We start from the raw sequence: 56,660 nt of genomic DNA on the forward strand, positions 1-56,660 counted from the left end.
GAAGGTCGCGACCGCCTGGGCGAACTCCGCCGATGACAGCTCCGTGGTGTCCCACAATCGCCGCAGCGCGGAGCCGCCGCCTTCCATTCCGGCCGCGCCATCGGCGCGGACCACGTGGCCGTGCTGCGCCAGGTATCGGCAAAAGGCGTCGGCGCCATCCGCCCTCATGCCCGCAGCCCTCCGGCGGCGCGGGCGCGCCTGATCGCCAAAATTGAACGGTGGCCAGACGCGACGGCGCGGGACCCGAGCTGGAAAACACGCTCCATCGGCGCTGTCGATGCTCCGCTCATCGGCGGGACGGGGTTGAAAGCCGCGTCCATGCGGTACCGCCCATGCCGCGAACAATCCCAGCAACGCCGCGCGGCGTCAACGTGCCTCGGCCGTGGACCTGGGGGAGAAAGCCGGAGGCGAGGCGCTCCGGCAACGGCAGGGGCAGCGCAGGTGCACATGCATGATGTTCTGCTCGTCTTGCGCGCATCATTGTGGCTCAAGGCGTGTGGACAAGGGGCTATCCTGTGGATGGGCTTCCTTCCTCTTTATGCTTCCGCTTGAGCAGGGCTTGAAGGGCGTTAATCGAAAATTTAGAAATTTGAGCTCTCGCCGGCAGGCGACCTCGGTCCCGAGGCCGGGCCGCACGCCGACATGAGGGAGAGGGCGGGGCCAGTTTGCGGAAAGATCGGCCAGACCGGTTTGCCCCACGATCGGGACTTCTCCGCTCGTTCGGCGCCCTCCGCCTTGGTGCCCTGCTCGTCGCGATGGGTCTGGCGGCCTGCTCCGGAATACAGGATGACACACGCCCCCAGGGCGTGATGGACCAGGTGAGCGCGCTCGATTTGTCGCCGCGCCAGACGAGCGCCGTGCCGGGCTCTCCCCAGATTCCCGACAATCGCCGCGCGGTGGAATATTTCGCGTCCGGAGGTGATCCGGCGGCGTCGTTCCCGGCGGAGGGGGGCGGCGCGGGCGCCGCGGCCGCCGGCTCCGGCTACGATCTCAATTTTGAAGATGCGCCCGTCGCCACGGTGGCGAAGGTGGTGCTCGGCGACATTCTCGGCCAGCCCTACGTCATCGATCCGCGGGTACAAGGCAATATCAGCCTGTCATCGGTGCGGGCGGTGCCCAAGGCGGACCTGCCCTATGTGCTGGAAACCGCGCTGAAGGCCAACAGCATCGCCATGGTGCACGATGCCTCGGGCTATCGGCTGGTGCCGCTCAGTGAAGCCGCCGGCTCCGGCAGCGTCAGCATGGGCGGCGGTCGCCCCGAGGCGGGCTATGGCGTTTCCGTCGTGCCCCTGCGTTATGTGTCGGCGGCGACCCTCATTCCCCTGCTCGACAGCTTCGCCCTTCAGGCCGGCTCGGTGCGCTCGGACCCCTCACGGAACCTGCTTTTGATCCAGGGCACGGCGGCCGAGCGCCAGCAGGCCGTGCGCACCGCCCTCTCGTTCGACGCGGACTGGATGCGCGGCCAGTCGGTGGGCATCTATCCGGTGCGAAACAGCGCGCCCGAGGCCGTGATCTCCGAGCTCGAGAACATTCTCGATTCGGGAGAGGGCGGCCTCAGCCGCAACCTGGTGAAGCTCCAGGCCATCAACCGCCTCAACTCCATCATGGTGGTGGCCAAGAAGCCGGAGCTGCTGCGCACGGCGGCCACCTGGATCGACCGGCTCGACCGCTCCGACAGCACCGTCGCGGTGCGTGTCTACCGGCTTCGCTATGGCGATGCGCGGCAGATGGCCAAGGTGCTCAATGATCTGTTCGTGGGCAGCGGCGGTTCGGCCGGGATTGACCAGGCGGCGAGCCAGATCGCCCCGGGCTCCGGCATGTCCGCCTCGGGCGGCGGGCAGAACCTGACGGTGCAGCAGCGCCTGGGCCAGCCCGCGCCGCCCCAGGCGCAAGGCCAGCCGGGTGGCGAGGAGGGCGAGGACGCCGGCGCGCCCGGTGGCGGGCGCAATGCCGCGCCGGCGGGCGGTGGCGGGCCGGTGATGACGGGGGTGCGCATCACGGCGGACGCGGTGAACAACTCGCTGCTCATCTTCGCCAGCCAGGAGAATTACCGCATCATCGAGCGCACCCTGATGCAGCTGGACCAGCCCCAGCTCCAGGTGGCCATCGAGGCCACGGTGGCCGAGGTCACCTTGAATGATACCCTGGCCTATGGCGTGCAGTTCTATCTCACCAGCAAGGATCTGGGCTTGGGGCGCAACAACGGCTCGGCCCTGAACACCCTGTCCAGCAGCGTCACCGACCAGGCCATCAACCGCGTGCTGCCGGGCTTCAACCTGCTGGTGGGGCGAGAAAATCAGCCGAAGATGATCCTCGACGCCCTGCACACCGTCACCGACGTGAAGGTGCTGTCCAATCCGTCGGTGGTGGTGGTGGACAATCAGAAGGCCACGCTCCAGGTGGGCGACGAGGTGCCGGTGTCGACCGGCAGCGCTACCGTGCTGTCCAGCTCCAACACGGTGGTCAACACCATCGAATACAAGAATACGGGCATCATCCTGAACGTGGTGCCGCGGGTGAACGTCAACGGTCAGGTCCGGCTCGACATCGAGCAGGAGATCAGCAACGTCACCCAGACCGACACCACCGGCGGCAATGGCGGCAGCTCCGGCAGCACGCTGACGCCCACCGTCTCCCAGCGCAAGGTCAAGAGCACCATCGCCGTGGCGAGCGGGCAGACGGTGCTGCTCGCCGGCCTCATCATGGAGCGCAGCAATGGCGTGCGCCAGGGCGTGCCGGTGCTCGACCAGATCCCCGGCGTCGGCGACGCCTTCGCGCACACCAACAATACGGTGAAGCGCACGGAGCTCATCATCTTCATCCGGCCGCAGATCATCCGCGACAATGTGGATGCGCACACGGTGGCGGAAGAATTGCGCGCCAAGATGAAGGGCTCGGTGGGCGTGCCGCCCGGCGGCCCGCAGCCCATTCTCAACCGGTGAGCCGCGCCATGGGTGCCCCCTGCGAGCTTCCCATGGACCGCTGCGCCCCGGCTCATGTCGCGGTGTCCCATCGCCTGCTGGCGCGCGGGTGGACCGCCCTGGGGGCGGGGCCGGCCATTGTCCTCTCGCTTGTGGTGGCTGGCGCCATGGCGGCCAGCTTTCTCCTCGCCGGGGGGCTTGAGGGCCGCTGGGTGACTATGGTCGGCGCCCTCGCGGCGGTGGCCTTCGTGCCGGTGGTCGCCGCCGTGGCGTTGGTGGACGCGCGCTTCTTCATCATTCCGAACAGCCTGAACGCGGCGGGACTGGCGCTGGGGCTCGTTTACGCCGCGACCCTGGGCGGGCAGCTGGCCTTTCCACTGGAAGCCGCCGCGCGCGGCTTGGCGCTGGCGGCGGCGTTCTGGGCCTTGCGCGGCGCCTACCGTGCGCTGCGCGGTCGTGACGGGTTGGGCCTTGGGGATGTGAAACTGGCCGGGATCGCCGGGGTGTGGCTGGAGGTGGGCGAGATCCCGCTCGCCATCGAGATCGCCGCCCTTTCGGCCCTGCTGGTGATCGGCGTCGGGCATCTGGCCGGCCGGGGGCGGCTGCGGCTTGAGCGGCGCCTGCCGTTCGGCCTGTTCCTTGCGCCTGCCATCTGGATCACTTGGGCGTTGGGTCGGGCGCTGGATCTCGATCTGATGGCATGGGGAGGGTTCTGAGCCATGGCGGGGCACGGTCAGAACACCGCTGGGTCGGGCCGGCGCGGGTGCCGGGCGCCGTGGCGTTCCGCCTTTGGTCGTCTTGCCTTGGCGGCGCTCCTCGGGCTCTCGCCGATGATGGCGGGCTCCGCTTTGGCCGGCGCGCGCGCGGACGAGACCGCGAAGGCCATGTCGCTGTACGCGAAGGGCGATTACATGGCGGCCGCCGCCCTGCTGACGCGGCTGGCGGAAGCGGGCCACGCACGGGCGCAGGCCATGCTCGGGCTGCTTTATGAATACGGCCACGGCGTGCCGCAGGATTTTGCCGTGGCCGCCTGGTGGTACGGCTGTGCGGCCGAGCGCGGCGACCCCAGCGGGCAATATCTTCTGGGCGTGCTGTACGACAAGGGGCGGGGCGTGCCGCGGGACGCGGTGCTGTCTCAGAAATGGCTGATCCTGGCCGCGTCGCGGGCTGGCCGGCAGGAGCGCGAGACCTATGCTCGCATTCGCGACGCGGTGGCCAGTAAGATGAGCCGGGCGCAGATTAATCTGGCCCAGCAGCTGGCGCTCCAATGGAGCCCTTCCGCCCCCATGGCCGCGCGCTGACGGACCTGAACAGAAGGTTCGCGCATTCCGTGCATGTAATCAGGTCGCTTGGAAACGTCCCGGCGAGGTGAGTTTTCCCGCGCGGCGCTGGCCGCCGCGCGGGACGTGCACTCAGTTCTGCAACGGCGGCTGCGTGGCCAGGGTGAACGTCGGCGGGGCGGCCTGGCCGGCGGTCACCTTGGTCGCCGTCTCCACGGCGCTCTTGCACCAGCTGTCCTTGCTGGAACACTGGACGACATTGGGATCCAAAGTCTTCGTGCCAGACGGGGTGAAGGCCGGCCAGATCTGGTACGGCGGCGTGCCGGAGGCGCTAAACGACTTTATGGTGAACTGGTATTGCCTGTTCTTGGTGTCCGTCAGCGTGATCATGCAGGGCGATGGCGTAATGTTCGGATCCAGGCCGATCGCGCCGGGCGTGGAGGAGGGGAACAGCGCGTTGGTGGTGCTGGAACAGAGCCCATAGGCCTTCCAGCCAACCTTGCCAGGGCCTGCCGATCCAAGGTTCAGGGATGCCGTGTACCAGTTATAGGCGGCGGGAGGGCTCGAGGGCAGCATCGTGGCGCTCGGCAGGCCCTTGCTGCCGCCGATGGCGAACACCAGGCCATTGGCCGGGCGCTTCTGAAGGCTGACCAGATCGTCCACCGAGAAGGCGTAGGCCGTGGCACCCAGAAAACCCTTGCTGGTGGGGCCATGGATCAGCTGGGTATAGGGGTTGAACATCCGCGCGCCGGTGGAATTCAACATGGGGTAAGCGTAATTGTATTGGATCGTGTCGTAATTGACACGCGCGTTACCGTAAAGGCTGGGTGGATCGTTGGCCTGTGGCAGCGCGGGTGCGGTGCAGCCATTGTTATTGAACGCGGCCCATCCATACAAGAAGAAGAGGTAGGTGTTGATATTTGGCAGGCCGTTGCTCTGCGGGGCCAGAAAGCTCGGTCCGGTGGTCTTGTTCCAGCAATTGTTGGCCAGGAAGCTCTTGTAATTCTGGTTGAAGCTCGCGGAAATAGGTGCATACAAGGCGTGGGACGGGCAGTTTTTGTAGGGAGAGGTGGTGCAGTTTTTCCAGTTCGCCTGCATGTTCGCGATCAGCGTCGGCGGCGTGATGCCGGATTTCGCGATGAGCAGCGGCTGCTGCGTCTTCGGGGCGTCGATATAAGTGGGGTCCATGTAGAAGTTGAAAGCGGAAGCGGCGGATGGCACGCGAATGCCCGCATTGGGGTAAAGCCGCTTTTTGGATGCCGTGACCGGATTGTTGTAGATGGGCCATTTGGTGGCTGCGGTCAGGCTGGAATTGGCGCCGGTGAAGGTCTTGAGCCGGGTCCGCCAATCGCTCACCGACATGACGCTGCCAATATAGCCCACCTTGCCACTGCTGGTGAGGGGCGCAATGGCCACCGGCAGGTAGATCTGATCGACGTACGACACATTGTAATTGGCATCGAGGTCCGCCACGATCGCGGTGTTCGACTGGTTCAGGACGTCAGCGAAGGTGAATTCGCTGAGCTGATACGGCGTCTGCAGGTCGATGGCGCTGCCCGGGATCGTCGTGACCCGGTAGGTCCGCATGTCGTTGCTGTCGCAGGCATTGCCCTTGAGGGCCGTGTTGCAGGCGGGGGCGGGGCTCCCAGAGGCCAGCGTCACCGCCTTGCCCTGGCGGCCGGCGTTCACATTGTAGCTCTGCTTCAGCGCGGTCTGGTCGTCGAACACGAAGACGCGGGCGCTCTGCCACCAGTCCACATAAGTATCGGCGGCGGGATCGCGCTTCGTATTCAGCTTGGACCACCAGGGCAGCGTGATGGAGACGGTCGCGCCGTTGGCGATGCCTTTGGTGGGGTTCACGTAGATATAATAATTATTCTTGACCGCATAGCATTGCGACGTGTCGGCGAACGCGCCCTGAAGCCAGAGGTCGCCGCCGGTGGGGCAGTTGATGGCGGCCGCGTCGAGGTGTTGCGAGCCTTGGATGACAATATAGATGGTTCCGCCCGTATTGTTGACGATGCGGACTTCTTTATAACAATGCTTTTCCGTTCCAATCTTGCAGGTAAGCGGCGCGCTGGCCGCCTTCGCTTCCGGCGCCGGGAAGCCCAGCAACAGGGCGGCGAGGGTGAGCCCGGTCGCTGCCGTTGCGCCCCGTGGGGCCGGTCGTTGGGAGGCGAAACCTGTTTTCGTCTGCATCGTGCTTACTCCCGGCTGTCTCGGGTCCCTGCCGCCGCCCTGGCAGCTGCGGGATGGGCTGGGTGCTGATGGGGAAGGTGGTCCGACGGGGCGAGAGGCCCAATCGTCGGTCGAGGCGTCAGTTGAAGCGATAGTTGAGCCCCGCGCGCACGATCACCCCGTCATAATTGACGCGGGTGACGGGCACGTTGGCGAACATGGTGGCGCCGGGTCTCCCGCCGACCAGGGCGTTGCCATCGGGATCGACCGCGCCCACGGGAGACGAGGCAAAGGTCTCGCTCCCGAGATCGTAATAGAGCGCCTCCGCCTTGACGCTCCAGCGGGAGGCGAGCAGCCATTCGCCGCCGCCACCAACGGTCCAGCCGGTGCGGGTCTTGGAGCCGCCGCCGGCGCCGCCGAAGGTGGGGTAAAGGTCGGGGAAGTTGTCGGCGAACATCACCGAGTTGGAGGTGCTGGCGCTGACGCCGCCATAGGCGAGGCCGCCGGCGGCGTAGATCAGCAGGCCGGGCATGGCCAGGTAGCCGGCGCGGGCGCGCACGGTGCCCAGCCAGTCGATATTGGCGGTGACGGTGCCGCCGCCGATGGCCGTATCCGTGAAGCCGGAGGCATCGGGACCCGTTTGGGCGAAGCCGGAATAGCGCCCCTGGCCGCGCAGGCCGGCGCCCTGGATATCTGCTTCGATACCCGCGACCAGCTGCGACCACTGCATGTTGTAGCCGGCCTGGACGCCGCCCACGAAGCCCGATTGTGAAAGGCTGGCGCTGCCCGTATTGGCCGCCGCGGTGAAGCCCGCGGGGGTGAGCCAGAAGGGATCGCCGGCCAGATTGTCGATGACCGGGATCGCGCGGGTGTCTGCGCTGCTGGAGGTGCCCCAGCCGTAGCCGGCATTGAGGCCGCCATAAAAGCCGGTCCAGGCCTGGGGCGCCGAGGTTGCCGGCTCGCTCGCCGCCGCCCCGGCATTGAAGTGATAGTTGATGCCGCCGCGAACGATCACCCCGTCATAGGTGATGCGCGTGGAGGCCTGATTGGCGAACAGAAGGCCACCGGGCGGGCCGGCCGAGCCGTCCGTGTCGATGGCTCCCACGGGCGCGCCCGCGAAGGTGGCGCTGCCGAGATTGTAATAGAGCGCCTCGGCCTTCACGCTCCAGCCTGGCGTCAGGGCCCATTCGGCGCCGCCGCCGGCGGTCCAGCCCAGCCGGGTCTCGGCGGCGCTCGCGGTTCCGCCGAAGGTGGGGTAGGTGTACGGCTGGTCGTCCGCGAAGGCGAGGGAGGCCGTCTGGGTGGCGGTGACCCCGCCATAGGCCAGGCCGCCCGTGGCATAGACAAGGATGGCGGGCGTGGCCAGATAGCCGATGCGGGCGCGCACCGTGCCCAGCCAGTCGAGGCTGCTGGAGACGTGAATGCCGCCGGCGGCCGTGTCGATCAGCCCCGAGGCGTCGGGGCCGTAGGCGACGATGCTGGCCAGGGCGCCGCTGCCGGAGATGCCGGCCCCCTGGAGGTCCGCCTCGATGCCGACAACAAGGCCTGGATTCAGCTGGAAGTTATAGCCCGCCTGCAGGCCGCCGATGACGCCGGAAGGGTTGAACGTGGACGTGCCGGTGCTGGCAAGCGCTGTATAGCCATAAGGCGTGCCCCAGGCGGGGCTGCCGGAAATGGCGTCCAGCAGCGCGACGCCCGTGGTCTGAGCCGACCCGGAGGTGCCCCAGCCATATCCCGCATTCAGGCCCGCATAGAAGCCGCTCCACGCGGGCGGCGGGGGCGAAGGGGCCTTATAGGAATTCAGATCCGCCGCGAGAGCCGGAGCGCCCGCCAGCATAGCCCCGATGGCCGCGCCCATGCCGAGCACATGGAATAGACCCTGCCTGCGCATACGCTCCCCGCCCTTGGTTCCCGCCTGGAATCCTGCCCCGATCCCAGGTGATGCACACCCATTTGTGATGGCACTTCAACGCTATGCTTGCTGGAAGGTGGCGCGACCCTGGGTCGTCTCAGTGTAGTTCCGCAACGTCCAGGATGTTCGTTTCGCCCGCTTCGTAAAGATGACTGTCTCTCACGTGCCACGACATCTTGATCTGGTATTTTATGGTGTCATTTCCTGCGGTGTCGACTGCATTTTTCTGGATAATGCCTCTGGGGCAGGTCATGCGGGTGGGGAATGCGCGCAGGAAAGCGGGGCGGGGGCGCGTGGATGCGCGGCGCCCCGCGCCGGTTCGTCGCGCGTCGGGTCTAGGCGGGATCAGCCGGCGGGATCAGGCGGCGGGGGTGCGCGGCGCCCTCACCGGGCCGAGGTCCACCTGGATCTCGTTGCCCTCGATGCGCAGGGGATAGGGGTGCAGCGCATTGCGGACCAGGTGGGTCACGCACTTGCCGCTGGTGGCGTCGAACCCCCATTGGTGGTGCGGGCAGGTGATGACGGCGCCATTGAAAGTGGAGCCTTCCAGCGGCACGTCCGCATGGGGGCAGCGGCCGCGGTAGGCCTTCAGCTCGCCGCCCGCCGGCCAGAGCAGCAGCACACTCTTTTTCCCGGCCTGGAACAGGCCCATGCCCCCTTCGCTGACGGCGTCGGTGTTGCAGATCGAGGTGAAAGCCATCGCGCTTGCCTTCTGAAACGGATCCTTCCCGTTGCGAGGCAAATTACGGACCACGAAAAACGCCTCCCCCTTGTCCATTGGAAGGGCTCCAGTGTCGCAAAAGCGACGACGATGCCGGGTATGGGCCGCGCGTGGCCGGTGATGCCGCATTGCAGCGGCCCCGGCAGATGTGGGAAGAAGGAACATCCGCCGACCGAGTTGCGGCAGTCCGTGCGGATCGTGACGAGCCCCGCTGAAGCGGGGGGATGCGCACGGCATGTGCGAATTCCGTGTCTTGGAGGCTCTTCGCTGATGAAGCGGACCGTGTCGCTTATCGTCCTGCTCCTCGCCGTGGTCGCGATCGGAGGGGTTGGCGCCTATTATTTCGCCTCGCGTGCGCGCAGCCTGCCGCCGGGCTTCGCCGCCGGCAACGGACGCATCGAGGCCACCGAGGTGGACGTGGCCACCAAGGCCGCCGGCCGCGTGGTCGACGTGCTGGTGGAGGAAGGCGACTTCGTGAAGGAAGGCCAGGTGGTCGCCCACATGGATGTGGAGGAGACCGCCGCCGCCCTGCGCACCGCCCAGGCCCAGGAACAGCAGGCCATCAAGTCGCGCGACACCGCCTCCCATGTGGTGGAGCAGCGCAAGGGCGAACTCGATCTCGCCACCAAGGAGCTGGAACGCCAGACCACCCTGGTGGCCAGCGGCTTCACCACCGTGCAGAAGGTGGATCAGTACCGCACAACCAAGCTCACCGCCCAGGCGGCGCTGGCCGCTGCCCAGAGCAGCCTTGCCGCCAGCGAATCGGCCATCCGCGCCGCCGAGGCGGAGGTGGAGCGCCTGACCCGCATGGTCCAGGACGGGACGCTGGTCGCGCCCAAGGCGGGCCGCGTGCTCTACCGGCTGGCGGAGCCCGGGGAGGTGCTGGCGGCCGGTGGCAAGGTGCTGACCCTGCTCGACCTCTCCAATGTCTACATGACCGTCTTCCTGCCCGCTTCCGACGCGGGCCGGCTGGCGCTGGGCGCCGAGGCGCGGCTGCTGCTGGAGCCGCTGCCGGACCGGGCGGTGCCGGCCAATGTGTCATTCGTGTCGGCGCGCGCGCAGTTCACGCCCAAGCAGGTGGAGACCCAGAGCGAGCGCGACCGCATGATGTTCCGCGTGAAGCTGCGGGTGCCACAGTCGCTGGTGGAAAAATACATCAACGAGGCCAAGACGGGCGTCACCGGCATGGGCTATGTGCGGCTCGATCCCACCGCCCAGTGGCCGAGCTGGCTTGATTCCGACCTGGTGCTGCAGGCCGCCGTGGCGGCGAAGGGGGCCGGCGGCCAGCCGGCGGCCGACGACGCGGACAGGGTGAAGAGCGTGCCCATCTCCCCGGCGGAGGGAGCCGATGCCCCCAAGGGCGATCCGAAGGCGGGGGCGCCGAAGTGAGCGGCGCGTGCCGTCGGTGCGGGAGCGGATCGTGAACACACCATCGGAGCGTTCGTCCGGGACCCCCGCGCCTTCGGGCGCGGCCGGGGGCGGCCGCCCGGCGGCCGTGCGCCTCGCGGGCATTCGCCACCGCTACGGCGACACCACGGCGGTGGACGGCATCGACCTCACCATTGCCGAAGGGGCGTCCGTCGCCCTGGTGGGGCCGGATGGGGTGGGCAAGTCCACCTTGCTCGGGCTCATCACGGGGGCCAAGCGCATCCAGGCGGGAACGGTGGAGGTGCTGGGCGCGGACCTGGCCACGCGCCGCCAGCGCGACCTGGTCCAGCCGCGCATCGCCTTCATGCCCCAGGGTCTGGGGCGCAATCTTTATCCCAACCTCACGGTGGCGGAGAACATCGCCTTCTTCGCCCGCCTGTTCGGGGAAAATGCCGATGCCAAGGGCGCGCGCGTGGCGCCCCTGCTGGCGGCCACGGGCCTCACGCCCTTCGCCGGGCGGCTCATGCGCAAGCTGTCCGGTGGCATGAAGCAGAAGCTCGGTTTGTGCTGCTCCCTGGTGCATGATCCCGATCTGCTGGTGCTGGACGAGCCCACCACCGGCGTCGATCCGCTCTCCCGCCGTCAGTTCTGGGACTTCGTGGAAACCATCCGCGCCGACCGCCCGCAGCTGACCTTGCTGGTTGCCACCTCCGACATGGAGGAGGCGGCCCGCTTCGGGCGGGTGGTGATGGTGGATGAAGGCCGCATCCTGGCCGATGACAGCCCGGCGGCGCTGCTGGAAAGGACCGGCCAGCCCAATCTGGAGCGCGCCTTCATCTCCCTTTTGCCCGAGGATCGGCGCGGGGATGGGGACGGGGCCGAGCGCAGCGCCCCCATTCCGGACGACGCGCCCATCGCCATCGAATCGCGCGGGCTCACCCGGCGGTTCGGGGATTTCGTGGCTGTGGACCATGTGAGCTTCAAGATCCGCCGGGGCGAGATCTTCGGCTTCCTGGGCTCCAATGGCTGCGGCAAGTCCACCACCATGAAGATGCTCACCGGCCTTCTGCCGGCGAGCGAGGGCGAGGCCCTGCTGTTCGGCGTGCCGGTGGACCCCGCCGACATCGAGACCCGGCGCCGGGTGGGCTACATGTCCCAGGCCTTCTCGCTCTATGGCGAGCTGACGGTGCGGCAGAACCTGGAACTGCACGCCCGCCTGTTCTCCCTGGAGGAGGACGCGGCGGCCCGGCGCATCGCCAAGCTGACCGACGACTTCGACCTGACGGAGCATCTCGACGCCCTTTCCGACGGCCTGCCTCTGGGCGTGCGCCAGCGCCTGTCGCTCGCGGTGGCCATCCTGCATGATCCCGAGCTGCTGATCCTCGACGAGCCCACCTCGGGCGTGGACCCGGTGGCCCGCGACGGCTTCTGGGACCACCTGCAGCGCCTGTCGCGCGAGGAGGGGGTGACCATCTTCGTCTCGACCCACTTCATGGGCGAGGCGGAGCGGTGCGATCGCATCTCCTTCATGCATGCGGGCCGCGTCATCGCCACGGGCGCGCCTGAGGAGCTGCGCCAGGCGCAGAAGGCCGCCTCGCTGGAGGAAGCCTTCATCGCCTATATGGAGATGGGCGGGCGCGAGGCGGAGACGGATGCCCGCCTGCCGCCGCCCGCGGCGACGAGCGCCCGCCGTTCCAGCTTCTCCTGGTCACGGCTCGGCGCCTATGCCTGGCGCGAGACGCTGGAGCTGCGGCGTGATCCGGTGCGGCTCGCCTTCGCCTTGCTGGGCACCGCCATTCTCATGATCATCTTCGGCTACGGCATCACGCTGGACGTGGACAAGCTGCGCTTCGCCGTGCTCGATCGTGACCAGACCGCCGAAAGCCGCGCTTATATCGATGGCTTCGCCCACTCCACCTATTTCGTGGCCGAGGCCCCGCTCGCGGACCCCGCCGACCTCGACCGGCGGCTGAAGGCCAATGACATCGCCTTCGCCATCGAGCTGCCGCCGGATTTCGGGGCTGACCTGCGGTCCGGCCGGCCCACCGAGGTGCTGGTGACCATTGACGGCGCCATGCCGTTCCGCGCCGAGACCATACAGGGCTATGTGCAACAGGTGCACCTGCAGTTCCTGCAGCAGGCGGCCCAGGAGGCGGGGCGCAGCCTCACCACCGCCGCCAGCCTGGAGATGCGCTACCGCTACAACCAGTCGTTCAAGTCCGTGGACGCCATGGTGCCCGCGGTGATCGCGCTGATGCTCATCTTCATCCCCGCCATTCTCACCGCCTTGGGCGTGGTGACGGAGAAGGAGCTGGGCTCTATCACCAATCTTTATGTAACGCCGGTGACGAAGCTGGAATTCCTGCTGGGCAAGCAGGCGCCCTATGTGGCGGTGGCGGTGTTCAACTTCTTCGTCATGGTCGGGCTGGCTCTCTTCCTGTTCGGGGTGCCGCTGAAGGGCTCGTTCCTGGGGCTGTTCCTGGGCGCGGTGGTCTATGTGCTGGCCACCACCGCCATCGGCCTCGTTTCCTCCACCCTCACCAATACCCAAGTGGCGGCCCTGTTCGGCACGGCTATCGGCACCATGATGCCGGCAACCCAGTTTTCGGGCCTGTTGCAGCCCGTGGCGACCCTGGAGGGTGCGGCCTGGGCGGTGGGCACCTTCTTTCCCACCACCTATTTCATGCGCATCAGCGTCGGCGCCTTCACCAAGGGGCTGGGCTTCATGGAGCTCGTGCCGTTCATTCTCGTCACGGCGGCCTTTTGGCCGGCGCTGCTGCTCATCGCCCACCTCATCCTGCGCAAACAGGAGACGTGAGATGGCCGCACCCGCTCCCCAAAGGCTCAGCCTGGGCGCCCGCCTCGCGGCCCGCGTGAACAATGTGCGCCACCTCCTGGTCAAGGAGCTCATTTCCCTGTGGCGGGACCGGGCGCTGCTGATCCTGGTGCTCTATGCCTTCACGGCGGCCATCTACATCCAGGCCAACGGCATGAAGCACGATCTTCACCGCGCCACGATCGGGGTGGTGGACGAGGACAATTCCGCCCTCTCCCACGCCATCCTGGATGCCTTCCTGCCGCCGCGCTTCCAGCCGCCGGTGTCGCTGGACCCGGGGCGTGTGGACAAGGAGATGGATGCCGCGCGCTACACCTTCGTTTTGAATTTCCCGCCGGATTTCCAATCGGACGTACTGGCGGGGCGTTCCCCTAGCGTCCAGCTGCTCATCGACGCCACCGCTTTGATGCAGGCGGGGCTCGGGGCCACGGACATTTCCGGCATCTTCCAGCAGGAGGTGAACCGATTCGTGTCCCGCACCGGGCGCGACACCCCGGCCCCGGCGGAGCTGAAGATCCGGGTGGCGTTCAACCAGGGGCTCGAATCTTCCTGGTTCACCGGCACCATGGGCCTCATCACCAACATCACCATGCTGTCCGTGCTCCTGGCCGGTGCGGCGCTGATCCGCGAGCGTGAGCACGGCACGCTGGAACATCTCCTGGTGCTGCCGGTTCACCCGTCCGAGATCATGCTGGCCAAGATCTTCGCCAATGGCGCGGTGATCCTTCTGGGCTCCACCTTCTCCATCGTCGTGGTGCTGAAGATGGTGATGGGCATGCAGATCGCGGGCTCGGTGCCCTTGTTCCTTGTGGGCACGGCGCTTTACCTGTTCTTCACGGCGGCACTGGGCATTTTCCTGGGCACGCTGTCGGGCTCCATGCCGCAATTCGGGCTGTTATTCTTCCTCATCGTGCTGCCCATGAACATGCTGTCGGGCGGCTTCACGCCCCTGGAGAGCATGCCCCAATGGCTGCAGACGACCATGCAGGCCTCGCCTTCCACCCAGTTCGTGGCGTTCGCCCAGGCGATCCTCTATCGCGGGGCGGGCATGGATACGGTGTGGCCGCGCTTTCTCGCCACCTTCGCCATCGGCATGCTGTTTTTCATGGTGGCGCTGGTGCGCTTCCGCAAATTCCTCGCCGCCCAGCAGTGAGGGCGGTGGGGCGGGCGCCGTCGGCTCCCGCACACAAGGAGCTATGCGGGCGAGGCGGGCACCGGTTCGCGTGAAGAAAGCGCGCCAGCTCAATGGGCTGGAGCTCCGACTCGATTCCGTGAAACGCGGAGGCCCGCAGCGAGCTCCATCCCACCGGGCAGGGTGGCCGCCAAGATCTACTGGCGCCAGCGGATCTCGCGGCCCTCAGATATAGTCGACGAACGAGGTCAGTGCCTCGTGCGACATGTCGCGCATCTGCGCCAGCGTCGTGGTGTCGAGCACGGTGCCGATGGCGTCGCGCACGCGCACCATCAGGATGCGGACCTCGCAGGTGGCCACGTCGCAGTCCTCGCACGGCTCATAGGCGTTGCGGCTGGCGCAGGGGAAGGGGGCGAGCGGCCCATCGAGGGCGCGGATCATGTCGCCCACCACGATGTCTTCCGGCGCCTTGGCGAGCCGGTAGCCGCCGAGCTTGCCCTTCTTGCTGGCGAGAAAGCCGGCATTGCGCAGCTCGCCCAGGATGACGTCCAGGAACTTCTTCGGAATGTTGTTGCTGTCGGCGATGTCCGCCACCTGGGTGGAGGCGCCCGCCGGCAGGCGCGCGAGATGCACCGCTGCCTTCAGCCCGTATTTGCCTTTTTTCGTCAGCATTCCTCGCCCTCTGATGGGCTTATGGGGATAGCGGGCGATGGCGTCAACCGCGTTCTCCCGCGCTCGCGCTCAATTGTGCGGGGCGAGATCCTCGGCCTCATCCTTCAGCTCGTAGCGCGCCATGAGCGGCGCCTGGGCCATGGCGAAGGCGAAGGTGAGCGGCAGGTAGCCGAAGGACTTGAAGGCGACCCAGGTATCCGTGGAGAAGTTGCGCCACACGATCTCGTTGGCCACCGCCATCACGAGGAAGAAGATGCCCCAGCGGATGGTGAGGGCCCGCCAGCCCTCGTCCGTCAGCTTCACCATGCCGTCGAAGACATAAGGCAGCAGCGGCTTTTTCGCCACCAGGCCACCCAGCAGCAGCACGCCGAAAACGGCATTCACGATGGTGGGCTTCAGCTTGATGAAGTGGTCGTCCTGCAGCCACAGGGTAAGCCCGCCGAACACCAGCACCACCCCGGCCGACACCAGGGGCATGACCGCGATGCGCCGCGCCAGCACCCACATCAGAGCCAGGGCGGCGAAGGTGGCCACCATGAAAACGCCGGTCGCCACATAGATGCCGCCATAGCCGTTGGCAGCGAAGAACAGCACCAGCGGACCCACCTCCAGGGCGATCTTCAGGATGGGGCTGATGGCGGGGCGGGGCGCGGCGGGGGCTCCGGACATTGGGGCTTCAGGCGTTGGGGCTTGGGGCATTGGGGCGGTGTCTCCTTGCGCCCATGTGGCGACAAAAAGGGGCACAATCAAGCTCGCCGCGCCGCCTGCGCCATTTCGCGCGCTGGCGCATGGGTGGCTCCGGCTCGGAAGGCTCCTAATCGCGCAGCCCGAGGCAGGCGATCATGTCCGGCGCCTCGCGCGGCACCCGTGCCTGGAGGCGATCGGCGAGGCGCAGCAGGCCCGGGCCGGGATTGGCGGCGCTGCGGCGTCGAGGGTTCGGCAGCATCACTGCCAGCCGCGCCGACTGGGTGGCATTGAGGCGTGCGGGCGAGACGCCGAAGGACGCCTGTGCCGCTGCGGCAACCCCAAAGGTGCCATCCGGCCCCCATTCGGCGATGTTGAGATAGATTTCCATGATGCGCCGCTTGCTCATGACAAGGTCGAGCCAGAGCGCCAGCGGCATTTCCAAAAGTTTGCGCGGCACTTCGGGGTGTTGCCACAGGAACAGGTTCTTCACCACCTGCATGGTGATGGTGGAGGTGCCGCGCAGGTCCTCCAGGTCGTCCGCGCGCTCGGCCATGCGGCGCATTTCGGTGATGTCGATGCCATTATGGCTGCAGAAGCGCGTGTCCTCGGAGGCGACCACGGTGCGCACCAGGGTCGGCGAGATCTGGGAAATGGGCGTCCAGATGCGCTCCACCCTCTGGCCGCTCGCCAGCCGGTAGAGCATGAGGGTGGAGGCGGGATTGCTGAAATTGTAGAGCACCGCCAGAACCATCGGGATGGCCAGGAGCGCCAGCGCGAGCTGGGCTAGGAACCGGATCATCGCAAGTCCTCTCGCGGTCGCCTTTCCATGCCGGTGGCCCCCGCTCCGGCGGCCACGCCGTTCGGCCGCGCCCGAAGCGGGCGCCTTGACCTTGCCTCCTGGTTGGGGCACCCGGATCGATGCGTCAACCGGGGGAAGGTGCATCGCCTGTGGTTCCGGCCGCCCGTCCCCGCCCGCTGCACGAAGGTTCCCCCGTGACCCCATCGCTCGCTTTGCGCCTTGAAGCCGCCGCCACCGTCACCGAGGTTCGCCTCGCCGCCGCCCTTGCCGATCCTGCCTTGCCGGGGGAGGGGGAGCGCCCGGCCCGCCTCTTGGCCGCCATGCGCCACGGGGCCCTCGGTGGCGGTAAGCGGCTGCGGCCGTTCCTGGTGATCGAGGCGGCCGCGCTGTTCGGCCTTCCGGTGGAGGCGTCCGTCACGGCGGCCGCGGCGGTGGAGTGCGTGCACTGCTATTCCCTGATCCACGATGACCTGCCGGCCATGGACAATGACGACCTGCGCCGGGGCCGTCCCACCGTGCACAAGGCGTTCGACGAGGCGAGCGCCATCCTCGCCGGTGATGGCCTGCTCACTCTGGCCTTCGACCTGCTGGCCGGCGAGGATACCCACCCCGACCCGACCGTGCGGCTGGAGCTGGTGCGCGGCCTCGCGCGCGGGGCCGGGCTCGGCGGCATGGTGGGCGGGCAGATGCTGGACCTTGCGGCCGAGGGGCGCTTCGACGGCGGGCGGCCGCTGGCGCTGCCTGTGGAGGAGATCCGCCGGCTCCAGGCCATGAAGACGGGCGCGCTACTGCTGTTTTCCGTGGAGGCGGGCGCCATCCTCGGCCGCGCCGACGCCACCGAGCGCGCCGCCCTGGCGGCCTATGGGCTGGCGCTGGGCGCGGCGTTCCAGATCGCCGACGACATCCTCGACGTGGAAGGCTCCGCCGATGCGGTCGGCAAGAAGGTGGGCAAGGATGAGGCGGCCGGAAAGGGTACGCTGGTCTCCCGCCTCGGCCTGCCCGCGGCGCGGGACGAGCTGGCCCGCCTGGTGGCCCAGGCCGAGGCGGCCCTGGCCGGGTTCGGCCCGCGCGGCGACACCCTGAAGGCGGCGGCGCACTTCGTCGCCGAGCGCAAGAGCTGACTCCGAGGGGCGGAGATCCGGGGGAGGCGCAAGCGGCCGTGGCATGTGGTCCCGCCCAGGCCGCCAGCCCTGGTCGCCCCCAGGACCGGTCACCCCCAGGACCGGTCACCCCCAGGACCGGTCACCCCCAGGACCGGTCACCCCCAGGACCGGTCGCCCCCAGGACCGGTCGCCCCCAGGACCGGTCGCCCCCAAGCTCGATCGGCCCCATGGGGCCGATCGACTGTGGCTAGCCGTGGCGAAGGTTAGGTCCCGCCAGCGGCTGTTCCGCACGTCCTGGCCCTCCCCCCGCGCGCTGGGGCGGGGCCCGAAGGTGGGGGGAGAGCCCGGCGAGGCGGGGACGGGTCGCCGGGAAAGGCCAGTCCACCTTGAATGCCAGCCTCCCGCCCCATCGCGGAGGCCGTGCCGCAGTCCCAGCGCGCGGAGGAGGGGCGCCCGTTGCGCGCCTGTGGTTCCTGACGGTTGATCATGCCCAGCCCCTCGCCCGCGTGCGGGGGGCGTGATAGGTTGCGCGCCGTGTCGAAGCTGCCCTCAGATCCCCTGTCGCACGCCCTTGATTGCCCGCTCGACCGCCGCCGCCTGCTGAGGGCTGGCGCGGCGCTGGCGCTGGCCGGCGTGCCTTATGCCGCGCTGGGGCAGACCTCCCAGCCCGACGTCATCATCATCGGCGCGGGCGCCGCCGGCATCGCCGCCGCGCGCAAGCTGGCCGAGGCGGGAATCAGCTACACCCTGATCGAGGCGGCCCACCGCGTGGGCGGGCGCGCCAGCACCGACAGCGGCACGTTCGGCGTGCCTGTCGATCTGGGTGCGAACCGCCTCGATTTTCCCGCCGCCACCCCGCTTCCCACCCTTGGCCGCGCCGCCGGGCTGGAGGTGACCGCCGCGCCGGAGGCGGGCCGCCTCTACCTTGGTGGCAAGGAGGCGCGCGATCCCGAATATGAGGATTTCGTCGGCGCTGTGCGCCGGGGCGAGCGGGCCATCGTGGCCGCCGGCGATGCCGGGCGCGACATGCCTGCCACGCGGGTGATGCCGGACCTCGGCCCCTGGTCGGCTTCGGCCCGGTTCGTGGCCGGGCCGTTCCTGCGCGCCAGGGACCTGGAAGACGTCTCCACCGTGGATGTCGCCCATGCGGAGGAGCGCGGCGGCGCCAGTGTTTGCCGCCAGGGCATCGGCACGCTGGTGGCGAGCCTCGCCACGCCGCTCGCCGTGCAGCTGGACACGGCCGCGCGCTCCGTGGAATTCACCAGCCGGCAGCGTGTGGTGGTGGTCACCGGGCGTGGCAGCCTCACGGCGCGGTTCGTCATCGTGGCGGTGCCGCCCAGCCTCCTGGCCGCGGGCAAGCTGCGCATTCCCCAGCTGCCGGCGCGCCAGCGCGCGGCGGTGGAGAGGATCCCGCTCGGCATCTTCAATCACATCGTCTTTGAATGGCCCGGCGCGCCCGCCGGCTTCCTGCCCGACGAAACCATCTTCTTCCGCACTGAAGGGGCGCAGGCTTATGCGCTGCGGGCCCGCCTGGCGGGCAGCGCCCTCTACAGCCTGGAGGTGGGCGGGCGGTTCGCGCAGAATGTGGAGAATGCATCACCGCAGGGGGTGCGCGCGGTGCTGGCGGAGGCCATCACCCGCGAATTCGGCGCCGATGCGGCCCGTCGCATCGGCCGCGTCCACAGCACGGCCTGGGGCCGCGAGCCGCTGGCGCTTGGTGCCATGTCGTGCGCCCTGCCGGGGGCGGGCAACATGCGCCGCGCGTTTCTGGAGGTGGTGGCGGGGCGCCTGCTGTTTGCCGGCGAGCATGCCCATGAGAGCCTGTGGGGCACCGTGGGCGGGGCCTGGCAATCGGGAGAGAGGGCCGCCGCGCAGGTGGCGACCCTTCTTAAGGCGCCGTGAGGGTGCGCGCCCTTGTGCTCAGTCGTCGGAATAGCGCTCTTCGGCCCAGGGCTCGCCGCGCATGTGGTAGCCGCGCCGCTCCCAGAAGCCGGCCTTATCGGCGGTGAGCACCTCGATCTTGCGCAGCCACTTGGCGCTTTTCCAAAAATAGAGGTGGGGCACCACCAGCCGCGCCGGTCCGCCATGGACGCGGGTGAGCGCTTCGCCCTCCCAGGAATGGGCCACCAGCGCCAGGGGATCGGCGAAATCCTCGAGCAGGAGATTCGTGGTGTAGCCGTCGTGGCTGCGCAGCATCACCGCGCGCGCATCGGCGGTGGGGCGCACCAGATCGAGAATGGCGCGGGTGGAGACACCTTCCCAGGCATTGTCATAGCGCGACCAGGTGGTGACGCAGTGGATGTCGCTGACGAAGCGGGTTTGCGGCAGCGCCATGAAGGCGTCCCAATCCCAGGAGGCCGGAGTCTCCACCGCGCCTGTGACATCGAGGCGGAAGGCCGCGAGCGGCACCTGCGGCTGCTCGCCCAGGTCCAGCACCGGCCAGTCGGTCACCAGGTGCTGGCCCGGGGGCAGGCGCTCCTTTCCTGGCGCGTCGCCATGGCCGGTGATGAAGCGCCGTTCCTCCGCCCACCGGGTCTTGGACGTCGTCAGCTTGGTGGGCACGGCCGGGCCGGCATCCACCGGAAGGGGGTGGTTGTCGCGCGCGGGCGTTGAATGTTCACTGCTGTCTTCGCTCATGGGGGCAGCTCCAGGCGCGAGGGAGAACATATCATAGCGCCAGAATGCGGCGATGCGCGATCGCACGATGGCGACGCGCGAGCGTGCCTTACGCTCGCGAAGGGAAAAGGCTAGAAGGCGGGTGGAGCGATTGCGCGTCGCCGTCGCCGCCCCATCTAAGGGACGAAGCGTGGCCGCGACATCGCGGGCAGGGATCGAGGAGCCGACACATGCTGTTCAATCAGCCGGGCGCCAACGGCGCGGCAGCGGGCGCGGGCAATGGCGGAGCGGCGCCCGCCGGCGACATCATCGATGTCACCACCGAGAGCTTCATGAAGGATGTCATGGAGGAGTCCAAGCACCGCCCGGTGCTGGTGGACTTCTGGGCGCCCTGGTGCGGCCCCTGCAAGAGCCTCGGCCCGATCCTCGAAAAGGTGGTGAAGGCGGCCAAGGGCAAGGTGCGCCTCGCCAAGATGAATATTGACGAGCACCCGGTCATTCCCGGCAAGCTCGGCATCCAGTCCATTCCCACCGTCTACGCCTTCGTGGGCGGACAGCCGGTGGACGGCTTCATGGGCGCGCTGCCGGAAGGCCAAGTGAAGGGCTTCATCGAGCGCCTCCTGGGTGGCGGTGGCGGCGCAGAGGGCGCGGATGTCGCCGAGGTGCTGGCCTCCGGCGAGGCGGCGCTGGCCCAGAACGACCTTGCGGGCGCGGCCGAGATCTTCGCAGCCGTGCTGGGCGAGGACCCCGCCAACCTTGCGGCCCTCTCCGGCCTGGTGCGCACCCAGGTGCAGGCCGGCGCCCTTGAGCAGGCCAAGGCGACGCTTGCTTCCGTTCCCGCCGACAAGCAGAACGACCCGGCCATCTCGGCCGCCCGAGCGGCGGTGGAGCTGGCGGAGCAGGCGGCCGCGCTGGGCGATCTCGCCACGCTCGAGGCCAAGGTGGACATCGACCCAGCGGACTATCAGTCCCGCTTCGATCTGGCCCTGGCGCTCCATGCCCGTGGCCGCCGCGAGGACGCGATGGTTCACCTGCTCGACATCGTCAAGCGCGACCGCGCCTGGAATGAGGACGCCGCGCGCAAGCAGCTGCTGCAGCTGTTCGAGGCCTGGGGCCCCACCGACCCCCTCACCCTGACCGGCCGCAAGAAGCTGTCGGCGATCATGTTCGCCTGAAGGCCCTAGACGCGAAGGATCTCGACCCTTGGCTTCCAACAAGACATACCTGTCGCCGGCGGATCTGCCGCCGGTGATTCCGGTGTTCCCGCTCACCGGCGCCTTGCTGTTGCCTCGGGCCGAGTTGCCGCTCAACATCTTCGAGCCGCGCTACCTCGCCATGGTGGACGACGTGCTGGGCGGCTCGCGCCTCATCGGCATGGTGCAGCCGGACGAAACCGTGCCTGCCACCGGTCGCGGGCCGGCGCTGCACAAGGTGGGCTGTGTCGGCCGGCTGACCGAGTTCAGTGAAACCGGCGACGGGCGATATCTCATCACGCTCACCGGCATCTGCCGCTACCGCGTGATGGAGGAGCTGGACGTCACCACCCCCTACCGCCAGGCGAAGATCGACACGGCGCCCTTCGGCACCGATTTCGCGCCTGCGGGCGAGGCAGAGGTGGACCGCTCTGCGCTGCTGGAGGCGCTCGCGGCTTTTCTCGACGCCAATCAGCTCGAAGCCGATTGGGAGGGCATCCGGCAGGCCGGCACCGAGACGCTGGTGAACACCCTGTCGGTGATGTCGCCCTATGGGGCGCTGGAAAAGCAGGCCCTGCTGGAGGCGGAGACCCTGAAGGCGCGGGCCGACATGCTGGTGGCCATCACCCAGATGCTGCTGGCGCGCATGCCGGGCGACGGCGAAGGTTCGCTGCAATAAGCGGCTTTGGCGGGCCAGCTGGGCTGGCCCCGTCAGCTGCCGCCTCAGGGCTCCACGGCGAAGCGGAGCTTGCCGGCGGGCGCCAGGGTGTGCAGATCGAAGGTGCGGATCTCGGTGGAGCCGTTGATGTCGAGCACCACCACCACGGCGTCTCCGGAAACCGCGGTGGAGGTGATCTTGGCGCCCTTGGGCAGCAGCGCGGTGACCTCGCCGGTGGCCAGTGGCTTGGCGCGCATCATACGGTAGCTAATGACGCCGAGAACCGCCGCGACGCCCAGCACCATCACCAGGATGGACATGCTGGAAAAGCGCCGGAACTTGGTGATGACCCGCTCCTGCTCCGGCGTCAGCGCCTCTTCGGGGGTGTCGGGAGGGGGCGGGCGATGGAACATGAGCGGACCTTTGGCGGACCTGTGGTGAATGAAGAAGACTGACGCGCGGATGAAGCATGATGATGTCGCGGACGACATCCTCGATGACGGTCTCGATGGCGAGGCCGCGATCGAGCTCACCCTGACGGCCGGGGCGGAGGACCAGGGCGCGCGGCTCGACCGCGTGCTCGCGCGCCTCGCGCCCGACCTCAGCCGCACCCGCATCCAGCGCCTGGTGGCCGAAGGGCGGGTGAGCGCCGGCGGGCGTGTGGTAGGCGACGCGGCGGGACGGGTCAATGCCGGCGATGTCTTCACCTTGCTGCTGCCGCCCCCCGAGCCGGCCGAGCCGCAGCCGGAGGACCTGCCCCTCACCGTGGCCTATGAGGACGACCAGCTGATCGTCATCGACAAGCCGGCGGGCCTCGTGGTGCATCCGGCCCCGGGGCACGCCTCCGGAACGCTGGTGAACGCGCTGCTGCACCATTGCGGGGAAAGCCTGTCCGGCATTGGCGGGGTGAAGCGGCCGGGCATCGTGCACCGCATCGACAAGGACACGTCCGGCCTGCTGGTGGTGGCGAAGTCCGACAAGGCCCACCAGGGCCTGGCGGCCCAGTTCGCCGATCACGGCCGCACCGGGCCGCTGGAGCGCGCCTATCTCGCCTTCGTGTGGGGTGTGCCGGAGCTGCGCGGCACGGTGGATGCGCCCCTCGATCGCCACCCCACCCACCGGCAAAAGATGGCGGTGCGCGCCAGCGGGCGGCATGCCATCACCCATTGGCAGGTGCTGGAAACCTATGCGGGGGCCGATGGCACCGCGGTGGCCAGCCTCGTGGAATGCCGCCTGGAGACGGGCCGGACTCACCAGATCCGCGTCCATATGGCGCATGCCGGCCATCCGCTGCTGGGTGACGAGGTCTATGGCCTGGGTTTCCGCACCAAGGCGGCGCGGCTCGATCCCGCCGCGCGCGAGCTGCTGGCGGGGCTGGGGCGCCAGGCGCTCCATGCCGCGCGGCTGGGCTTCGCCCACCCGGTGACGGGGGAGCATCTCTCGTTCGAGAGCGAGCTGCCGGCGGACCTTTCCGCCTTGCGCGAGGCCCTGTCCATTTCGCACCGCACTCGCGATGACGTGAGGAATTGAAGCCTGTTCGGGCGCGCTGTCATTATGTATGGTTGAAAGTTGCGGCGGGCGTCACGCAGCCGCGCGCGGTCGCCCGCATCGGGACCGCAGAAACAGGAGGCATCCTCCATGGCCCAGGCCAAGACCATGAGCATCCCCTCCGCCGAGGGGGGGCTGACGCGGTATCTCGAAGAGATCCGCCGGTTTCCCATGCTGGAACCCGAACAGGAATATATGCTCGCCAAGAGCTGGCGCGAGCACGGGGACCGGGAAGCCGCTCACAAGCTGGTGACGAGCCATCTGCGCCTCGTGGCGAAGATCGCCATGGGCTATCGCGGCTATGGCCTGCCCATCTCGGAAGTCATCTCCGAGGGCAATGTGGGCCTCATGCAGGCGGTGAAGCGGTTCGAGCCCGAAAAGGGCTTCCGCCTTGCCACTTACGCCATGTGGTGGATCCGCGCCTCCATTCAGGAATACATCCTGCGCTCGTGGAGCCTCGTGAAGATGGGCACCACTGCGGCGCAGAAGAAGCTGTTCTTCAACCTGCGCAAGGCCAAGAGCCAGATTTCCGCCCTCGAGGAAGGCGACCTCAGGCCCGATCAGGTGGCGCAGATCGCCACCAAGCTGGGCGTGAGCGAGCAGGAGGTGGTGGACATGAACCGCCGCCTCAGCGGCGACGCCTCCCTCAATGCCCCCATCCGCGAGGATTCCGAGGGCGGCGAGTGGCAGGACTGGCTGGTGGACGAGCGCCTGGACCAGGAAGAGCAGCTCGCCGAAAGCGAGGAGCTGGATAATCGCCGCGCTGCCTTGGCCGGCGCCCTCTCCGTGCTTAACGATCGCGAGCGCCGCATCTTCGAGGCGCGCCGCCTGTCGGAAGATCCCATGACGCTGGAGGATCTCGCCTCCGAGTTCGGTGTCTCCCGCGAGCGCGTGCGGCAGATCGAGGTGCGGGCCTTCGAGAAGGTGCAGAAGGCGGTCATGGACCGCATGCGCAGCTCCGAGGGCGATGTGGATGGCGATCTGCCGGCCCCACCGGCGAAGGCGCCCCGTTCCACGGCCAATGCGGGCTCCGGCAAGCTGGCCGCAGGCAAGGCGGCTCCCGCTCCGGTCTGAGCGGGGCCGTGCTCTGGCCACGCGCCGCGCCAAAGGCCTTAGATAGCCTGCGATTGTGTGGGGTGCCGCACCGGCGGGATGCGCCTTTCCGCGCCCTCGCGGATGGGCAATGGACGTCATCCGCAGCGCTTCCCGCTTGAAAATGCGGGCTTCGTGAGAGGTTGCGGAGGAAGCTGGAGCGGCGTCAGTTGCGCTCGTCGGGCAGGATCGGCAGGGGGAATACCTCTATCTCGTCCTCGTGCAGGGACTTCACCTCGTCAGGCGTGGCTTCCCCATAGATGGAGCGATGCTCCACCTCGCCCTCATGCATCTTGCGGGCGAGATCCGCGAACTCGCCGCCCACATAATCCGACGTCTTCACCACATGCTCGCGCAGCCGGCGCATGAGATCGCGCAGCTCCGCCTCGGGCTGGGACAGGACGGGAAGAGCAGGCGCGCCCTCGGGTGCGGCCTCCGGCGCCGGGGCGGTGGCCTCGGCTGGGGGGCGGGGCTGGTCGGTGCGTGCCACGGAAGGGGCCATGATGGCCTTTTCGATGTCGGTGGAGCCGCAGGCTGGGCAGCTCACGAGCTGGCGCGCGCGCTGGTTCTCATAGCTGGAGGAGGAGGGGAACCAGCTTTCAAACCGGTGCCCCGCCGCGCACTGCAGCGCATAGAGAATCACGACGCGCTCCCCACCACGTGCAGCCGGCCCGCCGGCTGGGCGTCGGCCACCTCGAAGCGCCGGCCATTGGTGAGGGAGGGGATGCGCGCACGCGCCATGGCGACCTCCTTCATGTCGATTTCCGCCAGCAGGAAGCCCGGCTCCGCGCCGCCTTCCGCAATGACGCGGCCCCACGGGTCCACCACCAGGGAGTGGCCATAGGTCTCGCGGCCATTCTCATGCCGGCCGCCCTGTGCGGCAGCCAGGACATAGGCGCCGTTCTCGATGGCGCGGGCGCGCAGCAGCACATGCCAGTGGGCCTCGCCCGTGGGCCGCGTGAAGGCGGCGGGCACGGTGAGCACCTTGGAGCCCGTTTCCGCCAGGGCGCGGTAGAGGGCGGGAAAACGCAGGTCGTAGCAGATGGACAGGCCCATGCGGATGCCGTCCACACCTGCCGTCACGGCGCGCTCGCCGGGCCTGTAGGCGCTGGATTCGTGGTAGCTCTCGCCATTGCCCAGATCCACGTCGAACATGTGGATCTTGTCGTAGCGGGCGGAAATCTCGCCCTCCGGATCGATGATGAAGGCACGGTTCACGGCCTTGGTCTCGGAGACCTTGAGGGCGAGAGAGCCAATGTGCAGGTGGATCTTCAGCTCGCGCGCCAGCTCCCGCATGGCGGCGAGGGTCGCGTCGTCCTGCTCCTCGGCCAGAAGCTCGAACAGCCGCCCGCGGTCCAGCTCCATGATGTTGGTGGTCTCGGGCGTCTGCACATAGCGCGCGCCTTCCCCGGCCGCCGAGCGGACCAAGGCCGCCGCCGCCTCGCGATTGGCAGCGGGATCGCGGCCCGTCCGCAGCTGCACCAGGCCGACGCGCAGGGTTTGGGCGGTGTCGAGGGAGGTCATTCAGGTTGCCTTCGCTATCTGCGGGCGTTTGCGTGGCATTGCCCCAACACATTGGAAGATAGTGAGCGCCCGCGCATTTTGCACGGGGCGTGGCGCATGATCCGATCACCCGCGGCCCGCTCCGCGCGGCCTGGGCGCCAGCGCTGGACAGGGCCCGGCGCCTGACCCGGGATGGCGGCTGATGGGCCCTCGCAAAGAAGTGATGGCGGGACCCCGAAGACCCCGCGCGACAGCCTGGCCTTGCCGGGCTGTTCTCTCGCCACCGGTGCCCCTGGAGCGCGGCTGCGCGCTCCTCCGGCGGCGAAGCGGTTACGCGGCGAGGGAATCGAGCTCGCCGGCGCGGTCCAGGGCATAAAGGTCGTCACACCCGCCCACATGGGTATCGCCGATGAAGATTTGCGGCACCGTGGTGCGGCCTCCAGCGCGGCGGGACATTTCCTGCTGGCCCTCGGCATCGGTGGTCACGTCAACCTCGGTGAAGGTCCAGCCTTTGCGGCGCAGCAATTCCTTCGCGGAGTGGCAATAGGGACACCAGCTCTTCGTATAAATGACAATCTGCTTCATGGGTCGTCACATTCGGGGCCTGTGAAACGGCAGAGGCGCCGTCACGAAAGTGACGTATCATAAGGCTTCATGCGAAGTCGACAACACGCGCGAACGTGAGCGCGTCCACATGGGCGGCGCCGGCGCGGCGCAAAGCGCGGGCGCACGCATCCAGGGTTGCGCCGGTCGTGTAGACGTCATCCACCAGCAGAATGCGCCGCCCGGCCAGCGTGGATGCCGCATCGCGGCATGGCGCGAAGGCATCCGCCACATTGGCCTGCCGCTCGCGCCGGCCGAATTTGGTCTGGGAAGGGGTGGCGCGGCGCCGGCGCAGCAGGTCCACCTGCACCGCGGCACCCTCCGGTGGGGCAAGCCGGCGCGCCAGCACGGCGGCCTGGTTGAAGCGCCGCCGCCACAGGCGCAGTGGATGCAGCGGCACAGGCACGATGAGGTCTGCCTCGGCGATCAGCTCACGTCCGGCCAGGGCCATCAGGCGGGCCATGGGCACCGCCACGTCGAGACGGTCTGCATATTTCAGGTTGTGCACCAGTCTGCGGGCCACGTCGCCGAACAGCACGGCGGCTCTCGCGCGATCGAACGCCGGAGGATGGTCGACCGCCTCGGCGGAAAGGCGAGGGGCGGCGGGCCCGCCACCGTCGCCCTTCCCTTCAAGGGCGGGAAGGGGCGCGCCGGTGCGCTCGCACACAGGCGGGGTGATGAAGTCCAGAGCACTCCAGCAGCTGGGGCACAGTCCGCCTGCGTCGCCCGTGATCCGTCCGCAGGCGACGCAGGTCGGCGGCAGGGCGAAATCAAGCACCCCGGATGCCACCCGCCGCGCGGCGGCGCCGGCCCGCTTCAGCCGGCAGGAGAGCCCGTCCATTCCCAATGCCCCGTTCGGGTGGATCATGGCTGGCGCGCGCCCCTGCTGTAAAGGCGGGGATGGCGGGCGCGGCGTCCGTTCCCGCGCCATGATCCGCGTTAACATCCGCTTGTCCTCCCCTTGAGTCGCCCGGTGCCCATGACCATTCGCCGCCTTCCCCCCGTCCTGATCGACCGCATCGCCGCCGGCGAGGTGGTGGAGCGGCCGGCGGCCGTGGTGAAGGAGCTGATGGAGAACGCCATGGATGCCGGCGCCACGGCGGTGGAGGTGGTGATTCACGGCGGTGGCCGCGAACTGGTGCGCATCACCGACAATGGCAGCGGCATGGGGCCGAACGACCTGGCCCTTTGTGTGGAGCGCCACGCCACCTCCAAGCTGGAGGGGGAAGACCTTTTGGCCATCTCCACCCTGGGTTTCCGGGGCGAGGCGCTGCCTTCCATCGGCGCCGTGGCCCATCTCGCCATCGCCAGCCGGCCCCGGGGCGCCGCCCACGCCTTCGAGGTGCGGGTGGATGGGGGCATGGTGACGCCGCCCCGACCGGCCGCGCTGGGCGAGGGCACGCGGGTGGAGGTGCGCGATCTGTTCTTCGCCACCCCGGCGCGGCTCAAATTCCTCAAGTCCGATCGGGCGGAGACGACGGCCGCGGTGGACGTGGTGCGCCGCCTGGCCTTGGCGCGGCCGGATGTGGCGGTGACCCTGGTGGCCGAGGACAAGCCGGCTGTCACCTGGCCCGCCCGCCCCTGCGATGCCGAGGGCCGGGCCGCCCGCCTCGCCGACGTGCTGGGCGCCGAGGTGGGGCGCAACGTGATCGCTGTGGAGGGCGAGCGCGGCGGCGTGGTGCTGGAGGGGCTGGCCGGGCTGCCCAGCTATTCGAAGGCCAATTCGCTCAGCCAATATCTGTTCGTGAATGGCCGCCCGGTGCGCGACAAGCTGCTGATGGGCGCCATTCGCGGCGCCTATTCCGATCTTCTGCCCTCGGATCGCTATCCGGTGCTGGCGCTGTTTTTCTCCCTGGATCCCAGGGAAGTGGACGTGAACGTGCACCCGGCGAAAACCGAAGTGCGCTTTCGCGACGGCGGCAATGTGCGCGCGCTGATCGTGCGCACCCTCACCGATGCGCTGGCGGCGCGGGTGCCGCGCACCGCCGCCACCATCGCGGACCGGCTGGTGGCCCTGGCCCGGACCCCGGAGCTGGAGCCGCCCGTGCCGGCGCTCGGCGCGCCCCAGCCGGGCCCGGCCGGGCCCACGACGGATTGGCGGCGCGCTGCGGCCTTCGCGCCCCGGGGGGGCTATGACTGGCGGTCCTCCGTCTCCCGTCCCGGCGAGGCCGCCAGTTTCGCGGAGACCGATGGCGCGGGCTATGCGCCGCGGGCGCAGGAGCCGGCGCAGGGCTCCTTCGACATCGCGCCCCCCTCCGCCGACGCGCGGGCCGATGCCGCGCCGGTGCAAGCGGGGGATCTCGATCGCCCGCTGGGCGCGGCGCGGGCGCAGCTGCACGAGACCTATATCGTGTCGCAGACCCGCGAGGGATTGGTGCTGGTGGATCAGCATGCCGCCCATGAGCGGCTGGTCTATGAGAAGCTGAAGGCGGGGCTCGATCGCGACGGCGTCGCACGCCAGGGCCTGCTCATCCCCACCGTGGTCGATCTCGACCCCGCCGATGCGGAGCGCCTGGCGGAGAAGGCGGCCGACCTTGCCGCCCTCGGCCTGGTGGTGGAGCCGTTCGGCCCCGGCGCGGTGCTGGTGCGCGAGGTGCCGGCGCTGCTGAAGGAGGCCGATGTGAGCCGGCTGGTGCGCGATCTCGCCGAGCACGCCGCCGAGTGGGACGACGCCTTGCCTCTGGAGCGGCGATTGCTGCATGTGGCCGCCACCATGGCCTGCCACGGTTCGGTGCGTGCCGGCCGTCGCCTGCGGGTGGAGGAGATGAACGCTTTGCTGCGCGAGATGGAGGCCACCCCCAATTCCGGGGAATGCAATCACGGCCGCCCCACCTTCGTGACGCTCTCTCTCAAGGACGTGGAAAAGCTGTTCGCCCGGCGGTGAGGCATGGCGGGGCCGGAGGCGGACCCTGCAAGCCTTTCCCGCTTCACGAAACCGGGGAACGGCTGCGGTGACCGAGCGGCCACGTGCTTCTCGCGCCAGTTTGTATCCCTGCGCGAAACCACTGCCGACCCCGCCCACCGGCCGGCGACATGTGCGGGCTCCCGCCTTCGAGCGGGAGCGGTCTTGAACGAGGCGTTGAGCGTGCGCGTCTGGAAGACGCGCACGCTCAACGCCTCAGGGCATTTCCTCGCCTCAGGGCATTTCCTCGCCTCAGGGCATTTCCTCGCCTCAGGGCATTTCCTCGCCTCAGGGCATTTCCTCGCCTCAGGGCATTTCCTCGCCTCAGGGCATTTCCTCGCCTCAGGGCATTTCCTCGCCTCAGGGCATTTCCTCGCCGCCGCGAAACGGACGCGGCCCAGGGGCGCGTGCAGCCTGCGCGGGCTCGACCTCGGGCCCCATAAAGGGCGAGGTCCATAAAGCGCGAGGTCTTGGAGATGCAAGGTCTTGGAGATGCGAGGTCCGGAAAACGCGAGGTTCAGAAGACGCGTGCCCGGACCTTTGGATCAGGCGCTCTTCAGCAGCCGTTCCAGGTCGCGGTGGATCAGCTCGTTGCCGGCGAGCACATGGCCCTTCTCCAGCACCTTGTCGCCGCCGTCCATGTCGGAGGCGAAGCCGCCCGCCTCACGCACCAGCACCAGGCCCGCGGCCATGTCCCAGGGGGCAAGGTTGCGTTCCCAGAAGGCGTCGAAGCGGCCGGCGGCCACCCAGGCGAGGTCGAGCGCGGCGGAGCCGGTGCGGCGCAGGCCCGCCACCTGCTTCTGCACCACCGAGAGCTCTCGGTTGAACTGCTCGTGGTCACCGCGGCCCATGTGCGGCAGCCCGCAGCACACCACGCATTCCGCCAGCCTGCGCCGCCCCGCGACGCGCAGGCGCCGATCATTGAGGTAGGCGCCCTGGCCGGCCTCGGCCACGAACAGCTCGTCATTGGCGGGGTTGAAGATGACGCCGGCCATGGGCACGCCATTGCGCACCAGCGCCACCGAGATGGCGAACATGGGGATGCCGTGCAGGAAATTGGTGGTGCCGTCGAGAGGGTCCACCACCCACTCATTGGCCTCGTCGGTCCCCTCCACGCGGCCGCGCTCCTCCATCAGGAAACCGTAGGTGGGGCGCGCCTTCGACAGTTCCGTGAACAGAACGTCCTCGGACTTGCGGTCGGCGGCTGAAACGAAGTCGGCCGGGCCCTTGGTGGAGACCTGCAGCTGCTCCACCTCGCCGAAATCGCGGATGAGGGCGCGGCCGGCCTTGCGGACGGCCTGGACCATGACGGTGATGAGGGGCGAGCGGATCATGCGCGGACTCTGATGGTGGGGCCGGCGGTACGCAAAGGCGGGTGCGGGCCGAGGATGTGTTGTGCCGACGTGTGCCCGCCTTGGGCTGCCACGTCAAGGCGGCTGGGCCGCTGCCGGCCTCAGCCCGCGGCTTTGCGCAAACGCGTTTCCGCGAAAGCTGAAAATGGCCTAGGGCTTGGCCGGCGGTGACTTGTCCGACAGCGGTTTGGCCGGCGGGGGCTTGGCAGGACTCGCGCTTGCGGGCTTTGCTTGCGCAGGCTTTGCGGGCGCGCTCTTGCCATCGGCCGGGGCGGTCTGGCCCGGCACGTAGTGCGTCTTTGCGTCGGCAGGCTGGTCGGCGCCCCAGCGGCGGGCCTGGTCCTCCGCCTTCTGGCGGTCGGCGGGGCTCAGCTTGTCGGCCACGCCGTCGAGCATGGGATCGCCGAGGCCGCGGCTCTTGGCCATCAGGTGCCAGGTGACGGCGGCCACCGGGTCGGGCGACACGCCGCGGCCGGCGGCCAGCAGGCGGGCATAGCGGTTCTGGGCAATGGCATTGCCGGCGAGGGCGGCCCTGCGGAACATGGCCGCCGCCGCCTCCTCGTCCTTCGGCACGCCGATGCCGTTGAACTGCATGATGGCGAATTCCACCTGTGCCGTGACATGGCCCAGGTTGGCGGCGCGACCCATGAGCTGGGCGGCGCCGGGCAGGTCGCGCTCCACCCCATTGCCCGACTTCAGCAGAACCGCCAACGCATACTGGGCGTCTTCGAGATCGCGTTCCGCGGCGATCTCGAACCAGTGGGCGGCCTGCTTCATGTCCTTCTGGACTTTGCGGCCCTGCATGTAGAGCAGGCCGAGATTATAGGCGGCGGCGGCGTTGCCCTTGTCGGCCGCCTTGCGGAACATCCTGGCGGCCTCCTCCTCATCGGCGGGCCGGCCGTCGCCGGTCAGGGCCATCAGGCCGAGCGCGAACTGGGCGTCGGATGAGCCTTTGTCCGCGGCCTTTTGATACCACTCGATGGCCTTCTTGGGATCGTGGGGCACCCCGAAGCCGTGGGTGTAGAGCTCCGCCAGCAGCGTCATGGCCACCGGGTCGTTCTGCTCCTTGATGCGCCTGAGCGCTTCGTGGAACGCCGTGATGTAAAAGCCGCGCTGATAGGCGCCAAAGGCGAGGTCGCCGCTGCCGCCCATGGTATCCAGTTGCGGATAACGGCCGAGTGCGGCGGGAGACTGCCCGAGATGGCCGGGCCCGGCGGGCTCCGGCTGGGTATCCGCCTTCGGCGCGTCCGCGCCTTTCTTTTCGCCCTTCTGCTCGCCCTTGCCGTGGGGCGTCTTGGCGGGCTTGGTCTTGCTGCTGTTCTCGGCAAGCTGGATCGGGCGCTGGGCCCAGGCGGGCACCGCCAGCGGGCCGAAAGCAAGGAGGAGGGCGAGCGGGCCTGCCCAGAGCCTCAGGAGGGAATGGGTGTTCAGGCCCCGGTGTACGGTCGCACCGTGCTGTCCGGTGGCCATTCCCCTGGGAGAGGGCGGGCGGGTCATCATGCCGGGCCCGCGGCCGGATCCGCCGCAGTCGAATCGATAATGGCCTGTGCCGCCGCGATGGTGGCGATGCCCTCCACGCCGCCGGTCCATTCCGCCCCGAGGGCGATAAAGTCGGCCCCGGCGCGGGCGAGGGCCTCCACTTCGTCGAGGGAACGGGCGACGGCGGCGCAGGGCACCTCGAACAGGGGGCTCCACCATGCCACCAGCGCGCAGGCGCGCGCGAAATCACTGCCGTCGAGGGAGCCGAACATCACGTAATCGGCGCCGCTTTCCCCGGCTTCCATGGCCTCGTGTCGGCCGGTGAGACCGCCCGCGCCGACAATGGCGTCCGGCTTCAAGCGCTTGACGGCGGCAGGCAGGCTGGTTGCGTCCTCGACGTGCATGCCGTCCAGGCCGGCCGCCTTGGCGGTATCTGCGTGATCCTCCAGCAGCACGGCGCAATCGGCCTTCTGGAGCGGCTGCGCCAGTGCCCGCAGGCGCGCGGCATCGGGCACCGCCGCGCCGCCGCGCACCACGACGGCGGCCACATCGCCCGCGGCGACCCGCGCCGCCGCCTCCCCGGGGGGCAAAGCGGAGGAGAGAATCAGCATCAGGCGGGCGCGGATGGGATCGGCGGATTGGGACATGGCAGGATCGGTCGGCCAAGAAAGGGGCAAATTGGCGGCAGCGGCCGCGAGTGCGCGCATCCGGGCATGAAAAAGGGCCGGCGGAGGCCGGCCCCTCATCTGCGGATGAATTCGGCCCGTGGATCAGGCGGCCTTCTTGCCTTCCAGCTCCGCGGACCACAGGCCCTTGGAGGCCAGCGAGTTCATCCGCGCGCGGTGGGTGAAGGCGGCCTGGGCGGCAGCCACGTTCTCGACCTTGCCCGACCACGCCTTCTGCGGCGCGGCCTGGAGGGCGCGGCCGTAGGAATAGGTGAGGGCCCACGGCAGGCCGCCCAGCTTCACCATGGCGTCGAGATGGGCGGTGGCCTCCTCGTCCGACTGGCCGCCGGAAAGGAAGGCGATGCCGGGAACCGCGCCGGGCACGCAATTCTTCAGCAGGCGCACCGTCTTCTCGGCCACCTCGGCCACCGAGGCCTGCTTGGCGGCCTTCTTGCCGGGCACCACCATGTTGGGCTTCAGCACCATGCCTTCCAGGCGGACGCGCTGATGGAAAAGCTGGTTGAAGGTCTCCTTCAGCACGAGCTGAGTGACCTCGTAGCAGCGGTCGATGGAGTGGTCGCCGTCCATGAGCACTTCGGGCTCGACGATCGGGACGATACCGGCTTCCTGGCACAGGGCCGCATAGCGGGCCAGCGCCTGGGCATTGGCCTCGACCGCGCCGCGGGAGGGGATGCCGGCGGCGATGTCGATCACCGCGCGCCACTTGGCGAAGCGGGCGCCCAGATCATAATATTCCTTCAGGCGACCGCCGAGGCCGTCGAGGCCCTCGGTGATGGTCTCGCCAGGGCAGAAGGGCAGCGGCTTGGCGCCGGCATCCACCTTGATGCCCGGCAGCGCGCCCGACTGGGCGATGAGGGTGACGAGCGGGGTGCCGTCGGCGGCCTTCTGGCGGATCGTCTCGTCATAGAGGATCACGCCGGAGATGTAGTTCTGCATCGCCTCGGTGGAGCGGAACAGCAGCTCGCGGTAATCGCGGCGGTTGGCTTCCGTGGACTCCACGCCGATGGCGTCGAAACGCTTCTTGATGGTGCCGGTGCTTTCATCGGCGGCCAGGATACCCTTGCCGCTGGCCACCATCTTCTGAGCGTTCGTGTCGAGCTCAGCCGTCATGTTTGTTCGTCCTGCCTTGGCCGTCTGTGGGATCTTCGGTAACGCTGGGGGAGTTTCCACAACTCGCCTCCGCGCGCAAGCGGGGCGGCCCGAAGGCCGCCCCTTGTTGTCAAGCCGATGCGCCGGGCTTCAGGGCCTCGACGCCCGGAAGGGCCTTGCCCTCCAGCCATTCGAGGAAGGCGCCGCCGGCGGTGGAGACATAGGAGAAGTCGCAGCCCGCCTTGGCGTGGTTGAGCGCCGCGACCGTGTCGCCGCCGCCCGCCACGGACAAGAGCTTGCCAGCCTTGGTGAGGGCCGCCACCTCCTGCGCCACGGCAACCGTCGCGGCATCGAAGGGGGCGATCTCGAAGGCGCCGAACGGGCCGTTCCAGACCACGGTCTTCACGCCCTTCAGCTTCTCCTTCACCAGCGCGACGGTGGCGGGGCCGGCGTCGAGAATCATCTCGTCGTCGCCCACATGGTCCACGTCCACCACGCGATGGGGAGCATTGGCCTTGAACTCGGTCGTGACGACGGCATCCACCGGCAGCACGATCTCGCACTTGGCCTTTTTCGCCTCTTCGAGGATGGCGCGGGCGGTGTCGCCCAGGTCACGCTCGCACAGGGACTTGCCCACCTTGTGGCCCATGGCGGCCAGGAAGGTGTTGGCCATGCCGCCGGCGATCACCAGCACATCCACCTTGTGCACGAGATTGCCGAGCAGCTCGAGCTTGGAGGACACCTTGGCGCCGCCCACCACCGCCAGCACCGGACGCTCGGGAGCCTCCAGCGCCTTGGTGAGCGCGTCCAGCTCGCCCTGCATGCAACGGCCCGCATAGGCCGGCAGGATGCTGGCGATGCCGGCGGTGGAGGCATGGGCGCGGTGCGCGGTGGAGAAGGCGTCGTTCACATAGACGTCGCCGAGGCTGGCGAGCGCCTTGATGAAGTCCGGCGCGTTCTTCTCCTCACCCGCATGGAAACGGGTGTTCTCCAGCACGATCACGTCGCCGGAGGCGAGGCGGGAGATGGCGTTGGCCGCCTCCTCGCCCACACAGTCGGAGGCGAACGCCACCGAATGGCCGAGCTGGGCCTCCAGCGCCTTGGCGAGCGGGGCGAGAGACTGGCTCTCGTCCCGGCCCTTGGGGCGGCCGAAGTGGGAGAGGAGAACCGCCTTGCCGCCCTTCTGCGTGATGGCGCGGATGGTGGGCAGGATGGCCTTGATGCGGGTGTCGTCGGTGACGCGCCCGCTCTCCATGGGAACGTTGAGGTCGACCCGGACCAGAACCCGCTTTTCAGCGAGGTCGGCGTCGTCGAGGGTGCGGTAGGCGATCATTGTCGCGCCTCCCTTACCCGATCAACCGAGCTTGCCCATGGCGACGGCGGTGTCGCTCATGCGGTTCGAGAAGCCCCACTCGTTGTCGTACCAGGACAGCACGCGCACCAGCGTGCCTTCCATGACCTTGGTCTGGTCCAGGTGGAAGGTGGAGGAGTGCGGGTCGTGGTTGAAGTCAATGGAGACGTTGGGCTGGTCGGTGGTGCCGAGAATGCCCTTCAGCGCACCATTGGCCGCGGCGAGGATGGCCTCGTTGATCTCTTCCTTGGTGGTGGCGCGCTTGGCGATGAACTTAAGGTCGATCACCGAGACGTTCGGGGTCGGCACGCGGATGGAGGTGCCGTCCAGCTTGCCCTTCAGCTCCGGCAGCACCAGGCCCACGGCCTTGGCGGCGCCGGTGGAGGTGGGGATCATGGACATGGCCGCCGCGCGGGCGCGGTAGAGGTCCTTGTGCATGGTGTCCAGCGTGGGCTGGTCGCCGGTGTAGGAGTGGATGGTGGTCATGAAGCCCTTCTCGATGCCGATGGCATCGTTGAGGACCTTGGCCACCGGGGCGAGGCAGTTGGTGGTGCAGGAGGCGTTGGACACCACCAGGTGCTCGGCCGAAAGCTTGTCGTGATTCACGCCGAACACCACGGTGAGGTCGGCGCCGTCCGCCGGGGCGGAGACCAGCACGCGCTTGGCGCCGGCGGTCAGGTGCGCGGAGGCCTTCTCCTTCGAGGTGAAGATGCCGGTGCATTCGAGGGCGATGTCGACGCCCAGCTCCTTGTGGGGCAGCTCGGCCGGGTTGCGCACGGCGGTCACCTTGATGGGGCCGCGACCCACGTCGATGGTGTCGCCGGCCACCTTCACCTCGCCCGGGAAGCGGCCGTGCACGCTGTCGAAACGCATGAGGTGGGCGTTGGTCTCGACCGGGCCGAGATCGTTGATCGCCACCACCTCGATATCGGTGCGGCCCGATTCGATAATGGCGCGCAGCACGTTACGGCCGATGCGACCAAAACCGTTGATGGCCACCTTGACGCTCATCTTTCATCCTCCTTAAGCCGGCTTGCCAGCGCGGCTCGATCTTGTGGGCGCGGCTGCGGACATCCGCGCCGCTGCGATTTTCGCGCCCGCCGTGCGCGGAACTCAGGCCTGCCGGAGCTTTTCCAGGGCGGCCTCGGCCACCTTCTCCGCAGTGATTCCGAAATGGGCGAAGAGATCCTTTGCTGGCGCACTGGCGCCGAATGAGGTCATTCCCACGAAGGCGGCATCCGAACCGACGATTTCGTCCCACCCCATGCGGATGGCGGCTTCCACCGCCACCTTCACGGGCGCTTCCCCGATCACCTTCGCCCGCTCTGCGGCGGACTTCGCGAGGAAAAGTTCGAATGAGGGCACGGAGACCACGCGGGTGGCGACACCCTGGGCCTCCAGAATCTTCTGAGCGTCCACCGCCAGCGAGACTTCCGAGCCGGTGGCGAACAGCGACACCTTGGCCGGCCCGCTCGCGGGGCTGATCTCATAGGCGCCGGCGGCGCTCTTGTTCTCTTCCGTGGCGTCGGCCCGCAGCAGAGGCAGGTTCTGGCGCGTCAGGATGAGGGCGGAAGGGCCCTCCGTGTTCTCAATGGCGATCTGCCAGGCTTCCGCCGTTTCCACCGTGTCGGCGGGGCGCAGCACGGTAAGGTGCGGGATGGCGCGCAGGGCGGCCAGATGCTCCACCGGCTGGTGGGTGGGGCCGTCCTCGCCGAGGCCGATCGAATCGTGCGTGAGCACATGGATCACCCGCTCGCCCATGAGGGCGGCAAGGCGGATGGCCGGACGGCAATAGTCCGAGAACACCATGAAGCCGCCGGAGAAGGGCACAAGGCCCTTGTGCAGCGCGATACCATTCATGGCCGCGGCCATGCCGTGCTCGCGCACGCCCCAGTGCATGAAGGAGCCGGAGAAGTCGTCAGGGGTGATCGACTTGGCGCTCTTCGCCTTGGTGTTGTTGGAGCCGGTGAGGTCGGCCGAGCCGCCCAACAGCTCCGGCACCACCGGCACCAGGGTGTCGAGCACCGCCTCGGACGACTTGCGGGTGGCGACGGCGCCGCCGGCCGCGACCGCCTTGGCCTTGGCGTCCACCACCGCGGCCTTGAAGCCCGCCGGCAGGGTGTCGGAGATGCGGCGCTCGAATTCGGCGCGCAGCTCGGCCGGGGCGGCGGCGAGCCGCGCTTCCCAGGCCGCGCGATCCGTCTGGCCCCGGGCGCCGGCGGCGCGCCAGTCAGCGGCGACGTCCTGCGGCACCTCGAACGGGCCGGCCTCCCAGCCGAGCGCGGCGCGGGTGGCGGCCACCTCGTCCTTGCCCAGCGGCGAGCCGTGCACCTTCTCGGAGCCCGCCTTCTTGGGCGAGCCGAAGCCGATGGTGGTGCGGCAGGCGATGAAGGTGGGCTTGTCGGAGGCCTTGGCCGCCTCGACCGCCGCGAAGATGGCCTCCGGGTCGTGCCCGTCCACCTCGGCGGTGGTCCAGCCGGAGGCGGCGAAGCGCGCCAGCTGGTTGGTGGAGGTGGAAATGGAGGTGGGGCCGTCGATGGAAATGCGGTTGTCGTCCCACAGCACCGTCAGCTTGGAGAGCTTCAGGTGGCCGGCAAGGTCCGCCGCCTCCTGGCTGACGCCCTCCATGAGGTCGCCGTCGGAGCACAGCACATAGGTGCGGTGATCCACGAGATCGCCGCCGAAGCGAGCGGCGAGCGCCTTTTCGGCGATGGCCATGCCCACGGCAGTGGCGATGCCCTGGCCCAGGGGGCCGGTGGTGGTCTCGATGCCCTCGGTGACGAAGTTTTCCGGATGGCCGGGCGTCAGCGAGCCCAGCTGGCGGAAGCGCTTGAGCTCGTCAATGGTCAGCTGCTTGTAGCCGGTGAGGTGCAGCACCGAATACAGGAGCATGGAGCCGTGGCCGGCGGAGAGCACAAAGCGGTCGCGGTCGGCCCAGCGCGGCGCGGTGGGGTCGAACCTCAGAACGCGGCTGAACAGCACCGTCGCAATGTCCGCCGCACCCATGGGCAGCCCCGGATGCCCGCTATTGGCGGCTTCCACGGCGTCGATGGACAGGAACCGGATGGCGTTGGCCATACGATCGTGGCGGGTGCGGTTCGACATGAGCCCCTCAAAAATTGCGGCACGCGCGGGCGGCCCTCCGATGGGCCGCGCCCAGGTTCTGCTCCATCCATTGGAGCAGAAGTGTGGCCTGGTCGGCGGGCGCCTGCCTTGGCGGCTGTCTAGATAGCAGCGCTCGCGGGGGTGTCAAACGCACATGCTCCCTGCCGTCAAGCCGGTTGCGGTGCAAGATGGGCGCGCTTGTTCGTCGCGGCGATTGCCGATAGGGCATTGCTCGCCTTCAGCGGGTGCTGGAGGAGCGCTTCGGGATGGGAATATACCGCACCGCAGCAAGGCCGGCAGCGGGGCTTCACCGGTGGGCGCGCGGGTGCTGGGTGGTCAAGACGCTGGCAACGACCTGGTAAGCGTGACGCGAAATTTCGCCCGTTCATTCTGGTTGACAACCTCGGGAGCGGTGGCGCGCTGGCCCTCGACTCAGCTACACTTTTGCCATGTACGCGCTGAAGCAACGCCCCCCGATCGAGGACGCCCCCATTGTGGCGGCGACCCGGCGCCTCAATGCGGCCCTCGATTCGCTGGTCGACGCCCTGGATCGCCGGCGCGATGCGGATCGTCATCAGGCCGCCTTGCAGGCGCAGCTCCATGCCCTGGGCAATGACCGGGCGCGGCTTGCGGCTGATCTCGACCGAGCCCAGTCCGAGGCGGGGCAGGTGGGCGAGGTGGCGCGCGAGGTCACGCGCCGGCTGGACGTGGCCATGACCACCATCCGCGACGTGCTCGCGACCCACGGCGGCTGATCGCCCATGCCCCATGTCTCCGTCACCATCGCCGGTCGCCAGTATCGGATGGCCTGCGACGAAGGGCAGGAAGACCATCTGGTGCGGCTGGCACACGACATCGACAGCCGCATTTCCCAGCTGCGCACCGCCTTCGGCGAGATTGGGGACCAGCGGCTGGTGGTGATGGCTGCCATCACCATTGCCGACGAGCTGGCCGAGGCCCGCGGCCGCATCCGCGCCCTGGAGAGCGACATCGAGGGCCAGCGCGACGCCCGCGCCTCCGCGCTGGAGCGGATCCACGAGAGCGAGAGCGAGGTGGCCCGCACCATCGAGGAAGTGGCGGAGCGCATCGAGCGCCTGGTGGCCGAGCTGGTGCCCACCGAGCGCGGCACCGTGGGCATGGGCTGACGCGCGGCGCGCCCGGCTCTTTCCGCGCTCTGCACGGGATAACGTGCGGGCGGGGGCTGGCGCCGGCGAACAAAGCTTCCTACATTGGCAAAGCGGGGCTGCGGGGTGCGTTAGGAGACTATTCCCCGGGGCCTTATCGATCCTTAAGGGAGCTGTCCCTGACCTCGTCCCAGGACTTGGACACACGGCGCCCACCTACGTTGTAGGTTTCCCGGGATCGACCTCCGACGGCTTTGTGGCTCCGCACGTTTCATGCAAACCATGACCTCCCCTGAAGAGCTGAGCGCCGAAAAGGCCCGCTTGCGCGCCGCCGCGCTGACGCGGCGGGCGGAGATGGGCGGTGTCGCCCGCGCCCATGCGGCCGGTGAGGCTGCGCTTCACGCTTTATCCGCGGTGCCGGAGCTTCGCGCGCCGCGGGGCCGGCGCATCGCGCTGTTCGCCTCCTTCCGCGACGAGATCGACACCCTTCCCCTTGCGCGCGCGCTGTGGGCGCGCGGCGCCGATCTGGCGCTTCCGGTTATCGTGGGGCGCGGCCTGCCCCTGTTGTTCCGCCATTGGCGGGAGGGGGCTGAGCTGGAGCCGGCGGGGGCCTTCCGCATTCCCACCCCCGGCGCCGATTGCCCGCAGGTGGTGCCGGACGTGCTGCTGGTGCCGCTGGCCGCCTTCGACCGGCGCGGGCTGCGCATCGGCTATGGCGGCGGCTTTTACGATCGCACCCTCGAGGAGCTGCGCCGGCATCGGGCAGTGAAAGCCATCGGCTTCGCCTTCGCCTGCCAGCAGGTGGATGCGGTGCCCGCGGAACCCCATGACGAACCGGTGGATGTGATGGTAACTGAAGCGGAGGGGTTTTCCTGCGGTGAAGGGCACGGGGTCTGAGTGATGCGCATTCTCTTTCTCGGCGATGTGATGGGGCGGCCCGGGCGGGAGATCGTCACCTCGCGCCTGCCCGGCCTTGTCGCCTCCTGGAAGCTGGACCTGGTGGTGGTGAATGCGGAGAACGCCGCCGGCGGCTTCGGCATCACCGAGAGCATCTATGAGGACCTGCTGGCCGCCGGGGCCGATGCCATTACCCTCGGCAACCACTCTTTCGACCAGCGCGAGGCCCTCATCTTCATCGAGCGCGCGCCGGCGCTGGTGCGCCCCCTGAACTATCCGCCCGGTACGCCCGGCCGCGGCGCCGCGCTGGTGGAGGCCAAGAATGGCGCGCGGGTGCTGGTGCTCAACGTGATGGGCCGCATTTTCATGGATCCGCTGGACGACCCATTCGCCGGCCTCGACCGCGCCCTGGATGGCGCGGTGCTGGGCGAGGTCGCGGACGCGGTGGTGGTCGACGTGCACGCCGAGGCTTCCAGCGAGAAGCAGGCCATCGGCCACTATTGCGACGGCCGCGCCTCCCTGGTGGTGGGCACCCACACCCATGTGCCCACGGCCGACCACCGCATCCTGTCCGGTGGCACCGCCTTCCAGACCGATGCCGGCATGTGCGGCTGCTATGATGGCGTGATCGGCATGGACAAGGAAGAGCCGCTGCGCCGCTTCACCCGTAAGCTCGCCTCGGGCCGGTTCGAGCCGGCGAACGGGCCGGCCAGCATGTGCGGCGTGGCGGTGGAGACCGACGATCGCTCGGGCCTTGCGGTGAAGGTCGCGCCGGTGCGGCTCGGCGGCAGCCTGGGCGAGACGCGCCCCGCCTTTTGGGAGAGCTGAGGCCTTGACCTAAGGGGAGCTGCGGCGCGCGCGCACCCCACCTTGCCCATCTCCCCGGCTCCCGCCTATAAGGCCGGCTCCAGTCAACGCAATCGATCCGAGCGGCGCCGCAGGGGCGGCGCGCGGGATCGGTCTATCAAGGGATGGTGACGGCCATGGCCGGGCATTCACAATTCAAGAACATCATGCACCGCAAGGGCCGTCAGGACGCGGTGCGCTCCAAGTTGTTCTCCAAGCTCGCGCGCGAGATCACGGTGTCGGCCAAGATGGGCCTGCCCGATCCCAACATGAATGCGCGCCTGCGCGCCGCCATCCTCGCGGCCCGCGCCGAGAACATGCCCAAGGACAATATCGAGCGCGCCATCAAGAAGGCCGCCGGCGCCGATATGGAGAACTACGAGGAGATCCGCTATGAGGGCTACGGCCCCGGCGGCGTGGCGGTGATCGTGGAGGCGCTGACGGACAACCGCAACCGCACCGCCTCCGAAGTGCGCTCCTATTTCACCAAGTCGGGCGGAAACCTGGGTGAAACCGGCTCGGTGTCGTTCGGTTTCGATCGGGTGGGCGTGATCGAGTTCGAAGCTGCCAAGGCCGATGCGGATGCCATGATGGAAGCCGCCATCGAGGCCGGCGCCGACGACGTGTCGTCCGACGAGGATGGCCACGAAGTGGTGTGCGCGGCTGAAAATCTGGCGGAGGTGCAGAAGCAGCTCGAAGCCAAGTTCGGCGAGCCGCGAAAGGCAGCGCTCGTGTGGCGCCCCCAGAACACCGTGGCGGTGGACGACGAGACGGCCGAAAAGCTGCTGCGTCTGGTGGAAAACCTGGAAGACAATGACGACGTGCAGACCGTGACGGCCAATTTCGAGCTGTCCGAGGCCATGCTCGCCAAGCTCAGCAGCGAAGACTGAGATCTCGCGCCGGCCCGCTGCGGTGGGCCGGCGTGACGACTGCCCGCTGCAGCAAAGCTGAGGAGCGCCGTTGCGGCGCATTCGCTGTCGGGGAGGGGGCGTTCGTCCGTCCCGTTGCGGCGCCATGCGGATGGGGAGAAGCACGATGCGTCCGCCGCCGTGACCTCTCCTGCGGGCCCGCGGCATGAGCCGAGCCCTGAGCGAGAGAAGGCGTGCGCGGCTTCTGGTACGCCCTCGGCACCGCTGGCGGGCGCCCGAGTGGCTTGAGAGCCGATTCCTCAGGCGCCGGGCGCAGACGGGCACCGCTCAAACTCTCGGAAAGGGCCGGAGGCAGGGCCCCCGGCCGTAAGGCTTCAGGCCGCAGCGAGGCTGTCGGCGATACCCTTCAGCTCGTGAATGGCGGCATCGATCTCGGTGCGCTGGCGCTCGAGCTGCGCCAGCTGCTTCAGGCAGCGCTCGCGGGTGAGGGCAAGGCCGCCGGCGGCGCCGCTCTCGCCGGCCGCGGGCACATTGCTCACCGCGGGAACGCCGGTCTTGGCCGCCACCAGGGCGCGGATCTCAGCCAAGGTGAAGCCGAGCTGCTTGCCCTTCAGGATCACCGCGAGCCGCTCACGGTCGGCCACCGAATAAAGACGGGTCATGCCGTCACGGCGCGGCGCCAGCAGGCCCTTGTCTTCATAGAAGCGCAGGGCCCTCAGGGTCGTGCCGAATTCGCGGGCGAGATCGCCGATGGTGAAGACCTCTTCCATGGGGGAGGCCGGCGGAGCCATGGTCCCGGCCGGCGCGGCGTGGCCCGAGGTGTGGGCGACATCGTAGGTCGTCGTTACATCCATAAATGGTCACTCCCGTCTCACGGCGCCTGGGCGCCCGTGGGATTGCGCTTGGCGCGGCCGCATCAGCTTGCGCCTACCGGTGGGCCGCGAGTTTCCTTGTGTCCGCGCCGGATGGTCGGCGGGGTCTGCCAGTCGGTGGAGCCGACGCGAACTGGCGCCCACGGCACCGCGTCCAACGGCGGTGTGCACATCGCGGGAGATCACTGGGCTTTCGCCCGGGCTCGCATTGGCCGCTGGTGGAAGCTGTGCCGGCGGCAATGCCCTCCGGTACCGCGCCCCTGGATGGTCGAAACCACGGCGCAAGCGGGCAGAATGATTTCCGCTCCGTCACGTCGAATTTTGTAGCGCACGGCATCGCCCCGCCGGGAGAGTCAACGGGCTACCGTAGGGGAAAGTAACCGTTACCTGACGCTGAAAAACCGTCAGAATCCGCCGCTTAACCGCGCATTTACCATGTCGGCCGGATGCTGAATGAAGCGAATCACGCATTGCGGTCATGGTATGGAAGCACCCTCTCGGGGCTCTCCCAGCCGCAGGGAGGCGGGCATGGAGCGGACGGAGCGGACACAGCGGATGGCATCGGCCAATGCCGCGGCTGCACCTCGGCGCGGCTTGGGAGGTGGTCATCCGGGAGCAGCGGTGCCGGCAGGTGCCGGCCCGGAGGAGGAGCGCGGCTGGGTTTCGCCGCCCATTTCCGATCCCGTCATCGCGGCAGTCGAGGAGCCGATGCGGCTCCCCTATGGGAAGGCTCCTCCGGCATGGAGCCCCCGCGACCGTGACCCGTCCGCCTCCTGGGTCCACCCGACGGCGGCCCGTCAGGCTGCGGCTCGGGGCGAAGCCGTTCACACGGAGACTCTCGACGCACTGCGGTCCGAAGTCGGCGAGCTGCGGGCGCGCCTCTCGCAGGCCGCGCCCCGGCGCGCAGTGGTGGAGATGGACCGCGCCATTACCCTCCTGCATCACCGGGTGGAGGACATGCGCGGGGCAGGCTTCGGCGCCGGCCACGAGGACATGGCCTACCTGGCGGAAGAGCTACTGGAGCTGCGCACCGCGCTTGACGAGATGCGGGCGCCGGAGCGGTTCCAGGCCTTGTCCGCCGGTGTCGAGATGCTCTCGCGCAAGATCGACGTTCTCAACGCCCGCGCGGTGGACCCGGTGGAGGTGGCGCGGCTGCAGGCGCAGTCGGCGGAGCTGAAGTCGCTGGTTTCTCGCACGATGTCGGGTGCCGCGCTGCAGCCGCTGGCGGAAAGGCTTGCGGCCTGCGCCGAGGAGGTCAGCCGCAGCAGCAGCGAGGCGGCCCAGCGCGTGGTGCAGGCCACCGAGAGCTTCGAGCGCAATGCCGAGGCCATCATTTCCCGCGTCGATGCCTACGAAGCCAACCTGCGCGCCGAGCAGGGCGCGGTGGCCGAGGACCTGCGCCGGCACATGGACGCGAGCATGGAAGCCAATGTGCATGGCATCCATGATCGGCTCGACAAGGTCTCTGAATACCTTGCCTCCCTGCCGCCGGCCGTGGCTTCCGAGCTGGCGGGGCACCTTGCGCCGCTGCTCGACCGGCTTGACGGCGCGCGCGGCGAGGCGCCGGCGGCGAGCCCGCTGGCGGAGGTCGTAGAGCACCATTTGCTGGTGCTGACGGAACGGTTCCAGGATGCCCATGCCCGCCTGGAACGCCTGGACGATATCGAGGCCCTCCTCGCGGACATGAAGGAGGAGATGCACCGCGTCCATGCGGCTTCGGCGGAAGCCACGCAGGAAGCGGTGGAAGTGGCGGTGGAAGCCGTCAGTCGCAAGGTTTCCAGTGATCCGGCAGGCCAGGCGGTGGTGGGGCTCAAGCGTGGCCTTGCCGCCCTTGAAGCCCGGCAGGAGCATGTTGAGCGTCGCGCCTCGGAGATTCTGGGCGAGAACCTGGCGCGCGGGCTCGAAGACCGCACCGTGGAGCTGGGCCGGACCAGCGACAATGAATGGGTGGCCCACGCCTGCGTGGTCGACGAGACGCCGCGGCCAGAAGACGTATTCTATGACGACGCGCAGGCTTATGAGGCCGCGACCGGCCAAGCTGCAGTGCAAGATGGCGCGGCTCCGGATGCCGCCGCCTGCGAGCCTCGCGGCTATGAAGACAACGCCTATGAAGACAACGCCTATGACGCCCCGGCCTATGATGACTCCGCCGCAGCCCAGGACCATGGCGCGGGCGAGCAGCTGAGCACGGATGAGGGGCGTGAGCCCTTCGTGTCCGCGCCGGATGAAGAGTCCTTCCGGCCGTTCGCGCCGAACGGGGCCGAGGCCGCGCCGACCCCGCGCATGCCCCATGATTTCTTCGCGGAGCCGGGCTTCGCGCCCGATCCGCAGCGTATGGCAGCGGCGCCGGATCTGGGTGAGGTGCGGCCCGATCCGCTGATTCCGCGGACGAAGAAGGTGCGGCGTGGCCGCAGCACCGCGGATGTGCAGATTCCCGGTCGTGCGGCCGGTTCGGGCACGCGCCCGCGGGTCGATCGCAATCGCGCGGCGGCCCGGCGCCCCATGGCGGCGCGCCTTTCGCCGGCGGTGATCGCCGCAGCGGCGCTCGTGATCCTGGCCACGGCCACGGCGGGCACCGCCTGGACCCACCGCGACGCCATCAAGGCCGAGGCCTCCCGCCTCATGGGTGAGGTGGGCAATCCCCTGGCGGCGCTGAGCCCGAGCGGGGTCACGACCGGCAAGGCCGCAGGGGCGGCCACGGCCGACGCCGCCAAGTCCACGGCGGACCTGCCGGCGCCCACCGGCCCGCAGCCGCTGCGCACGGCGGCGCTGGAGGGCAACCTGGCGGCCGCCTACGAAGAGGGGGTGCGCTTCGCCGATGGCGTGGGCATTCCGCAGGATCTTGATTCGGGCATCAAGTGGCTGGGCTATGCGGTCTCGCGCGGCTACGCGCCGGCAGGCTACCGGCTCGGTAGCCTCTATGAGAACAATCTGCGCAATGTCGACGAGGCCTACCGCTTCTATAAGTGGGCCGCGGAGCAGGGCAATGTGCGGGCCATGCACAATCTGGCGGTGCTCTACAGCCAGGGCATCGAAGGCAATCCCGATTGGAGCGAGGCGCTCAAGTGGTTCCGCAAGGCGGCGGAGCTGGGGTTGAAGGACAGCCAGCACAATCTGGGCATCATCTTCGCCCGTGGCTTCTCCGGCACCAGCGATCTCACCGAGGCGCTCACCTGGTTCAACATCGCCGCGCGGCAGGGCGACCAGGACAGCGCCGAGAAGCGCGATGCCCTCGCCCGCGAGGCGGACCAGGCCACCCTGGCGCGCGCCCGCAAGGCGGCTGACGCGTTCGTCGCCAAGCCCATGAACGAGGCGGCCAATGTGGTCGTGGTTCCTCCCGAATGGAACGCCAGCGAGGCGGGCGAGCACGTGGCGTCCAATGGGTTGGGCGCCAACACCCTGGTGGCCAACAACATGTTGTTCTCGGGCAACCCTCTCGGCAGCAAGCACTAAGGGTATTCCGGCGGCGTTTGCGCCGTCGGGTGCATGAAACGGCATCCCGGGCGCGCCCGGGGCTTTCCTTGACGCGGCGGGCGGCGCACCCTGATGTCCATGACCGTAACCCCGATTCGTCCCAACCACGCCGTGCGCATCCTCGGCCTGGACCCCGGCCTGCGCCGGACCGGCTGGGGGGTGATCGAGGCGGATGGGCCGCGCCTGCGCTATGTGGACTGCGGCGCCATCCTGCCGCCTGAAGACGCCCCGATGGGCGATCGTCTCGCCGAGCTGCACCACGGGCTGATGGCCGTTCTCGACCGCTATGAGCCCGATGAGGCGGCGGTGGAGGAGACCTTCGTCAACATGAACCCGTCCTCCACCCTGAAGCTGGGCCAGGCACGCGGCGTGGTGCTGCTGGCCCCCGCCCTCAAGGGGTTGAGCGTGGCGGAATACGCTCCCACTCTGGTGAAGAAGAGCGTGGTGGGCGCGGGCCGGGCCGAGAAGGCGCAGATCCGCATGATGATCACCATCCTGCTGCCCCACGCCGCGCCGAAGAGCGAGGATGCCGCCGATGCCCTTGCGATCGCGGTCACCCACGCCCATCATCGCGGCGCCGCGGCCCGCGCGCTGAATGTGCTCTAGGGCGCTTTCGAGCGAAGTGGATTCCGGCGCGCGTGAGAAAAACGTGTCAACTCAACAGACTGGGGCATTCCGCTGATCCCGCGGGGCGGGCGCGTGCTCCGGGGCGTTTTCGAGCGCCATGCTCGGGCGAGCGATCGAGGGCGTGTCCGAGCCGCCGCGCGGCGGGGACAGGCTCCAGGCCGGCGGCGCCTGGCGGGGGTGGGGGACCGGCGGATGATCGTGGGGCATCTGGCGCTTCTGGTGGCGGCCCTGTTCACCGGGGCGGCGCTCTATATCAACGTGGCGGAGCAGCCGGCACGGCTGCGCCTTGCCGCACCGGCGGCGCTGGGCGAATGGAAGCCGGCCTATCGGCGCGGCGCGGCCATGCAGGCGAGCCTTTCGCTGCTGGGCTTCGCGCTCGGCGCCGGCGCGTTCTGGATGACCGGCAACTGGCAGTGGCTGGCGGGCGGGGTGCTGCTGCTGGCCAACTGGCCCTATACCTTCATCGGCATCATGCCCACCAACCGGCGCCTCATCTCCACGAAAGAGGGGGAAGCGGGCGAGGACACGCTGCGGCTGATGGCCAATTGGGGGCAGCTGCACATGGTGCGCACCGGCCTCGGCGCGATGGCGAGCTTCGTCTTTCTGTGCGCCGCGATCCCGTGAGGCGGCCGCGCGGGTGCGGGCAGGAGAACGGGAAGGCGCGCGCCGCCATTGGCCACGGCCGGTCGGCGAGCTGGGGAATTTGAATGATCGGCAAGCTTAAGGGCGTGGTGGACACCGTGGCCGAGGATCACCTCATCCTCGATGTGCACGGTGTCGGCTATCTGGTGCACTGCTCCGCCCGCACCCTGCGCGACCTGCCGCGCATGGGAGAGGCGACCAGCCTCGTCATCGAGACCCATGTGCGTGAGGACATGATCCGCCTTTACGGCTTCGGCTCGGAGGCGGAGCGGGACTGGTTCCGCCTGCTGCTGACGGTGCAGGGCATCGGCACCAAGATTGCCCTGGCGGTGCTCTCCACCTTGCGCCCCAGCGAGCTCGCCCAGGCGGTGACGCTGGCCGACAAGACCATGATCGCCCGCGCCCAGGGCGTGGGGCCACGGGTGGCGACCCGCATCGTCACTGAGCTGAAGGACAAGGTGCCCGGCGGCCTGTCGTCGGATCTCGGCCTGCCCTCGGTTGGTGGCGAGAGCGTGGTAGCCGCAGAGGGTGGCGCGGTTGCGGACGCCATTTCGGCCCTGGTCAATCTGGGCTATGGCCCGCCCCAGGCCCATGGCGCCATCGCCGCCGCCATGCGCGAGGCTGGCGAGGACGCCACCACCGAAAAGCTGATTCGCCTGGGCCTCAAGGAGCTGGCGAAATAAGGACTTAGGGCCGCTGTTTGGCGATCGGCCCCGGTCATGGCACTTTCGGGGTGATTTCACCCCAGGGTGATGCAGCGCGATCCACGGGGCCTCCGGCCGTCCGTGCCACAGGCATTCCATATGAACACTCGCCGCCTCGTTTCAGGCGAAAAGCGCGAAGACGACGCCGAGCTCCACCTGCGCCCCCAGATGCTGGGCGAGTTCGTGGGGCAGGCCCAGGCGCGCGCCAATCTCGACATCTTCATCAAGGCCGCCCGCGCCCGCGGCGAGGCGCTGGACCATGTGCTGTTCGTGGGCCCGCCGGGCCTGGGCAAGACCACGCTGGCGCAGATCATGTCGCGGGAAATGGGGGTGGGCTTCCGCTCCACCTCCGGCCCGGTGATCGCCAAGGCGGGCGACCTCGCCGCCATTCTCACCAATCTGGAAGAGCGCGACGTGCTCTTCATCGACGAGATCCACCGGCTCGCCCCGGCGGTGGAGGAAATCCTCTACCCCGCCATGGAGGATTATGAGCTGGATCTCGTCATTGGCGAGGGACCGGCCGCCCGCTCGGTGAAGATCTCGCTGCCGAAATTCACCCTGGTGGGCGCCACCACGCGCTCGGGCCTGCTCACCACGCCGCTGCGCGACCGATTCGGTATTCCCATCCGGCTTCAGTTCTACACGGTGGAAGAGCTGGAAAAGATTGTGGTGCGCGGCGCCAAGGTGCTGGGCATCGCCATCGTGCCCGACGGCGCCACCGAGATCGCCCGCCGCGCCCGCGGCACGCCCCGCATCGCCGGGCGCCTGTTGCGCCGGGTGCGGGATTTCGCGTTGGTGGCGGAGGCCAAGGCCATCGACCGAAAGATCGCGGACCGTGCTTTGTCTGCCCTGGAGGTGGACAGCGCTGGCCTTGATGCCATGGACCGGCGCTATCTCACGGTGATCGCGGAATATTATGGCGGCGGTCCGGTGGGCGTGGACACCCTGGCGGCGGCCCTTTCCGAGCCACGCGACGCCATCGAGGAGATCGTGGAGCCCTATCTGGTGCAGCAGGGCTTCATTCAGCGTACCCCGCGCGGGCGCATGCTGACCGCCATCGCGTTCCGCCATCTCGGCCTGCCGGAGCCCAAGCGGGAGGCGGAAAACCCCGCGAACTTGCCTTTGTTCGAGGATGAGGGGTAGGTGTGCGCCCGAAGGCGGCGGCTGCTTCTTCGGCCGCGCAGCAATTCGGGACGACGGCATGAAGACGGATCTTTCGGGCGAGCGGACCGTGGCGCCGGGCGAGCTTGAGGCCCATCCCCATCTGGCGGGGCGGCTCATTCCAGGCGGCCACGAGCTGACGCTGCGCGTCTATTACGAGGACACCGACTTCTCGGGCATCGTCTACCACGCCAATTACCTGAAGTTCATGGAGCGCGGCCGCTCCGACTACATGCGCCTTCTGGGCGTGGTGCAGGGCGAATTGTTCGCCCAGGCGGCCGAGGAGGCCCCGGGCTTCCATTTTGTCGTCCGCTCCATGCAGATCGACTTCCTCAAGCCCGCCAAGATTGATGACGTGCTGCACGTCGAGACCCTGTCGAAGGATGTGGCGGGGGCGTCCATCACCCTGTCCCAGCAGGTGAAGCGGGGCGGTGAGCTGCTGGTGTCCGCCATGGTGCGGGTGGCCTTCGTCTCCCAGGGCCGCGCCAAGCGCATCCCCGACTCCCTGCGGCAGGCGACTCTCGCCGATGCGCGCGCGGCGGATGGTGACGCTGGGGAAGAGGTGAAAACAACGGCCAAGTCCTAGCTCCGGGTGCTCCGCTAACCTGGCCTTAAGGCTGTTCGTGCCTAGGTTTTTGCCGAGCCTTGCGGCGTTTTCTTCGCGCCGCAGCACGAAAGAGCGCTCCCGTCAAAGTTTGGACAGAGTCCCCCGCTCAAACACCGGGATACTTTGGACAAACGGGCGGAGTTGTCCCGCGCGGCGAGGAGCTGCGTGCAGCGGAGCCGAGAATGAACGATCAGATGAGCAGGCGCAGCCGGGCGTCTGCGATTGCGTCGCCTCTTCCTGTCCGGGTTCCGGCATTTGCGGGCCGCGCCCTTCATCCCCTGGCCACCGTCGCGCTTCTGGCCCTGGGCCTTGTCGTGCTGGGCGCCGCGCCGACCCTGGCACAGGACATGGGCGCCGTGCCCACGCCGCCGGTGGCCGCCGCGCCCATGGCCGCGCCTGCCGCGGACATTTCCTTCCTTGGCCTGTTCCTGCAAGCCCACTTCGTCGTGAAGCTGGTGATGCTGGGCCTCATCGCCTCGTCCGTCTGGGTGTGGGCGATCATCGTCGACAAGACCATCCTGTTCGGCCGCAACAAGCGCGAGATGGATCAGTTCGAGCAGGTGTTCTGGTCGGGCCAGAGCCTGGAGGAGCTGTATCGCACCCTCTCCGGGCGCAACAATCACGGCATGGCCGCCATCTTCGTCGCCGCCATGCGCGAGTGGAAGCGCACCTATGAGGGCGGCGCCCGCTCGCTCACCGGGCTTTCGCAGCGCCTCGACAAGGTGATGAACGTGACCATCGCCCGTGAGGTGGAGCGGCTCGAATCGCGCCTGCTGGTGCTGGCCACCGTGGGTTCGGCGGGCCCCTTCATTGGCCTGTTCGGCACGGTGTGGGGCATCATGACCTCGTTCCAGTCCATCGCGGCGTCGAAGAATACGTCGCTGGCCGTGGTGGCGCCGGGCATCGCGGAGGCCTTGTTCGCGACCGCCATGGGCCTCATTGCGGCCATTCCCGCGACCATTTTCTACAACAAGTTCATCTCCCAGACGGGCCGTCAGGCTCAGCGCCTCGAAGGCTTCGCGGACGAGTTCTCCGCCATCCTCTCGCGGCAGATCGACGAGCGGGGCTGACGCCATGGGCATGGGAGGAGGAGGCGCTTCGGGGTGGCAGAGCCGGCGCTCGCGCCGCCGCGCCACCCACGTGATGGCCGAGATCAACGTGACGCCCATGGTGGACGTCATGCTGGTGCTGCTCATCATCTTCATGGTGGCCGCGCCCATGCTCACGGTCGGCGTGCCCATCGACCTGCCGCAGACGCAGGCCAGCGCCGTGAACCAGGACAACAAGGAGCCCATCACCCTCTCGGTGAACGACAAGGGCCAGATTTTCCTGGGCGACAGCGAGATCAAGTATGACGACCTCGTCACCAAGCTGCAGGCCGTCACCCAGGCGCGCGGCGGCATGGAAGAGCGCATCTTCGTGCGCGGCGACAAGAAGGTGGATTACGGCACCGTGATGCGGGTGATGGGCCGCCTCTCGGGCGCCGGCTTCAAGAAGGTGGCGCTTGTCACCGAAGTGGATCAGGGGAGCTGAAGTCACGGCCATGAAACCGGGCCTTGCGGCATCGACGATCGCCCATGCGGCCATCCTCGTTCTCACCCTGGTGTCCTTCACCAGGGCGAAGCCGTTTGAGCCCATGCCCGAATCCATGCCGGTGGACGTCATCTCCGCCAGCGATTTCACCAAGCTCACCAAGGGTTCCAAGACCGCGCCCAAGGCCGAGAAGCAGAAACAGGTGGCCGAGCAGGTGGCTGAGCCAACCCCTGTGGAAGACGCCAAGCTGAAGGTGAGCAAGGATGCGCCGGTGGAGGCTTCCGCGCCGCCGCCGCCCGCGCTCGCGCCCGCCCCCAAGGTGGATGTGCCGCCCGAGCCGCCCAAGCCCGTGGAAGCCCCGCCCAAGCCGCCGGCGCCCCAGAAATCGGTCGAGGCCCCGCCCAAGCCCGAGCCCAAGGTGGACGAGGCGCTGAAGAGCGAGCCCAAGAAGGAAGACAAGCCGAAGGAAGAGCAGCCCAAGGAAGAGGCCAAGGTGGCCCCGACCCCGCTGCCGCCCAAGAAACCTGCGCCGCCGCCACCGCGCCCGGTGCAGGCGCAGCAGGCGCCATCGCGCGAGTTCAATACTGACCAGATCAAGGAACTGCTCGACAAGCGCACCCCCACCCGCCGGGTGGCCAGCGCCCAGGAGACGTCCACCACTTCGTCCCTCGGCGCGCCTTCCGGACAGGCGGCAACCTTGAGCATGAGCGAGATTGACGCCTTCCGCGCCCGCATGCGGCAATGCTGGAACACCACCGGCATTCCGCCGCAGGAAAACGTGTTCGTGGACATCCGCGTGGACTTCAAGATGGATGGCACGCTGCGGATTGAACCGACGGTGATCGGCGGCAGCGCCTCCACCTATGGTCCGGCGGTGGCCCGCACGGCGGTGGCCGCCTTGGTGCGCTGCCAGCCTTTCACCATGTTCCGCAAGGAGACCTATGCGCAGTGGAAGAGCATGGATCTGACTTTCCGGCCACAGGAGTTTGAGCGGTAATGCCGCTTGACCCGGTGAAGGCGCTTTTTGTCATGGCGCATTCGCGCTTCGTCTTTTAACTCTTTTCGTCCGTCTATGGCCGCCGCGCGGTTTCCTTCGCAGCACAGCGGCCGAACCCCAGAGGCCCCGAGACCGTGATGCCCCCGTTCGACCGCTTCGGATCCGCGCTGACACGTCGCCGCTTCGTCGCCGGCGCAGGAGGTCTCCTCGCCGCCGGCGCCACCCTGGGCGCGCTGCCGGCCTTCGCCGCCACGAAGCTCGACATTACGGGCGGCACTCCGCAGCCGATCCCGATCGCCATCACCGATCTGCTCGGCGAGACCGAGATGGGGCGGCAGATCTCCGGCGTCATCACTTCCGATCTGAAGCGCTGCGGCCTGTTCGCGCCCATCGATCCCAAGGCGTTCGTGGAGCAGATCTCCAATCCCGACACGCCGCGCTTCCAGGATTGGCGCGTCATCAACGCCCAGGCGCTGGTCACCGGGCGCGTCACCCGCCAGTCGGACGGGCGCTTCCAGGTCATGTTCCGCCTGTGGGACGTGGTGGCGGGCCAGCAGCTCACCGGCCAGCAGTTCGTGGCCCAGCCGGAGAACTGGCGGCGCATTGCCCACATCATCGCCGACGTCATCTATGAGAAGCTCACCGGCGAGAAGGGCTATTTCGATACCCGCATCGTGTTCGTGGACGAGAGCGGACCCAAGGAACGCCGCATCAAGCGCCTGGCCATCATGGACTGGGACGGCGCCAATGTGAGCTATCTCACCCGCGGTGATTCGCTGGTGCTCACCCCGCGCTTCTCGCCCACCAGCCAGGAAATCACCTACATGTCCTACGCCCAGGGCGAGCCCCGGGTGTTCCTGCTCAACATCGAAACCGGGCAGCGCGAGGTGGTGGGCAATTTTCCGGGCATGAGCTTCGCGCCGCGATTCGCGCCCGATGGCCAGCGCGTCATCATGAGCCTGCAGCAGGGCGGCAATTCCAACATCTTCGTCATGGACCTGCGTTCCAAGGCCACCACCCGCCTCACTGACACTCCGGCCATCGACACGGCGCCCTGCTATTCGCCGGATGGCCGGCAGATCTGCTTCGAGAGCGATCGCGGCGGTTCCTCGCAGATCTATGTCATGAATGCGGACGGCTCGGGCCAGCACCGCATTTCCTTCGGCACGGCGCGCTATTCGACCCCGGTCTGGTCGCCGCGCGGCGACTGGATCGCCTACACCCGCCAGGCGGAAGGGCGATTCGCCATCGGCGTCATGCGGCCGGACGGCTCCGGCGAACGCGTGCTGACCGAGGGCTACCATAATGAAGGCCCCACCTTCTGCCCGAACGGCCGGGTCATCATGTTCTTCCGCGATCCGGGCGGCGCTTCCGGCCCCTCGCTCTACACGGTGGACGTGACCGGATATAACGAGCAGCGCGTGCCCACGCCGAGCTACGCCTCGGATCCCGCCTGGTCGCCGCTGCGGTCCTGAGCCGGCATTTTCGGTGTGACCGGCGCGCCACAGTCGCGCGCCGCATTGGCTTCGCCCCTTCGTGTGCACAAGGTTGCCATGATGCCGCCCCAAGGCGGCAGCACCAAGGGAACATTCAAGGTCGGCGCTGCGAAGCCGCCAGCCTTCTTGAAATCAAAGCGATGGGAAGCGCCCGTGAGGGCACGTCTGCGGCCTTGCGGCCGCCGGCTATCCCACGCGCGTTGAGATCATGCGTGAAACCTGAGCGTCAACGGATGAGAAACCATAGTGCCCAGTATTCGGCAGGGTCTCGTCTTGGGGGTGCGCGACGGTGGGCGCACGGAACATTCGCTTAACCGGCGAGCGGCTAGATGAGCCCATCCGGTTTGCGTTGAGATAAGGAGACACCGGAATGCGTTTTCTTGAGGTTGTTCGCGGCTTCCGGTTCGCGGCTGTGTTCGGTTTCGCGCTGGCGCTGGCCGCGTGTGCCAACAATCAGAATCAGAATGCCGGCATGGGCGGAGCGGGCGGCCCTCCCGGTTCTCCGCAGGAATTCGTGGTGGCGGTGGGCGATCGGGTGTTCTTCGAAAGCGATCAGACCGACCTGACCCCCCAGGCCCGCGCGACCCTTGATCGCCAGGCCCAGTGGCTCCAGCAGTGGAACCGCTACACCTTCACCATCGAAGGTCATGCCGACGAGCGCGGCACCCGCGAATACAACATCGCCCTCGGCGCCCGGCGCGCCCAGGCTGTGCGCGATTACCTGGCCGCCCGTGGCATCGACCCGGCCCGCATGCGCACCATTTCGTATGGCAAGGAACGCCCCGTGGCCATCTGCAACGACATCTCCTGCTGGTCGCAGAACCGTCGTGCTGTGACCGTGCTGAACGCCGGCGGCGCCTGAGCCGCTCGACGCTAACCGGATGTGCGCAAGGCCGGTGCTCTCCCGGGCACCGGCTTTCGCCTTTCTCCCCCGGTGCCTGTGAACGCCGCGGTGCGGGTCACACTTTGGACGCGATCGCCGCTTTATGCTGCAAGGCACGTGCGGCCGCTGTCTTTGCCTTTGGGAACAAGCTGTTGGCGGGCCTGAGCGGGCCCTGCCGGCGCCCCTTGCCGAAGCGGGATTCGGGCGCGCGGAAGCCGGTTGCGACCGGTTCGTGCTTTAAGACCCAGCGAGCCCCGTTGCGAGCCCCATGCCTTTGATTCTGCCCTCTTTCCGGAAGATCCGCGCGGCGTTGCCGGCGGTGGTCCTCGGTTTCGCCATGGCGGGCCCGGCCGCGGCGCAGCAGGACAACAACATTTTCGGCAATCTCTTCAAGCCGCCGGCTCCAGTGCAGGAGCCGGGCCACGGGGCGGAGGCCTCCGAGGCCGTCATGCGCCTCGATCGCATGGAGAATGCCTTGCGCAACCTGACCGGCCAGGTGGAGCAGCTCCAGTATCGCAATCAGCAGCTTGAAGCGCAGGTGAAGCGCCTGCAGGACGAGGCTGACGCGCGCACGGGTGGCCGCGCCAGCGCGGGTGCCGCGTCCGGTCCCGCCATGGGCGGTGCCGTAAGCCGCCCCACTCTTCCCCCCGCAGCCCCGGCAAAGCGCTCCGACGCGTTCGATCCCAATGCCGATCCCGCGGCGCCGGGCGTGCCGCAGCCGCTGGGCTCGCCGTCCAGCGCCTCCGCCGGGCTCTCGCGCCCGGCCGGCGAGGGGGAGGCCGGCTCGTCGCTGGCCGGCACCCAGGTCGCCGCATTGCCCTCCGGCGGCGGCACCGCGCGGGACCTCTACGACCAGGGCCAGAACCAGCTGCAGCGCCAGGACTATGCGGGCGCGGAGCAGACCTTCCGTCAGATCATCCAGGCTCATGCCGGCGACCGGATCATTCCGGACGCCACCTTCATGCTTGGGGAAAGCCTGTTCCTGCGCAAGAATTACGGTGATGCCGCCGCCTCCTTCCTGGAGGTTTCGACCAAGTATCCGAACTCCGTGCGCGCTCCGGAATCGCTGCTGCGCCTGGGCCAGTCGCTGGCGGGGCTGGGCGAGAAGGAAACCGCGTGCGCCACCTTCCTGGAGGTGGACC

Annotated in this window: 51 protein-coding genes and 1 other RNA gene (2 of these 52 running past the window's edge); 31 read left to right on the forward strand and 21 right to left on the reverse strand. The window is 68.5% G+C overall.

The genetic code is table 11. The features are described 5' to 3' along the window. Positions 1–168, reverse strand: the beginning of a protein-coding gene (locus V5F26_RS07665; RefSeq protein WP_394055011.1) for a GspE/PulE family protein. The gene continues 1,497 nt to the left of window position 1, outside the view; the window shows 168 of its 1,665 coding nt (coding positions 1–168); its start codon is at positions 166–168; its stop codon lies off the left edge, out of view. A 641-nt stretch (positions 169–809) separates the two neighbouring features. On the opposite strand from V5F26_RS07665, the gene gspD reads away from it, so the two are divergent. From gspD to V5F26_RS07680, 3 genes are all read left to right on the forward strand, one after another. Beyond that, positions 810–2,942, forward strand: a complete 2,133-nt coding sequence (gene gspD / locus V5F26_RS07670; RefSeq protein WP_394947069.1) for a type II secretion system secretin GspD — start codon at positions 810–812, stop codon at positions 2,940–2,942. A gap of 8 nt (positions 2,943–2,950) precedes the next feature. Then, positions 2,951–3,637, forward strand: coding sequence for a prepilin peptidase (locus tag V5F26_RS07675; protein ID WP_394947070.1), 687 nt, complete (start codon positions 2,951–2,953; stop codon positions 3,635–3,637). A gap of 114 nt (positions 3,638–3,751) precedes the next feature. After that, positions 3,752–4,222, forward strand: a complete 471-nt coding sequence (locus tag V5F26_RS07680) for a tetratricopeptide repeat protein (RefSeq protein ID WP_509210544.1) — start codon at positions 3,752–3,754, stop codon at positions 4,220–4,222. 111 nt (positions 4,223–4,333) lie between these two features. Here V5F26_RS07680 and V5F26_RS07685 read toward each other — a convergent pair whose 3' ends face one another. From V5F26_RS07685 to V5F26_RS07695, 3 genes are all read right to left on the reverse strand, one after another. Then, positions 4,334–6,316: a hypothetical protein gene (locus V5F26_RS07685; protein ID WP_509210545.1), complete on the reverse strand. Its 1,983-nt coding sequence runs from the start codon at positions 6,314–6,316 to the stop codon at positions 4,334–4,336. Between the two features lie 202 nt (positions 6,317–6,518). Further along, the gene (locus tag V5F26_RS07690; RefSeq protein ID WP_394947073.1) at positions 6,519–8,270 is read right to left on the reverse strand and encodes an outer membrane protein; all 1,752 of its coding nucleotides are present in this window, start codon (positions 8,268–8,270) and stop codon (positions 6,519–6,521) included. Between the two features lie 379 nt (positions 8,271–8,649). Further along, positions 8,650–8,991 carry a Rieske 2Fe-2S domain-containing protein gene (locus tag V5F26_RS07695; protein WP_394947074.1) on the reverse strand — a complete coding sequence of 114 codons (342 nt, stop codon included), beginning with the start codon at positions 8,989–8,991 and terminating at the stop codon, positions 8,650–8,652. Positions 8,992–9,294: 303 nt separating this feature from the next. On the opposite strand from V5F26_RS07695, the gene V5F26_RS07700 reads away from it, so the two are divergent. The 3 genes from V5F26_RS07700 to V5F26_RS07710 are packed head-to-tail and all read left to right on the forward strand — an operon-like array spanning position 9,295 to position 14,369. Next, positions 9,295–10,401 carry an HlyD family secretion protein gene (locus V5F26_RS07700; RefSeq protein WP_509210546.1) on the forward strand — a complete coding sequence of 369 codons (1,107 nt, stop codon included), beginning with the start codon at positions 9,295–9,297 and terminating at the stop codon, positions 10,399–10,401. A gap of 31 nt (positions 10,402–10,432) precedes the next feature. Then, positions 10,433–13,198, forward strand: a complete 2,766-nt coding sequence (gene rbbA / locus V5F26_RS07705; RefSeq protein WP_394947076.1) for a ribosome-associated ATPase/putative transporter RbbA — start codon at positions 10,433–10,435, stop codon at positions 13,196–13,198. A gap of 1 nt (position 13,199) precedes the next feature. Continuing rightward, positions 13,200–14,369 (forward strand): ABC transporter permease, encoded by a 1,170-nt coding sequence (locus V5F26_RS07710; RefSeq protein WP_394947077.1) that lies wholly within the window; start codon positions 13,200–13,202, stop codon positions 14,367–14,369. A gap of 204 nt (positions 14,370–14,573) precedes the next feature. Here the strand turns inward: V5F26_RS07710 and V5F26_RS07715 are convergent, their stop codons facing one another. The 3 genes from V5F26_RS07715 to V5F26_RS07725 all read right to left on the reverse strand — a co-directional run bounded on the left by V5F26_RS07715 (position 14,574) and on the right by V5F26_RS07725 (position 16,506). Next, positions 14,574–15,020, reverse strand: a complete 447-nt coding sequence (locus V5F26_RS07715) for an RrF2 family transcriptional regulator (protein WP_234051524.1) — start codon at positions 15,018–15,020, stop codon at positions 14,574–14,576. A gap of 69 nt (positions 15,021–15,089) precedes the next feature. Further along, entirely contained in the window at positions 15,090–15,689 is a 600-nt protein-coding gene (locus V5F26_RS07720) for a septation protein A (RefSeq protein WP_234051523.1), read from the reverse strand. A 145-nt stretch (positions 15,690–15,834) separates the two neighbouring features. Then, on the reverse strand, positions 15,835–16,506 hold the full coding sequence (locus V5F26_RS07725; RefSeq protein WP_394947078.1) for a biosynthetic peptidoglycan transglycosylase: 672 nt from the start codon (positions 16,504–16,506) through the stop codon (positions 15,835–15,837). A 194-nt stretch (positions 16,507–16,700) separates the two neighbouring features. Between V5F26_RS07725 and V5F26_RS07730 the strand changes: the two genes are divergently transcribed. Together V5F26_RS07730 and V5F26_RS07735 are read left to right on the forward strand one after the other, a co-directional pair. Continuing rightward, positions 16,701–17,627, forward strand: a complete 927-nt coding sequence (locus tag V5F26_RS07730; RefSeq protein WP_394054993.1) for a polyprenyl synthetase family protein — start codon at positions 16,701–16,703, stop codon at positions 17,625–17,627. 516 nt (positions 17,628–18,143) lie between these two features. Beyond that, the gene (locus tag V5F26_RS07735; RefSeq protein WP_394947079.1) at positions 18,144–19,511 is read left to right on the forward strand and encodes a flavin monoamine oxidase family protein; all 1,368 of its coding nucleotides are present in this window, start codon (positions 18,144–18,146) and stop codon (positions 19,509–19,511) included. A gap of 18 nt (positions 19,512–19,529) precedes the next feature. On the opposite strand, the gene V5F26_RS07740 is transcribed toward V5F26_RS07735, so the two are convergent. Next, positions 19,530–20,246 carry a sulfite oxidase-like oxidoreductase gene (locus V5F26_RS07740; protein ID WP_394947080.1) on the reverse strand — a complete coding sequence of 239 codons (717 nt, stop codon included), beginning with the start codon at positions 20,244–20,246 and terminating at the stop codon, positions 19,530–19,532. A gap of 209 nt (positions 20,247–20,455) precedes the next feature. Here V5F26_RS07740 and trxA point away from each other — a divergent pair, with 209 nt between their 5' ends. Together trxA and V5F26_RS07750 are read left to right on the forward strand one after the other, a co-directional pair. Then, positions 20,456–21,400, forward strand: a complete 945-nt coding sequence (gene trxA, locus V5F26_RS07745; protein WP_394947081.1) for a thioredoxin — start codon at positions 20,456–20,458, stop codon at positions 21,398–21,400. Between the two features lie 28 nt (positions 21,401–21,428). Beyond that, positions 21,429–22,097: an LON peptidase substrate-binding domain-containing protein gene (locus tag V5F26_RS07750; protein WP_394054990.1), complete on the forward strand. Its 669-nt coding sequence runs from the start codon at positions 21,429–21,431 to the stop codon at positions 22,095–22,097. A 44-nt stretch (positions 22,098–22,141) separates the two neighbouring features. On the opposite strand, the gene V5F26_RS07755 is transcribed toward V5F26_RS07750, so the two are convergent. Next, positions 22,142–22,489, reverse strand: coding sequence for a DUF6476 family protein (locus V5F26_RS07755; protein WP_234051516.1), 348 nt, complete (start codon positions 22,487–22,489; stop codon positions 22,142–22,144). Between the two features lie 28 nt (positions 22,490–22,517). Between V5F26_RS07755 and V5F26_RS07760 the strand changes: the two genes are divergently transcribed. Together V5F26_RS07760 and rpoH are read left to right on the forward strand one after the other, a co-directional pair. Further along, complete coding sequence (locus V5F26_RS07760) at positions 22,518–23,606, forward strand: RluA family pseudouridine synthase (RefSeq protein ID WP_234051515.1); 1,089 nt, start codon at positions 22,518–22,520, stop codon at positions 23,604–23,606. A gap of 108 nt (positions 23,607–23,714) precedes the next feature. Beyond that, positions 23,715–24,698, forward strand: coding sequence for an RNA polymerase sigma factor RpoH (gene rpoH / locus V5F26_RS07765; protein ID WP_234051514.1), 984 nt, complete (start codon positions 23,715–23,717; stop codon positions 24,696–24,698). 184 nt (positions 24,699–24,882) lie between these two features. Here rpoH and V5F26_RS07770 read toward each other — a convergent pair whose 3' ends face one another. The 4 genes from V5F26_RS07770 to V5F26_RS07785 all read right to left on the reverse strand — a co-directional run bounded on the left by V5F26_RS07770 (position 24,883) and on the right by V5F26_RS07785 (position 27,663). Then, positions 24,883–25,359 (reverse strand): DUF1178 family protein, encoded by a 477-nt coding sequence (locus V5F26_RS07770; RefSeq protein WP_394947082.1) that lies wholly within the window; start codon positions 25,357–25,359, stop codon positions 24,883–24,885. Beyond that, the gene (locus tag V5F26_RS07775; protein ID WP_394947083.1) at positions 25,356–26,240 is read right to left on the reverse strand and encodes a carbon-nitrogen hydrolase family protein; all 885 of its coding nucleotides are present in this window, start codon (positions 26,238–26,240) and stop codon (positions 25,356–25,358) included. The genes V5F26_RS07770 and V5F26_RS07775 overlap by 4 nt, the downstream gene beginning before the upstream one ends. 309 nt (positions 26,241–26,549) lie before the next feature. After that, positions 26,550–26,804 carry a glutaredoxin 3 gene (gene grxC / locus V5F26_RS07780; RefSeq protein ID WP_394054986.1) on the reverse strand — a complete coding sequence of 85 codons (255 nt, stop codon included), beginning with the start codon at positions 26,802–26,804 and terminating at the stop codon, positions 26,550–26,552. 67 nt (positions 26,805–26,871) lie between these two features. Beyond that, positions 26,872–27,663: a ComF family protein gene (locus tag V5F26_RS07785; protein ID WP_394947084.1), complete on the reverse strand. Its 792-nt coding sequence runs from the start codon at positions 27,661–27,663 to the stop codon at positions 26,872–26,874. A 138-nt stretch (positions 27,664–27,801) separates the two neighbouring features. Between V5F26_RS07785 and mutL the strand changes: the two genes are divergently transcribed. Then, entirely contained in the window at positions 27,802–29,706 is a 1,905-nt protein-coding gene (gene mutL / locus V5F26_RS07790) for a DNA mismatch repair endonuclease MutL (protein ID WP_394947085.1), read from the forward strand. A gap of 563 nt (positions 29,707–30,269) precedes the next feature. Here mutL and V5F26_RS07795 read toward each other — a convergent pair. The 7 genes from V5F26_RS07795 to tkt form a co-directional block, all read right to left on the reverse strand. Further along, positions 30,270–31,058: an inositol monophosphatase family protein gene (locus V5F26_RS07795; RefSeq protein WP_394947589.1), complete on the reverse strand. Its 789-nt coding sequence runs from the start codon at positions 31,056–31,058 to the stop codon at positions 30,270–30,272. Between the two features lie 168 nt (positions 31,059–31,226). Further along, positions 31,227–32,546: a tetratricopeptide repeat protein gene (locus V5F26_RS07800; protein WP_394947588.1), complete on the reverse strand. Its 1,320-nt coding sequence runs from the start codon at positions 32,544–32,546 to the stop codon at positions 31,227–31,229. Positions 32,547–32,572: 26 nt separating this feature from the next. Beyond that, positions 32,573–33,202, reverse strand: a complete 630-nt coding sequence (locus V5F26_RS07805; RefSeq protein WP_394947587.1) for a thiamine phosphate synthase — start codon at positions 33,200–33,202, stop codon at positions 32,573–32,575. A gap of 123 nt (positions 33,203–33,325) precedes the next feature. Next, the gene (locus tag V5F26_RS07810; RefSeq protein ID WP_234051505.1) at positions 33,326–34,351 is read right to left on the reverse strand and encodes a class I fructose-bisphosphate aldolase; all 1,026 of its coding nucleotides are present in this window, start codon (positions 34,349–34,351) and stop codon (positions 33,326–33,328) included. A 109-nt stretch (positions 34,352–34,460) separates the two neighbouring features. Then, a complete protein-coding gene (locus V5F26_RS07815; RefSeq protein ID WP_394947586.1) occupies positions 34,461–35,663 on the reverse strand; it encodes a phosphoglycerate kinase in 1,203 nt (400 codons plus the stop codon). 21 nt (positions 35,664–35,684) lie between these two features. After that, a complete protein-coding gene (gene gap, locus V5F26_RS07820; RefSeq protein WP_234051503.1) occupies positions 35,685–36,692 on the reverse strand; it encodes a type I glyceraldehyde-3-phosphate dehydrogenase in 1,008 nt (335 codons plus the stop codon). Between the two features lie 102 nt (positions 36,693–36,794). Next, positions 36,795–38,786 carry a transketolase gene (gene tkt / locus V5F26_RS07825; RefSeq protein ID WP_394947585.1) on the reverse strand — a complete coding sequence of 664 codons (1,992 nt, stop codon included), beginning with the start codon at positions 38,784–38,786 and terminating at the stop codon, positions 36,795–36,797. A gap of 494 nt (positions 38,787–39,280) precedes the next feature. Between tkt and V5F26_RS07830 the strand changes: the two genes are divergently transcribed. The 6 genes from V5F26_RS07830 to V5F26_RS07855 all read left to right on the forward strand — a co-directional run bounded on the left by V5F26_RS07830 (position 39,281) and on the right by V5F26_RS07855 (position 42,543). Further along, positions 39,281–39,541, forward strand: a complete 261-nt coding sequence (locus V5F26_RS07830) for a DUF4164 domain-containing protein (protein ID WP_234051501.1) — start codon at positions 39,281–39,283, stop codon at positions 39,539–39,541. A gap of 6 nt (positions 39,542–39,547) precedes the next feature. Further along, entirely contained in the window at positions 39,548–39,931 is a 384-nt protein-coding gene (locus V5F26_RS07835) for a cell division protein ZapA (protein ID WP_234051500.1), read from the forward strand. 92 nt (positions 39,932–40,023) lie between these two features. Then, positions 40,024–40,177: non-coding RNA, 6S RNA (gene ssrS, locus V5F26_RS07840), on the forward strand. A 15-nt stretch (positions 40,178–40,192) separates the two neighbouring features. Beyond that, positions 40,193–40,807, forward strand: a complete 615-nt coding sequence (locus V5F26_RS07845) for a 5-formyltetrahydrofolate cyclo-ligase (RefSeq protein ID WP_394947584.1) — start codon at positions 40,193–40,195, stop codon at positions 40,805–40,807. A 3-nt stretch (positions 40,808–40,810) separates the two neighbouring features. Further along, positions 40,811–41,635: a TIGR00282 family metallophosphoesterase gene (locus tag V5F26_RS07850; protein ID WP_234051498.1), complete on the forward strand. Its 825-nt coding sequence runs from the start codon at positions 40,811–40,813 to the stop codon at positions 41,633–41,635. A gap of 155 nt (positions 41,636–41,790) precedes the next feature. Then, positions 41,791–42,543, forward strand: a complete 753-nt coding sequence (locus tag V5F26_RS07855; RefSeq protein ID WP_234051497.1) for a YebC/PmpR family DNA-binding transcriptional regulator — start codon at positions 41,791–41,793, stop codon at positions 42,541–42,543. A 353-nt stretch (positions 42,544–42,896) separates the two neighbouring features. On the opposite strand, the gene V5F26_RS07860 is transcribed toward V5F26_RS07855, so the two are convergent. Next, complete coding sequence (locus V5F26_RS07860; RefSeq protein ID WP_394947583.1) at positions 42,897–43,376, reverse strand: MerR family transcriptional regulator; 480 nt, start codon at positions 43,374–43,376, stop codon at positions 42,897–42,899. A gap of 933 nt (positions 43,377–44,309) precedes the next feature. On the opposite strand from V5F26_RS07860, the gene V5F26_RS07865 reads away from it, so the two are divergent. From V5F26_RS07865 to ybgF, 12 genes are all read left to right on the forward strand, one after another. After that, positions 44,310–46,847 (forward strand): hypothetical protein, encoded by a 2,538-nt coding sequence (locus V5F26_RS07865; protein WP_394947582.1) that lies wholly within the window; start codon positions 44,310–44,312, stop codon positions 46,845–46,847. A 99-nt stretch (positions 46,848–46,946) separates the two neighbouring features. Continuing rightward, positions 46,947–47,474, forward strand: a complete 528-nt coding sequence (ruvC, locus tag V5F26_RS07870; protein WP_394947597.1) for a crossover junction endodeoxyribonuclease RuvC — start codon at positions 46,947–46,949, stop codon at positions 47,472–47,474. 213 nt (positions 47,475–47,687) lie between these two features. After that, on the forward strand, positions 47,688–48,119 hold the full coding sequence (locus tag V5F26_RS07875) for an anthrone oxygenase family protein (protein WP_394947581.1): 432 nt from the start codon (positions 47,688–47,690) through the stop codon (positions 48,117–48,119). Positions 48,120–48,202: 83 nt separating this feature from the next. Beyond that, complete coding sequence (gene ruvA / locus V5F26_RS07880; protein WP_394054963.1) at positions 48,203–48,820, forward strand: Holliday junction branch migration protein RuvA; 618 nt, start codon at positions 48,203–48,205, stop codon at positions 48,818–48,820. A gap of 120 nt (positions 48,821–48,940) precedes the next feature. After that, positions 48,941–49,984: a Holliday junction branch migration DNA helicase RuvB gene (gene ruvB, locus V5F26_RS07885; protein WP_234051492.1), complete on the forward strand. Its 1,044-nt coding sequence runs from the start codon at positions 48,941–48,943 to the stop codon at positions 49,982–49,984. Positions 49,985–50,042: 58 nt separating this feature from the next. Continuing rightward, a complete protein-coding gene (ybgC, locus tag V5F26_RS07890) occupies positions 50,043–50,588 on the forward strand; it encodes a tol-pal system-associated acyl-CoA thioesterase (protein WP_394947580.1) in 546 nt (181 codons plus the stop codon). A gap of 368 nt (positions 50,589–50,956) precedes the next feature. After that, positions 50,957–51,679: a protein TolQ gene (tolQ, locus tag V5F26_RS07895; protein ID WP_370640689.1), complete on the forward strand. Its 723-nt coding sequence runs from the start codon at positions 50,957–50,959 to the stop codon at positions 51,677–51,679. A 4-nt stretch (positions 51,680–51,683) separates the two neighbouring features. Further along, positions 51,684–52,142 (forward strand): protein TolR, encoded by a 459-nt coding sequence (gene tolR, locus V5F26_RS07900; protein ID WP_394054959.1) that lies wholly within the window; start codon positions 51,684–51,686, stop codon positions 52,140–52,142. Positions 52,143–52,152: 10 nt separating this feature from the next. Next, positions 52,153–53,139, forward strand: coding sequence for a cell envelope integrity protein TolA (tolA, locus tag V5F26_RS07905; RefSeq protein ID WP_234051489.1), 987 nt, complete (start codon positions 52,153–52,155; stop codon positions 53,137–53,139). A gap of 137 nt (positions 53,140–53,276) precedes the next feature. Then, the gene (gene tolB / locus V5F26_RS07910) at positions 53,277–54,614 is read left to right on the forward strand and encodes a Tol-Pal system beta propeller repeat protein TolB (protein WP_394947579.1); all 1,338 of its coding nucleotides are present in this window, start codon (positions 53,277–53,279) and stop codon (positions 54,612–54,614) included. A 391-nt stretch (positions 54,615–55,005) separates the two neighbouring features. Continuing rightward, entirely contained in the window at positions 55,006–55,497 is a 492-nt protein-coding gene (gene pal / locus V5F26_RS07915; protein WP_234051487.1) for a peptidoglycan-associated lipoprotein Pal, read from the forward strand. Positions 55,498–55,786: 289 nt separating this feature from the next. Continuing rightward, positions 55,787–56,660, forward strand: the 5' portion of a protein-coding gene (ybgF, locus tag V5F26_RS07920) for a tol-pal system protein YbgF (protein ID WP_394947578.1). It continues 71 nt past the right edge of the window; the window shows 874 of its 945 coding nt (coding positions 1–874); its start codon is at positions 55,787–55,789; the stop codon falls past the right edge of the window.

The sequence above is a fragment of the Xanthobacter variabilis genome (genome assembly GCF_043831965.2).
GTDB lineage: Bacteria > Pseudomonadota > Alphaproteobacteria > Rhizobiales > Xanthobacteraceae > Xanthobacter.

Coding starts and splice junctions, on each gene's coding strand:
- V5F26_RS07800 (WP_394947588.1), bottom strand. CDS start 32,546: ATGGCCACCGGACAGCACGGTGCGACCGTACACCGGGGCCTGAACACC.
- V5F26_RS07725 (WP_394947078.1), bottom strand. CDS start 16,506: ATGATCCGGTTCCTAGCCCAGCTCGCGCTGGCGCTCCTGGCCATCCCG.
- V5F26_RS07715 (WP_234051524.1), bottom strand. CDS start 15,020: ATGCTGACGAAAAAAGGCAAATACGGGCTGAAGGCAGCGGTGCATCTC.
- gap (WP_234051503.1), bottom strand. CDS start 36,692: ATGAGCGTCAAGGTGGCCATCAACGGTTTTGGTCGCATCGGCCGTAAC.
- V5F26_RS07810 (WP_234051505.1), bottom strand. CDS start 34,351: ATGACGGCTGAGCTCGACACGAACGCTCAGAAGATGGTGGCCAGCGGC.
- V5F26_RS07710 (WP_394947077.1), top strand. CDS start 13,200: ATGGCCGCACCCGCTCCCCAAAGGCTCAGCCTGGGCGCCCGCCTCGCG.
- V5F26_RS07855 (WP_234051497.1), top strand. CDS start 41,791: ATGGCCGGGCATTCACAATTCAAGAACATCATGCACCGCAAGGGCCGT.
- pal (WP_234051487.1), top strand. CDS start 55,006: ATGCGTTTTCTTGAGGTTGTTCGCGGCTTCCGGTTCGCGGCTGTGTTC.
- V5F26_RS07795 (WP_394947589.1), bottom strand. CDS start 31,058: ATGATCCGCTCGCCCCTCATCACCGTCATGGTCCAGGCCGTCCGCAAG.
- V5F26_RS07835 (WP_234051500.1), top strand. CDS start 39,548: ATGCCCCATGTCTCCGTCACCATCGCCGGTCGCCAGTATCGGATGGCC.
- tolQ (WP_370640689.1), top strand. CDS start 50,957: ATGGGCGCCGTGCCCACGCCGCCGGTGGCCGCCGCGCCCATGGCCGCG.
- mutL (WP_394947085.1), top strand. CDS start 27,802: ATGACCATTCGCCGCCTTCCCCCCGTCCTGATCGACCGCATCGCCGCC.
- V5F26_RS07875 (WP_394947581.1), top strand. CDS start 47,688: ATGATCGTGGGGCATCTGGCGCTTCTGGTGGCGGCCCTGTTCACCGGG.
- V5F26_RS07760 (WP_234051515.1), top strand. CDS start 22,518: ATGAAGAAGACTGACGCGCGGATGAAGCATGATGATGTCGCGGACGAC.
- V5F26_RS07775 (WP_394947083.1), bottom strand. CDS start 26,240: ATGACCTCCCTCGACACCGCCCAAACCCTGCGCGTCGGCCTGGTGCAG.
- ruvC (WP_394947597.1), top strand. CDS start 46,947: ATGACCGTAACCCCGATTCGTCCCAACCACGCCGTGCGCATCCTCGGC.
- tkt (WP_394947585.1), bottom strand. CDS start 38,786: ATGTCGAACCGCACCCGCCACGATCGTATGGCCAACGCCATCCGGTTC.
- V5F26_RS07805 (WP_394947587.1), bottom strand. CDS start 33,202: ATGTCCCAATCCGCCGATCCCATCCGCGCCCGCCTGATGCTGATTCTC.
- ruvA (WP_394054963.1), top strand. CDS start 48,203: ATGATCGGCAAGCTTAAGGGCGTGGTGGACACCGTGGCCGAGGATCAC.
- trxA (WP_394947081.1), top strand. CDS start 20,456: ATGCTGTTCAATCAGCCGGGCGCCAACGGCGCGGCAGCGGGCGCGGGC.
- tolR (WP_394054959.1), top strand. CDS start 51,684: ATGGGCATGGGAGGAGGAGGCGCTTCGGGGTGGCAGAGCCGGCGCTCG.
- tolA (WP_234051489.1), top strand. CDS start 52,153: ATGAAACCGGGCCTTGCGGCATCGACGATCGCCCATGCGGCCATCCTC.
- gspD (WP_394947069.1), top strand. CDS start 810: ATGGACCAGGTGAGCGCGCTCGATTTGTCGCCGCGCCAGACGAGCGCC.
- V5F26_RS07680 (WP_509210544.1), top strand. CDS start 3,752: ATGATGGCGGGCTCCGCTTTGGCCGGCGCGCGCGCGGACGAGACCGCG.
- ybgC (WP_394947580.1), top strand. CDS start 50,043: ATGAAGACGGATCTTTCGGGCGAGCGGACCGTGGCGCCGGGCGAGCTT.
- V5F26_RS07695 (WP_394947074.1), bottom strand. CDS start 8,991: ATGGCTTTCACCTCGATCTGCAACACCGACGCCGTCAGCGAAGGGGGC.
- rpoH (WP_234051514.1), top strand. CDS start 23,715: ATGGCCCAGGCCAAGACCATGAGCATCCCCTCCGCCGAGGGGGGGCTG.
- V5F26_RS07845 (WP_394947584.1), top strand. CDS start 40,193: ATGACCTCCCCTGAAGAGCTGAGCGCCGAAAAGGCCCGCTTGCGCGCC.
- V5F26_RS07690 (WP_394947073.1), bottom strand. CDS start 8,270: ATGCGCAGGCAGGGTCTATTCCATGTGCTCGGCATGGGCGCGGCCATC.
- ruvB (WP_234051492.1), top strand. CDS start 48,941: ATGAACACTCGCCGCCTCGTTTCAGGCGAAAAGCGCGAAGACGACGCC.
- V5F26_RS07865 (WP_394947582.1), top strand. CDS start 44,310: ATGGACCGCGCCATTACCCTCCTGCATCACCGGGTGGAGGACATGCGC.
- V5F26_RS07815 (WP_394947586.1), bottom strand. CDS start 35,663: ATGATCGCCTACCGCACCCTCGACGACGCCGACCTCGCTGAAAAGCGG.
- V5F26_RS07785 (WP_394947084.1), bottom strand. CDS start 27,663: ATGGACGGGCTCTCCTGCCGGCTGAAGCGGGCCGGCGCCGCCGCGCGG.
- grxC (WP_394054986.1), bottom strand. CDS start 26,804: ATGAAGCAGATTGTCATTTATACGAAGAGCTGGTGTCCCTATTGCCAC.
- V5F26_RS07755 (WP_234051516.1), bottom strand. CDS start 22,489: ATGTTCCATCGCCCGCCCCCTCCCGACACCCCCGAAGAGGCGCTGACG.
- V5F26_RS07720 (WP_234051523.1), bottom strand. CDS start 15,689: ATGTCCGGAGCCCCCGCCGCGCCCCGCCCCGCCATCAGCCCCATCCTG.
- tolB (WP_394947579.1), top strand. CDS start 53,277: ATGCCCCCGTTCGACCGCTTCGGATCCGCGCTGACACGTCGCCGCTTC.
- V5F26_RS07860 (WP_394947583.1), bottom strand. CDS start 43,376: ATGGATGTAACGACGACCTACGATGTCGCCCACACCTCGGGCCACGCC.
- V5F26_RS07675 (WP_394947070.1), top strand. CDS start 2,951: ATGGGTGCCCCCTGCGAGCTTCCCATGGACCGCTGCGCCCCGGCTCAT.
- V5F26_RS07740 (WP_394947080.1), bottom strand. CDS start 20,246: ATGAGCGAAGACAGCAGTGAACATTCAACGCCCGCGCGCGACAACCAC.
- V5F26_RS07850 (WP_234051498.1), top strand. CDS start 40,811: ATGCGCATTCTCTTTCTCGGCGATGTGATGGGGCGGCCCGGGCGGGAG.